At 73.4% G+C, this 57,671-nt stretch carries 52 protein-coding genes and 2 pseudogenes (2 of these 54 cut by a window edge); 22 read left to right on the top strand and 32 right to left on the bottom strand.

Going from position 1 to position 57,671, the window contains the following annotated elements; translation table 11 throughout:
- The 3 genes in view from LN037_RS17905 to LN037_RS17895 are tightly spaced (at most 1 nt apart) and all read left to right on the top strand, a layout consistent with a single transcriptional unit that may run on beyond the window.
- A protein-coding gene (locus LN037_RS17905; RefSeq protein ID WP_230755033.1) for a flavin-containing monooxygenase crosses the window boundary here: on the top strand, positions 1-696 show its 3' portion. Its footprint begins 372 nt before the window's first position; only the last 696 of its 1,068 coding nucleotides appear in the window; the start codon falls outside the window, past its left edge; it ends in the stop codon at positions 694-696.
- Positions 693-1,106, top strand: coding sequence for a tRNA (N6-threonylcarbamoyladenosine(37)-N6)-methyltransferase TrmO (gene tsaA, locus LN037_RS17900; RefSeq protein ID WP_230755031.1), 414 nt, complete (start codon positions 693-695; stop codon positions 1,104-1,106). Before LN037_RS17905 ends, tsaA begins: the two co-directional genes overlap by 4 nt.
- A gap of 1 nt (position 1,107) precedes the next feature.
- On the top strand, positions 1,108-1,902 hold the full coding sequence (locus LN037_RS17895; protein ID WP_230755029.1) for an MOSC domain-containing protein: 795 nt from the start codon (positions 1,108-1,110) through the stop codon (positions 1,900-1,902).
- Positions 1,903-2,027: 125 nt separating this feature from the next.
- On the opposite strand, the gene katG is transcribed toward LN037_RS17895, so the two are convergent.
- From katG to LN037_RS17880, 3 genes are all read right to left on the bottom strand, one after another.
- Positions 2,028-4,205 carry a catalase/peroxidase HPI gene (gene katG, locus LN037_RS17890; RefSeq protein ID WP_230755027.1) on the bottom strand — a complete coding sequence of 726 codons (2,178 nt, stop codon included), beginning with the start codon at positions 4,203-4,205 and terminating at the stop codon, positions 2,028-2,030.
- Positions 4,206-4,227: 22 nt separating this feature from the next.
- A complete protein-coding gene (locus LN037_RS17885; RefSeq protein ID WP_230755024.1) occupies positions 4,228-4,698 on the bottom strand; it encodes a Fur family transcriptional regulator in 471 nt (156 codons plus the stop codon).
- Between the two features lie 94 nt (positions 4,699-4,792).
- Positions 4,793-6,124: an ammonium transporter gene (locus LN037_RS17880; protein WP_230755022.1), complete on the bottom strand. Its 1,332-nt coding sequence runs from the start codon at positions 6,122-6,124 to the stop codon at positions 4,793-4,795.
- A gap of 166 nt (positions 6,125-6,290) precedes the next feature.
- Between LN037_RS17880 and LN037_RS17875 the strand changes: the two genes are divergently transcribed.
- The 4 genes from LN037_RS17875 to LN037_RS33735 all read left to right on the top strand — a co-directional run bounded on the left by LN037_RS17875 (position 6,291) and on the right by LN037_RS33735 (position 10,286).
- Positions 6,291-7,409, top strand: coding sequence for an NDMA-dependent alcohol dehydrogenase (locus tag LN037_RS17875; protein ID WP_179794687.1), 1,119 nt, complete (start codon positions 6,291-6,293; stop codon positions 7,407-7,409).
- Between the two features lie 34 nt (positions 7,410-7,443).
- Positions 7,444-8,364 carry an AAA family ATPase gene (locus LN037_RS17870; RefSeq protein WP_230755020.1) on the top strand — a complete coding sequence of 307 codons (921 nt, stop codon included), beginning with the start codon at positions 7,444-7,446 and terminating at the stop codon, positions 8,362-8,364.
- Between the two features lie 125 nt (positions 8,365-8,489).
- On the top strand, positions 8,490-9,266 hold the full coding sequence (locus LN037_RS17865; protein WP_230755013.1) for a VWA domain-containing protein: 777 nt from the start codon (positions 8,490-8,492) through the stop codon (positions 9,264-9,266).
- Positions 9,267-9,395: 129 nt separating this feature from the next.
- Positions 9,396-10,286 carry a type IV toxin-antitoxin system AbiEi family antitoxin gene (locus LN037_RS33735; protein ID WP_230755011.1) on the top strand — a complete coding sequence of 297 codons (891 nt, stop codon included), beginning with the start codon at positions 9,396-9,398 and terminating at the stop codon, positions 10,284-10,286.
- An 80-nt stretch (positions 10,287-10,366) separates the two neighbouring features.
- Here the strand turns inward: LN037_RS33735 and LN037_RS17855 are convergent, their stop codons facing one another.
- The 18 genes from LN037_RS17855 to LN037_RS17770 all read right to left on the bottom strand — a co-directional run bounded on the left by LN037_RS17855 (position 10,367) and on the right by LN037_RS17770 (position 31,533).
- Positions 10,367-10,627: an acyl carrier protein gene (locus tag LN037_RS17855; protein WP_230755009.1), complete on the bottom strand. Its 261-nt coding sequence runs from the start codon at positions 10,625-10,627 to the stop codon at positions 10,367-10,369.
- A complete protein-coding gene (locus LN037_RS17850; protein WP_230755007.1) occupies positions 10,627-12,204 on the bottom strand; it encodes an amino acid adenylation domain-containing protein in 1,578 nt (525 codons plus the stop codon). Before LN037_RS17850 ends, LN037_RS17855 begins: the two co-directional genes overlap by 1 nt.
- Complete coding sequence (locus tag LN037_RS17845) at positions 12,201-13,214, bottom strand: LLM class flavin-dependent oxidoreductase (protein WP_230755005.1); 1,014 nt, start codon at positions 13,212-13,214, stop codon at positions 12,201-12,203. The genes LN037_RS17850 and LN037_RS17845 overlap by 4 nt, the downstream gene beginning before the upstream one ends.
- Positions 13,211-14,962, bottom strand: a complete 1,752-nt coding sequence (locus LN037_RS17840) for a carbamoyltransferase family protein (RefSeq protein WP_230755003.1) — start codon at positions 14,960-14,962, stop codon at positions 13,211-13,213. The genes LN037_RS17845 and LN037_RS17840 overlap by 4 nt, the downstream gene beginning before the upstream one ends.
- 117 nt (positions 14,963-15,079) lie before the next feature.
- On the bottom strand, positions 15,080-17,053 hold the full coding sequence (locus LN037_RS17835; protein ID WP_230755001.1) for a glycosyltransferase: 1,974 nt from the start codon (positions 17,051-17,053) through the stop codon (positions 15,080-15,082).
- 33 nt (positions 17,054-17,086) lie between these two features.
- On the bottom strand, positions 17,087-18,148 hold the full coding sequence (locus LN037_RS17830) for a GNAT family N-acetyltransferase (protein ID WP_230754999.1): 1,062 nt from the start codon (positions 18,146-18,148) through the stop codon (positions 17,087-17,089).
- 72 nt (positions 18,149-18,220) lie between these two features.
- Complete coding sequence (locus LN037_RS17825) at positions 18,221-20,614, bottom strand: xanthine dehydrogenase family protein molybdopterin-binding subunit (protein WP_230754997.1); 2,394 nt, start codon at positions 20,612-20,614, stop codon at positions 18,221-18,223.
- A gap of 119 nt (positions 20,615-20,733) precedes the next feature.
- A complete protein-coding gene (locus LN037_RS17820; RefSeq protein ID WP_230754995.1) occupies positions 20,734-21,837 on the bottom strand; it encodes an alkaline phosphatase family protein in 1,104 nt (367 codons plus the stop codon).
- Between the two features lie 70 nt (positions 21,838-21,907).
- The gene (locus LN037_RS17815) at positions 21,908-22,702 is read right to left on the bottom strand and encodes a PrsW family intramembrane metalloprotease (RefSeq protein ID WP_230754993.1); all 795 of its coding nucleotides are present in this window, start codon (positions 22,700-22,702) and stop codon (positions 21,908-21,910) included.
- A 171-nt stretch (positions 22,703-22,873) separates the two neighbouring features.
- On the bottom strand, positions 22,874-23,401 hold the full coding sequence (locus tag LN037_RS17810) for a hypothetical protein (RefSeq protein WP_230754990.1): 528 nt from the start codon (positions 23,399-23,401) through the stop codon (positions 22,874-22,876).
- Positions 23,398-24,156, bottom strand: coding sequence for a hypothetical protein (locus LN037_RS17805; RefSeq protein ID WP_230754988.1), 759 nt, complete (start codon positions 24,154-24,156; stop codon positions 23,398-23,400). Before LN037_RS17805 ends, LN037_RS17810 begins: the two co-directional genes overlap by 4 nt.
- Before the next feature lie 325 nt (positions 24,157-24,481).
- Positions 24,482-25,285 (bottom strand): alpha/beta fold hydrolase, encoded by an 804-nt coding sequence (locus tag LN037_RS17800; RefSeq protein WP_230754986.1) that lies wholly within the window; start codon positions 25,283-25,285, stop codon positions 24,482-24,484.
- 89 nt (positions 25,286-25,374) lie between these two features.
- Positions 25,375-26,400, bottom strand: a complete 1,026-nt coding sequence (locus LN037_RS17795) for a uroporphyrinogen decarboxylase family protein (RefSeq protein WP_230754984.1) — start codon at positions 26,398-26,400, stop codon at positions 25,375-25,377.
- A complete protein-coding gene (locus LN037_RS17790) occupies positions 26,397-27,278 on the bottom strand; it encodes a dioxygenase family protein (RefSeq protein ID WP_230754982.1) in 882 nt (293 codons plus the stop codon). Before LN037_RS17790 ends, LN037_RS17795 begins: the two co-directional genes overlap by 4 nt.
- Positions 27,275-28,090, bottom strand: a complete 816-nt coding sequence (locus LN037_RS17785) for a citryl-CoA lyase (RefSeq protein WP_230754979.1) — start codon at positions 28,088-28,090, stop codon at positions 27,275-27,277. The genes LN037_RS17790 and LN037_RS17785 overlap by 4 nt, the downstream gene beginning before the upstream one ends.
- Complete coding sequence (locus LN037_RS17780; RefSeq protein WP_230754977.1) at positions 28,083-29,225, bottom strand: CaiB/BaiF CoA transferase family protein; 1,143 nt, start codon at positions 29,223-29,225, stop codon at positions 28,083-28,085. Before LN037_RS17780 ends, LN037_RS17785 begins: the two co-directional genes overlap by 8 nt.
- A 71-nt stretch (positions 29,226-29,296) precedes the next feature.
- Positions 29,297-30,463 (bottom strand): FAD-dependent monooxygenase, encoded by a 1,167-nt coding sequence (locus LN037_RS17775; RefSeq protein ID WP_230754975.1) that lies wholly within the window; start codon positions 30,461-30,463, stop codon positions 29,297-29,299.
- A 263-nt stretch (positions 30,464-30,726) separates the two neighbouring features.
- Entirely contained in the window at positions 30,727-31,533 is an 807-nt protein-coding gene (locus LN037_RS17770) for an IclR family transcriptional regulator domain-containing protein (protein ID WP_230754973.1), read from the bottom strand.
- Between the two features lie 150 nt (positions 31,534-31,683).
- Here LN037_RS17770 and LN037_RS17765 point away from each other — a divergent pair, with 150 nt between their 5' ends.
- On the top strand, positions 31,684-33,120 hold the full coding sequence (locus LN037_RS17765; protein ID WP_230754971.1) for an amidohydrolase family protein: 1,437 nt from the start codon (positions 31,684-31,686) through the stop codon (positions 33,118-33,120).
- A gap of 43 nt (positions 33,121-33,163) precedes the next feature.
- On the opposite strand, the gene LN037_RS17760 is transcribed toward LN037_RS17765, so the two are convergent.
- The 4 genes from LN037_RS17760 to LN037_RS17745 all read right to left on the bottom strand — a co-directional run bounded on the left by LN037_RS17760 (position 33,164) and on the right by LN037_RS17745 (position 37,092).
- Positions 33,164-34,339 carry a serine hydrolase domain-containing protein gene (locus LN037_RS17760; protein WP_230754969.1) on the bottom strand — a complete coding sequence of 392 codons (1,176 nt, stop codon included), beginning with the start codon at positions 34,337-34,339 and terminating at the stop codon, positions 33,164-33,166.
- 143 nt (positions 34,340-34,482) lie between these two features.
- Positions 34,483-35,517, bottom strand: coding sequence for a helix-turn-helix domain-containing protein (locus LN037_RS17755; RefSeq protein ID WP_230754967.1), 1,035 nt, complete (start codon positions 35,515-35,517; stop codon positions 34,483-34,485).
- 60 nt (positions 35,518-35,577) lie between these two features.
- The gene (locus tag LN037_RS17750) at positions 35,578-36,540 is read right to left on the bottom strand and encodes an alpha/beta hydrolase (protein WP_230754965.1); all 963 of its coding nucleotides are present in this window, start codon (positions 36,538-36,540) and stop codon (positions 35,578-35,580) included.
- 42 nt (positions 36,541-36,582) lie between these two features.
- Entirely contained in the window at positions 36,583-37,092 is a 510-nt protein-coding gene (locus LN037_RS17745; RefSeq protein ID WP_230754963.1) for a L,D-transpeptidase, read from the bottom strand.
- A gap of 299 nt (positions 37,093-37,391) precedes the next feature.
- Here LN037_RS17745 and LN037_RS17740 point away from each other — a divergent pair, with 299 nt between their 5' ends.
- Together LN037_RS17740 and LN037_RS17735 are read left to right on the top strand one after the other, a co-directional pair.
- Positions 37,392-38,669: a cytochrome P450 gene (locus tag LN037_RS17740; RefSeq protein WP_230754961.1), complete on the top strand. Its 1,278-nt coding sequence runs from the start codon at positions 37,392-37,394 to the stop codon at positions 38,667-38,669.
- Between the two features lie 88 nt (positions 38,670-38,757).
- Positions 38,758-39,456, top strand: coding sequence for a DedA family protein (locus tag LN037_RS17735; protein WP_230754960.1), 699 nt, complete (start codon positions 38,758-38,760; stop codon positions 39,454-39,456).
- 135 nt (positions 39,457-39,591) lie between these two features.
- Here the strand turns inward: LN037_RS17735 and LN037_RS17730 are convergent, their stop codons facing one another.
- The 3 genes and pseudogenes from LN037_RS17730 to LN037_RS34055 form a co-directional block, all read right to left on the bottom strand.
- A complete protein-coding gene (locus tag LN037_RS17730; protein WP_230754958.1) occupies positions 39,592-40,047 on the bottom strand; it encodes an ATP-binding protein in 456 nt (151 codons plus the stop codon).
- Between the two features lie 54 nt (positions 40,048-40,101).
- Positions 40,102-40,494, bottom strand: a pseudogene (locus LN037_RS17725) (PP2C family protein-serine/threonine phosphatase); the annotation flags it as partial.
- Positions 40,495-40,519: 25 nt separating this feature from the next.
- A pseudogene (locus LN037_RS34055) lies at positions 40,520-41,563 on the bottom strand (PP2C family protein-serine/threonine phosphatase); the annotation flags it as partial.
- Positions 41,564-41,675: 112 nt separating this feature from the next.
- Between LN037_RS34055 and LN037_RS17720 the strand changes: the two are divergent.
- On the top strand, positions 41,676-42,209 hold the full coding sequence (locus LN037_RS17720; protein ID WP_230754956.1) for a glutathione peroxidase: 534 nt from the start codon (positions 41,676-41,678) through the stop codon (positions 42,207-42,209).
- 44 nt (positions 42,210-42,253) lie between these two features.
- Here LN037_RS17720 and LN037_RS17715 read toward each other — a convergent pair whose 3' ends face one another.
- Positions 42,254-43,672 carry an amidase gene (locus tag LN037_RS17715; protein WP_230754955.1) on the bottom strand — a complete coding sequence of 473 codons (1,419 nt, stop codon included), beginning with the start codon at positions 43,670-43,672 and terminating at the stop codon, positions 42,254-42,256.
- Between the two features lie 135 nt (positions 43,673-43,807).
- On the opposite strand from LN037_RS17715, the gene LN037_RS17710 reads away from it, so the two are divergent.
- Positions 43,808-44,761, top strand: coding sequence for a helix-turn-helix transcriptional regulator (locus LN037_RS17710; protein WP_230754954.1), 954 nt, complete (start codon positions 43,808-43,810; stop codon positions 44,759-44,761).
- 4 nt (positions 44,762-44,765) lie between these two features.
- Here the strand turns inward: LN037_RS17710 and LN037_RS17705 are convergent, their stop codons facing one another.
- Both LN037_RS17705 and LN037_RS17700 read right to left on the bottom strand, forming a co-directional pair.
- The gene (locus tag LN037_RS17705) at positions 44,766-45,518 is read right to left on the bottom strand and encodes an alpha/beta fold hydrolase (protein WP_230754952.1); all 753 of its coding nucleotides are present in this window, start codon (positions 45,516-45,518) and stop codon (positions 44,766-44,768) included.
- 24 nt (positions 45,519-45,542) lie between these two features.
- Positions 45,543-46,298: a GntR family transcriptional regulator gene (locus LN037_RS17700; protein ID WP_230754950.1), complete on the bottom strand. Its 756-nt coding sequence runs from the start codon at positions 46,296-46,298 to the stop codon at positions 45,543-45,545.
- A 173-nt stretch (positions 46,299-46,471) separates the two neighbouring features.
- On the opposite strand from LN037_RS17700, the gene LN037_RS17695 reads away from it, so the two are divergent.
- From LN037_RS17695 to LN037_RS33730, 4 genes are all read left to right on the top strand, one after another.
- Positions 46,472-47,425 carry a substrate-binding domain-containing protein gene (locus LN037_RS17695; RefSeq protein ID WP_230754948.1) on the top strand — a complete coding sequence of 318 codons (954 nt, stop codon included), beginning with the start codon at positions 46,472-46,474 and terminating at the stop codon, positions 47,423-47,425.
- 83 nt (positions 47,426-47,508) lie between these two features.
- Entirely contained in the window at positions 47,509-48,567 is a 1,059-nt protein-coding gene (locus tag LN037_RS17690; RefSeq protein WP_230754946.1) for an ABC transporter permease, read from the top strand.
- Positions 48,568-48,580: 13 nt separating this feature from the next.
- Entirely contained in the window at positions 48,581-49,396 is an 816-nt protein-coding gene (locus LN037_RS17685; RefSeq protein WP_230754944.1) for an ATP-binding cassette domain-containing protein, read from the top strand.
- The gene (locus LN037_RS33730; RefSeq protein WP_230754942.1) at positions 49,393-50,388 is read left to right on the top strand and encodes a Gfo/Idh/MocA family protein; all 996 of its coding nucleotides are present in this window, start codon (positions 49,393-49,395) and stop codon (positions 50,386-50,388) included. The genes LN037_RS17685 and LN037_RS33730 overlap by 4 nt, the downstream gene beginning before the upstream one ends.
- Before the next feature lie 10 nt (positions 50,389-50,398).
- Here LN037_RS33730 and LN037_RS17675 read toward each other — a convergent pair whose 3' ends face one another.
- Positions 50,399-51,367 (bottom strand): LacI family DNA-binding transcriptional regulator, encoded by a 969-nt coding sequence (locus LN037_RS17675; protein WP_230754940.1) that lies wholly within the window; start codon positions 51,365-51,367, stop codon positions 50,399-50,401.
- Positions 51,368-51,468: 101 nt separating this feature from the next.
- On the opposite strand from LN037_RS17675, the gene LN037_RS17670 reads away from it, so the two are divergent.
- The 6 genes from LN037_RS17670 to LN037_RS17645 form a co-directional block, all read left to right on the top strand.
- Positions 51,469-52,620, top strand: coding sequence for a phytanoyl-CoA dioxygenase family protein (locus LN037_RS17670; RefSeq protein WP_230754938.1), 1,152 nt, complete (start codon positions 51,469-51,471; stop codon positions 52,618-52,620).
- The gene (locus LN037_RS17665; protein ID WP_230754936.1) at positions 52,617-53,378 is read left to right on the top strand and encodes an SDR family oxidoreductase; all 762 of its coding nucleotides are present in this window, start codon (positions 52,617-52,619) and stop codon (positions 53,376-53,378) included. Before LN037_RS17670 ends, LN037_RS17665 begins: the two co-directional genes overlap by 4 nt.
- Before the next feature lie 13 nt (positions 53,379-53,391).
- A complete protein-coding gene (locus LN037_RS17660) occupies positions 53,392-54,387 on the top strand; it encodes a Gfo/Idh/MocA family protein (protein WP_230754934.1) in 996 nt (331 codons plus the stop codon).
- The gene (locus LN037_RS17655) at positions 54,384-55,244 is read left to right on the top strand and encodes a sugar phosphate isomerase/epimerase family protein (protein WP_230754932.1); all 861 of its coding nucleotides are present in this window, start codon (positions 54,384-54,386) and stop codon (positions 55,242-55,244) included. Before LN037_RS17660 ends, LN037_RS17655 begins: the two co-directional genes overlap by 4 nt.
- The gene (locus LN037_RS17650) at positions 55,241-56,020 is read left to right on the top strand and encodes a TIM barrel protein (protein WP_230754930.1); all 780 of its coding nucleotides are present in this window, start codon (positions 55,241-55,243) and stop codon (positions 56,018-56,020) included. Before LN037_RS17655 ends, LN037_RS17650 begins: the two co-directional genes overlap by 4 nt.
- Positions 56,021-56,182: 162 nt before the next feature.
- Positions 56,183-57,671, top strand: the 5' portion of a protein-coding gene (locus LN037_RS17645; RefSeq protein ID WP_230754928.1) for a cytochrome P450. The gene runs 725 nt beyond the window's last position; the window shows 1,489 of its 2,214 coding nt (coding positions 1-1,489); it begins with the start codon at positions 56,183-56,185; the stop codon falls past the right edge of the window.

Raw genomic sequence — 57,671 nt, 5'->3', positions numbered from 1 at the left:
GTCCGGGCCCGCGAACTCGTCGTCTGTCCCGGGCGGCGCCCGGTCGAACCGGCGGTCGACACGAGTGCCTTCGCCGGCCTCGTCGTGCGGACCGCCGCCTGGCCCGAGGACGGTCACGACCTGTCCGGGCGCCGGGTCGGCATCGTCGGGACGACCCCCGCGACCGTGCAGCTCGTCCCGTGGATCGTCGACCGGGTGGCGTCGCTGCTGGTGCTGGGCGACGAGGCGGTCGACGTGGTGCGCCGGGACAACCCGGTCTACGGCTGGCAGGAGCGGGAGGACTACCGGGCCCGGTACGCCGACCCCGTGCCGGCCGCCCCGGTCGTCGCCGACCGGGCCGCGATGCGCGCCCGTACCGACGACCCGCGCCTCGTCCCCGACGGGCCGCCCGGGACGGCGACCCTGGACGACGGCTACCTGGAGGCGTTCGCCCGCGACCACGTCATCCTCGCCGCGCTCGCCGACCTCGCCCGGGTGGGACCGGCCGGTCCCGAGATGGCCGACGGGGCCGTCCACGAGCTGGACGTGCTGGTGGTGAGCGACGCGTTCGACGCCGGGCCGCCCCGGCTGGCCGGGATCGCCGACGGCGCGGGTCGCCACGTCGTGGTGGCGCGACCCGACCGCCTGCCGTACCTGGACCTGCCCGAGCAGGTCACCGCCGTCGTCGACGCGATCGTGGGGAGCACCGTCCGATGAGCTATGCACTGCACCCGATCGGCCACGTCTCGTCGTCCCTGACCGACCGGGACGCCGCTCCGAAGCAGGCCGACGAGGGCGCGCCGGACGCGTGGCTCGTGTTGGACGAGGCGGTCGCCGAGGCCGCGGCCGACGTCGTCGCCGGTGACGAGCTCGTCGTCGTGACGTGGCTGCACGAGGCCGACCGCGACGTGCTCGTCGTCCACCCGCGCAGCGACCCCACCCGACCGCCGACGGGGGTGTTCAGCACGCGCTCCCCCGCCCGGCCCAATCCGCTCGGTCTGCACACCGTGCGGGTGCTGGAGACCGCCGGGCCGACGAGAATCCACGTCGACGCGCTCGAGGCGGTCGACGGCACGCCCGTGGTCGACGTGAAGCGCGCCCTGGACCCCCGACCCGAGGAGAGATGACGTGCAGGTCGCGACCCTGACCCGCTATCCCGTGAAGTCGATGCTCGGCCAGGAGGTCGAGCGCGCGGTCGTCGGGGCCACCGGCCTGGAGAGCGACCGGTGGCGGGCCCTGATCGACCCGACGACGGGCTACGTCGCCACCGCCAAGCAGCCGCGGCACTGGCGACGCCTGCTGCAGTACACGGCGGCGGTGCAGGACGACCGCGTCGTGGTCACGACCCCCGACGGCGAGACGATCGACAGCGAGGACCCGCGACTGGTCGACGTCCTCAGCGCGGACCTCGGGCGCGCGGTCGAGGTGTCCGCCGCCCGCCCGGCGGGTTCGTCGGTGGAGCGGCCCGACCCGGAGGAGGTCCTCGCCCGGGGGGTCGACGCCGACCTCGAGGCGCCGACGCTGGAGATCAGCCAGGGCAACGAGGGCGACACGTTCGTCGACCACTCCCCGGTGCACCTCGTCACCACGGCCACCCTCGAGCACCTCGGGATGGAGGCCCTGCGCTACCGGCCCAACCTGGTCATCGCCTCCGACGGCGAGCCGTTCGCGGAGAACGGCTGGGTGGGCCGGGAGGTGCAGGTCGGCGAGGTCGTGCTGCGGGTCGTGCTGCCGACGCCGCGCTGCTCGGTCCCGACCCTCGAGCACGGCGACCTGCCGCGGGCCCCGAAGGCCATCACGCCGCTGATGAAGGAGAACCGCGTGGAGGTCGAGGGCTTCGGGGTGCTGCCCTGCGCCGGCGCCTACGCGCAGGTCGTCCGCGGCGGCACGATCTCCCTCGGCGACACCGTCACCGTGTCCTGAGCCGGCCCCCGGGAACGACGACGGCCCGGGCCGGCTGCCGTGGCAGCCGACCCGGGCCGTCGTGCGTCCCGCTCGTGAGCACTATTGGTCGCTATAGCGACCAATAGTGCTCACACGAGCGGAGCTCACACGTCGTAGCGGTCCAGGTTCATGACCTTGACCCACGCCTTGACGAAGTCGCGGACGAACTTCTCCTCGGAGCCGCTCTCGGCGTAGATCTCCGAGACGGCGCGCAGCTCGGAGTTCGAGCTGAACACGAGGTCGTTGCGGGTGCCGGTGTAGCGCACCTCGCCGTCCGTGCCGCGGGCCTCGTACACGCCCTCGTCGCTGCCCGACTTCGACCAGGTCAGGTCCGGCCCGAGCAGCGTCGTGAAGAAGTCGTTGGTCAGCTGCCCGACCCGACCGGTGAACACGCCGTGCTGCGAGTCGCCGGTGTTGGCGCCGAGCACGCGCAGCCCGCCGACCAGCACCGTCAGCTCCGGCGCGGTGAGGTTGAGCAGGTTCGCGCGGTCCACCAGCAGGTACTCGGCGGGGAGCCGGTGGCCCTTGCCGAGGTAGTTGCGGAAGCCGTCGGCCTTCGGCTCGAGGTAGGTGAACGACTCGACGTCGGTCCACTCCTGCGAGGCGTCGGTGCGGCCCGGGGTGAACGGCACCTCGATCTGCACGCCCGCGTCGGACGCGGCCTTCTCGATCGCCGCGCCGCCGGCGAGGACGATCAGGTCGGCGAGGGAGATCTTCCCGGAGGCCTGCTGGATGCCCTCGAGCGTCGAGAGCGTCCGGCGCAGCTCCTGCGGGTCGTTGACCTCCCAGTCGATCTGCGGGTCGAGACGCACGCGGGCACCGTTGGCGCCACCGCGCTTGTCACCGATGCGGAAGGTCGAGGCCGACGCCCAGGCCGCCTTGACCAGCTGCGAGACCGTGAGCCCGGACGCGAGGACCTGCTTCTCGAGCTCCTCGGCCTCCTCGTGGGAGATCAGCGGGCCCTCGTGCTTCGGCACCGGGTCCTGCCAGATCTGCGTCTCCTGCGGGGTCCACGCACCGACGTAGCGGTCGATCGGGCCCATGTCGCGGTGGGTCAGCTTGAACCACGCCCGCGCGAAGGCGTCCTTGAACTCCTCGGGGTTGTCGAGGAAGCGCTTCGAGATCTCCTGGTAGATCGGGTCGACCTTCAGGGAGATGTCGGTGACGAGCATCGTGGGCTGACGGGTCAGCTCACCGGACTCGGGGTCCGGCACCGTGTTCGCGCCGCCGTTGTCCACCGGGCGGTACTGCCAGGCGCCGGCCGGGGACTTGAACAGCTCCCACTCGTACTCGAACAGGTTCTGGAAGTAGCCGTGGCTCCACTTCGACGGCGTGGAGGTCCAGGTGACCTCGAGGCCGGAGGTGATGGTGTCGCGGCCCTTGCCCTTCCCGAACTCCTGCTTCCAGCCCAGGCCGCCCTGCTCGATCGGAGCGCCCTCGGGCTCCGGGCCGACGTACTGGTCCGGGTCGGCCGCACCGTGGGTCTTGCCCAGGGTGTGCCCACCGGCGATGAGGGCGACGGTCTCCTCGTCGTTCATCGCCATCCGGCCGAAGGTCTCGCGGATGTCGCGCGCGGCGGCCAGCGGGTCGGGGTTGCCGTCCGGGCCCTCCGGGTTGACGTAGATGAGGCCCATCTGCGAGGCGCCGAGGGGCTGCTCGAGCTGGCGGTCACCGGTGTAGCGCTGGTCGCCGCCGAGCCAGTAGTTCTCCGGGCCCCAGTAGGTCTCGTTGTCGGGCTCGAAGACGTCCGGGCGCCCGCCGGCGAAGCCGAAGGTGGTGAAGCCCGAGATCTCGAGGGCACGGTTGCCCGCGAAGATCATGAGGTCGGCCCAGGAGAGCTTCCGGCCCCACTTCTGCTTGACCGGCCAGAGCAGACGGCGGGCCTTGTCGAGGTTGCCGTTGTCCGGCCAGCTGTTCAGCGGGGCGAACCGCTGCATGCCCATGCCGGCGCCGCCGCGGCCGTCGGCGAGGCGGTAGGTGCCCGCCGAGTGCCACGCCATGCGGATCATGAAGCCCGAGTAGGTGCCGAAGTCGGCCGGCCACCAGTCCTGGCTCGTGGTCAGGCACTCGTCGACGTCCTTGGCCAGGGCGTCGAGGTCGACGGTCGCGAACTCACGCGCGTAGTCGAAGTCCTCGTCCATCGGGTTCGACGCCTGGGTGTGGCTGCGCAGGATGCGGAGGTTGAGCTGGTTGGGCCACCAGTCGACGTTGCCGCCACCCTCGGTCGGGTGCGCCAACCGGCCGGCGTGGACGGGGCAACCGCCCGCGTCCTCCGTGTTCATGTCCGTCTCTCGGGTGACGTGCTCAGACACGACTGTTCCCTCCGAAGGGTTGAGAGGTGGTGGTGGCGTGTGCGGTGCTCCGGCAGTCCGGGCAGATGCCCCAGAAGACGACCTCGGCCTCGTCGATGACGAAGCCGTGGTCCTCCGACGGGGTCAGGCACGGAGCGGCACCGACGGCGCAGTCGACGTCGGCGATGACTCCGCAGGACCGGCACACGACGTGGTGATGGTTGTCCCCGACCCGCGTCTCGTACCGCGCCGAGGAGCCCTCGGGCTCGATGCGACGCAGCAGCCCCGCCGTGGTCAGTGCCCGCAGGACGTCGTACACGGCCTGGTGGGACACCGCCCCGAGGTCGGCCCGGACGAGACCGATGATCTCCTCCGTGTCGAGGTGCGGGTGATCGTGCACCGCGGCGAGGACCGCGACGCGCGGACGGGTCACGCGCAGACCGGCCTCGCGCACCTGGCGCTCGTACCCGGTCGTCGTGGACACGGCCCCGAGTGTGCCCGCCAAACTGGAACGGATCAAGTTTCGCCGGTGATCGGCAGATTTCGCACGGTCGACGGCGGGGTGTCCCCCGCCGGCCTCAGAGCTCCGGGCGCTGTCCCGCCAGCAGCGACTCGCCGGGCCGGCGGTTGCCCGCGCCGGACGCGAGCGGCGAGAAGTCGTAGCCGCTCTCGGCGTGCTCGGCCTCGTCGACCCCCTCGACCTCGACCTCCCGGTCGACGCGCAGGCCGATCGTGCGGGCGATGACCCAGGCGATCAGGGCCGTGACGACGAACGAGTAGGCGAGCACCGCGACGACCGCGACGGCCTGCTTCCCGAGCTGGCCGAACCCGCCGCCGTAGAGGAGCCCGTCGGCCCCCGCCGGGTTCGTCGCCGTCGAGGCGAGCACGCCGAGCAGGAGCATCCCGACAAGGCCGCCGATGCCGTGCACCGCGACGACGTCCAGCGAGTCGTCGAACCCGTAGCGGAACTTCAGCCGCACCGCGCTGGCGCAGATCGCGCCCGCGGCCAGCCCGATCGCCACGGCCCCGAGCGGCTCCACGTACGCGCACGCGGGGGTGATCCCGACGAGGCCCGCGACCGCCCCGGACGCCGCGCCCAGCGACGTGGGCTTCCCGTCACGGATCTGCTCGACCACGAGCCAGGACAGGACGGCGGCCGAGCCGGCGAGCATCGTCGCGACCAGCGCCGTCCCCGCCGTGGCCGTGGCCCCCAGCGCGGACCCGGCGTTGAACCCGAACCAGCCGAACCACAGCAGGCCGGCACCGATGAGCACGAACGGCAGGTTGTGCGGCCGGACCGGGTCGCGCGGCCACCCGCGCCGCTTCCCGACGACGAGGGCGAGCGCGAGCGCCGAGGCGCCCGAGTTGATCTCGACGGCGGTCCCGCCCGCGAAGTCCAGCGCGTGCAGGCGGTTCGCGATCCAGCCGCCGACCGCGTCCGCGGACACGGCGCCGTCGATCGCGAACACCCAGTGCGCCTCGGGGAGGTAGACCAGCGTGACCCACACGACCACGAACAGCGTCCACGGCCAGAACCGCACCCGCTCCGCGACGGCCCCCGCGAGCAGCGCGACCGTGATGACCGCGAACATCAGCTGGAACATCGCGAACACGCCGGTGGGCACCGCGGTCGCCCCGGCGCCGATCACGGTGGTGTCGAGGTGGCGCATCCCGGCGTCCGAGAAGCCGCCGATCAGCCCGCCGAAGGAGTCGGAGCCGAACGCGAGGGACCAGCCGTAGGCCACCCAGACGATGCCGACGACGCCGAGGCACACGAACGTCGTCATCATCATGTTGAGCACGGCCTTCGTCCGGACCATGCCGCCGTAGAAGAGCGCGAGCCCCGGCGTCATGAGCATGACCAGGCCGGTCGACGCCAGCATCCAGGCCGTGCTGCCCGAGTCGATCACGCGCGGAGTCTGACACGGGCATGACACGCGTGTCGTCGACGTGTGACACGAGCATGACGCTCATCGAAGCCGGTGTCGGGACTGGCGGGGGACTCCCGGATCTGTGAGAGTCGCCTCCGTCACATGTCGTCAACGACATGGTTTCGTCACGTCGAGGAGGACGTTCATGAAGACCAAGGCTGCTGTCGTCTACGAGACCGGCAAGCCGATCGAGATCGTCGAGCTCGACCTCGCGGGCCCGGAGGAGGGCGAGGTCCTCATCCGGTACACCCACGCCGGGCTCTGCCACTCCGACGTGCACATCGCCCACGGCGACCTCGAGGCGCGGCTGCCGATGGTCCTGGGCCACGAGGGCGCGGGCATCATCGAGGAGGTCGGTGCGGGCGTCACGCGCGTGAAGCCGGGCGACCACGTCGTCTGCTCCTTCATCCCCAACTGCGGCGTCTGCCGCTGGTGCGCCACCGGCCAGCAGGCCATCTGCGACATGGGCGCGAACATCCTCTCCGGCGAGCTCCCCAGCGGCCGCTTCCCCTTCACCGGCCCCGGCCCGGAGAAGAACTACGGCGCGATGTGCATGATCGGCACGTTCAGCCAGTACGGCACGATCAGCCAGACCTCCGTGGTGAAGGTCGAGGACGAGCTGCCGCTGGAGAAGGCCGTGCTCGTCGGCTGCGGTGTCCCCACCGGCTGGGGCTCGGCGGTCTACGCGGCCGACGTGCAGCCCGGTGAGACGGTCATCGTCTCCGGCGTGGGCGGCATCGGCATCAACGCCGTGCAGGGCGCGCGCTTCGCGGGCGCGAAGAACCTCATCGCCGTCGACCCGCTGGAGAACAAGCGGGAGAAGGCCATGGAGCTCGGCGCGACGCACGCCGTCGGCTCCATCGAGGAGGCCGCCGACCTCGCCCGCCAGATGACCAACGGCAACGGCGCGGACAAGGCCGTCGTGACGGCGGGCCTGGTCACGCAGGAGATCGTCACCGGCGCGTTCGACGCGATCGGCAAGGGCGGCACCGTCGTCCTGACCGGCCTGAACAAGCTGACCGAGACGAACGTGCAGCTGCCGGGCTCGATCATGACCCTGTTCAAGAAGACGGTGAAGGGCACGCTCTTCGGCGACTGCAACCCGACCACGGACATCCCGAAGATCCTCGGCATGTACCAGAGCGGGGACATCAAGCTCGACGAGCTCATCACGAAGACGTACACGCTGGAGCAGGTCAACGAGGGCTACGACGCCCTGCTCAACGGCGACAACGTCCGCGGTGTCCTGATCCACGAGCACTGAGGGCCCCGAGCCCCAGGAACGGAGTACGAGCGCGTTGGCGGACACCGTCGCCACCGTCGGACGCGGCCGGGAGACCGAACTCCTCCAGGCCGCGCTCGACGGCGGTACCCATGTCGTCCTCGAGGGCCCGCCGGGCACCGGGAAGTCGACCCTGCTGCGCGGGGTCGCGCACTCCCGCAGCATCGGCTTCCACTTCGTCGAGGGGAACGCCGAGCTGACGCCGGCACGGCTGGTCGGGCACTTCGACCCGGCCCGCGTGCTGGCCGACGGCTACGTCGAGGAGATCTTCGTCGACGGGCCGTTGGTCTCGGCGCTGCGCGAGGGCGGGCTGCTCTACATCGAGGAGCTCAACCGCGTCCCCGAGGAGACCCTCAACGTCCTCATCACGGTGATGAGCGAGGGCGAGCTGCACGTCCCCCGGCTCGGGCGCATCGCCGCGGAACCCGGCTTCCGCATGGTCGCGGCGATGAACCCGTACGACGCGGTCGGCACCGCCCGGATCTCCGCGGCCCTGCACGACCGCACCTGCCGGATCGCCATGGGCTACCAGTCCGCGGCGGACGAGACGCAGATCGTGGCGGGCCGGGCCCCGGTGACCCCCGACGGCTGGCGCGAGAAGGCCGTCGACCTGGTCCGCCGCACGCGGGACCACAAGGACCTGCGCACCGGCTCGTCGGTCCGCGGCGCCATCGACCTCGCGCGGGTCACGGTGTCGCTGGCCGCGGCCCGGGACCGGGCGGTCGACGACTGGCGGGTCGGGCTCGACGCCGCCACCGTCGCCCTGTCCGGGCGGATCAAGGTCATCGAGTCGGCCCGGCGGACGCCCGAGGAGGTCATCCGCGAGCTGTACGAGTCGGTCTTCGGGCGGGAGCCGTCCGAGTCCGACCCCGACTCCTCCGGGGACGATGATGCGTCGGGGGGAGCCAGAGCCCGCCCGGCGCGGGCAGCGGGGTAGACAAGCCGTCCCGGCAGAAGGCGGCGCCGAAGACGTCGCGCTCGGACCTCGCGCGGCGGCACGAGGACTTCGAGTCGGTCTCCCCGCAGGTCGGGGAGATCGACCAGGAGGCCTTCGACGCGCTGATGGGCGAGGACCCGGGCGCGGCGATGGAACTCGTCGTCGACATGACGAAGGCGACCGACGAGTCGCTGCGGGAGAAGGCGCGCCGGCTGGCGGGCACGATCCTGCTCGAACGCTCGAAGGTCGGGCCGTCGCGGGCCCGGGGCTCCTCGAAGCTCCGGCTCCGCCCGGCCGACCGGGGCGGCGACATCGACGTGGACGCGTCGATGGAGGCACTGGTCGAGGCGCGGGCGGCGGACATGCCGGCCCACCTCGAGGACCTCTACGCGATCGACTGGGCGCAGCCCGGCATCGCGGTGTGCCTGCTCGTCGACACCTCCGGGTCGATGACGGGCGGCCGGCTCGCGGCCGCGGCGCTCACCGCGGCCGCGTGCTCGTGGCGGGCGCCCGAGGAGTTCGCCGTCGTGTCCTTCGAGCGGCAGGCCACGGTGCAGCGCGGGCTGCACCAGCCGACGCCGCCGGAGACGCTCGTCGACCAGCTCCTGGCGCTGCGCGGCCACGGGGTGACCGGACTGTCGGCCGCCATGCGGTCGGCGGCCGACCAGCTCGTGGCGGCCCGCTCCTCGCGGCGGGTCACCGTGCTGCTGTCGGACTGCCGGGCGACCGACGACCAGGACCCGGTGCCCCTCGCCGCGTCCCTGGACGAGCTGCTCATCCTCGCGCCGGCCGACGACGCGTCGGACGCGATGGCGTTGGCCGAGGCGGTCGGGGCGCGGGTGGAGACGATGGCCGACCCGTCCGAGGCCCCGGCGGCCCTGGCGCGGCTGCTCGACGCCTGAACCGGCTCATGATCACGTCTGCGGGACCTGGGTGGCTGTTCTGAAGATCGACAACAGCCATCGTCGTCCCGCCGACGTGATCATGGAAGTCGTGGGAACCGTTCGGACGTCCCCACACTCCAAGCTCGTGTGGAGACCGTTCTCGATGCCTCGACCGCTGCACCCTTCCGCGGCTCCGTCGCGCGCCGCGCGGGGCTGATCAGCTGGGCCCGGCTGCGCGGCCCCAGCTTCGTGCCGGTGTACCCCGACACGTACGTCGGGGCGTCGGTGACGATCACGCTCGCCGTGCGCCGGGCCGCCCTCCAGGCGTGGCTCGGCCCGGAGGCGGTCGTCGGGGGCTCCCTCGCCGCCGACGCGCACCGGGTGCCGATCGTCGACGAGCTCGTCGAGGTCCACCTGCCGCGCGGGCAGCGACCCCGTCGTTCGGACGTCGTCGTCCACCGGGGGCTGCTGCTCCCCTTCGAGGCCCAGGAGGTGGGCGGGGTCCGCGTCACCACGCCGGAGCGCACCGCGTTCGACCTCGCCCGTCGGCTCGACACGATCGACGGGATCGCGATGGCGGACGTCCTCGCGGAGCGCCATCCCGTCGACCGTCACCGGCTCCTCGACCTGGCCCGGCGCCATCCCAACCTGCGCGGCGTCGAGCGGGTGCGGGAGGTCGCCGACGGGATGGAACTGGGTGTGCAGTCCATCCCGGAGTCGCGCACGCGGACACAGCTGCTCCGGCGCGGCGTGCCCAGGCCGGAGGTGCAGTGGCGGGTGCTGAAAGGGACGCCCCGCGGCTCGTACGTCGTCGTCGCCCGGCCGGACCTGTCCTGGCCGGAGTACAAGGTGGCGCTCCAGTACGACGGACCCGATCACCTCGAACGGGCGCGGCGGATGAAGGACATCGACCAGGACGACACCCTGCGGGCCCTCGGGTGGGTCGTCATCCGCGTGATGTCGTCCCAGCTCGCCGATCCCGACGCGCTCGCGGAGCGTGTGCTGCGTGAGCTCCGTGCGCGTGGCTGGCGTCCATGATCACGTCCACGGAACGCCAGTGGCTGATCTCGATCTCGAGAACAGCCACAGAGGCCCCGCCGACGTGATCATGAGCCGGGTCAGGCCGGCTCGGCGCCCATCTCGGCCAGGAAGTCGGCCATCGACGCCACGGAGCGGAAGCGCTCGATGTCGAAGTCGTCCAGCGGGAGCTGGACGCCGAAGTTCTCCTCGAGCGCCACGATCAGGGTGACGAGCGCGAGCGAGTCGATGAGCCCCGCCTCGAGCAGGTCCTCCTCGGCGGAGGGGACGTCGATCCCGGCGCGGTCGCTGACGACGTCGGCCACCTGGGTCCGGAGCGTCTCGAGGGTGTCCGTGGTCATCACGCGCCTTCCGTGGGCCGGAAGCGCTCGCGCAGCACCGGCCGGTCGATCTTCCCGTTCACGTTCTTGGGCAGCTCGTCGAGCACCAGCCACTTCGCGGGCACCATGTAGCGCGGCACCAGCGCGGCCACGGCCCGGCGCATGTCGTTCACCGCCAGCTCGGCACCGGCGGCCACCGAGTACGCGCAGCAGATCGTCGTGCCCTCGAAGCCGCCGAGGTCGACGCCGACCACCGCGCACTCCTTGACCCCGGCCACCGTGTTCACGGCGGTCTCGATCTCGCCCAGCTCGATCCGGTACCCGCGCGACTTGATCTGCGAATCGGTCCGTCCGAGGAAGTGCACGACACCCTCGGCGTCGACCCGCGCGAGGTCGCCCGTCCGGTAGATGCGCTCGCCGTCGGGACCGGTGACGAACGCGGCGTCGGTCTTCTCCTGGTCGCGCCAGTAGCCCGGCGAGAGCCCGACCCCGCCGATGTACAGCTCGCCGATCTCCCCCACCGGGGCCGGCCTGCCGTCCTCCAGCACGACCAGCGACTCGCCCGCGCACGGCACGCCGATCGGCACCGGCACCGACTCGTCCTCCGGCACCGCGGGGACGTCGTAGTAGGACGAGGCGATCGTGGCCTCGGTCGGCCCGTACAGGTTGGTGAAGCGCACCCGCGGCAGCCGGCGCATCCAGTGCGCGAGGATCGGCGTGGGCAGCACCTCGCCGCACCACAGCAGCCGCTCCAGCGCCGGGAAGTCGTCCTGCGCCACCGCGTCGAACCGCGCCAGGTAGGTCAGCACCGAGGGCACCGAGAACCACTGCGTCAGCTCGCGGTCACGGATGAACGCCGCCGTCCTCCGCGCGTCCAGGCCCAGCGACGCCGGCACCAGGTGCAGCTCCGCGCCCGCCGCGAGCGTGGCGTAGATGTCGAACGTCGACAGGTCGAAGTGCAGCGGCGGGTGCCCGGAGATGCGGTCCCCGGGCTTCGTCCCGAAGTGCCCCAGCGCCCAGTCGACGAAGGCCGACACCATGTCGTGCGTGATCATCACGCCCTTCGGGATCCCGGTGGATCCCGAGGTGAACAGCAGGTGCGCGAGCTCGTCCCGCCCGACGGCAGCGGGTGCGGTCGGCTCGAGCGCCTCCACGTCGGACCGGGCGAAGGCGCTCGTGAAGCGCTCACCGGCGAGCGGGGCCTCCAGCGACCCGACCGTCAGGTCCGAGAGGCCCTCCTCGACGAGGCCGTCGACGAGCTTCGTCGCGGTCGCGTCCGCCAGCAGCACCGTCGGCTCCGCGGAACGGATGATGCGCGCGACGCGCGTGGCGGGCGAGGCCGAGTCGACCGGCACGTACACCGCACCGGCCCGGAGCGTCCCGATCAGCGACGCGATCGTCCACGGCGTCTTCGCCGCGAGGACGCCCACGCGGTCCCCGGGCCGCACGCCGCGGTCGACGAGGGCGCGTGCGATGCGGTGCGTGATCGCGTCGAGCTCGGCGTAGGTCAGGCGCTCGACGCCGTCCGGGCCGATCAGCGCGGTCGAGCCGGGCGAGCGCTCCGCCGAGATGGTGAGGAGGTCCTCGAGCCGGGTCATCGGGCGACGACCCCCGCCCGCCGGAACACCTCGCCGATGTGGTCGAGCTCCTCGGCCGACGGCGGGATGTCGAGCACGAACACGCGCGTGCCCTGGCCCGCGTAGTGGGCGATCGCCGCGGCGACCCGGTCGTACGAGCCGACCAGGTACGGGCAGAACGTCTGGTAGTTCTGGAACGGCCCCAGCCAGAACGGGTCGGGCTCGCCCGACCCGTCGTCCACGACCTCCTGGCTGCGAGCGGCCGCCGAGAGCTGGGCGTGCCACGACGAGTCGCTCGCCCGCATCGCCATGGAGTGCGCGATCTGACCCTTGCGGTCGGTGGGGAACCGCTCCTCGGCGACCTTCCACGCGTCGGCGGTGTCCTCGCGCGCGACGATCCCGACCCGGACACCCCCGCCCGCGGGGGCCTCCCCGGTCTCGCGGCCGAGCGGCTCGGGGTAGCGGATCGGCACGGCGCCGAGGGTCTCGGCGGCCGCGCGGCCGGCCGGCGACGACCCGGAGATCAGCACCTCCGGCATCAGCTCCGCGGGCAGCGCGGGCGCGAGCCGCAGGTTGTGCACCTGGTGCCAGCGGCCCTCGTGGGTCACCGTCTCGCCCCGGAGCAGGGCCATGAGGATCTGCGTGTACTCCGTGGTGCGGGCGTAGCGGTCGTCGTGCTCGGTCGGGTCGCCGAGCGCGAGCAGGTCGTTGCGGAAGCCGCCCGCCAGCATGTTGAGGTGCACCGACCGGCCGTGCAGGTAGGCCAGCGAGCTCACCATCGAGGCCGCGGTGAACGGGTGCATGTAGACCGGCTGCACCGCCACCAGGGGCGCGAGCCGCTCGGTGGCCGCGACGGCGTGCTGCGCGACGAGCCACGGGTCGGCGATGCCGTTGTCGGTGTAGACCAGCATCCCGGTGCAGCCCGCGGCCTCGCTCCAGCGCGCCACGTCGGCCACGGCCTGCGCGTACTCCCCCGCCCGCACGTCCTTCGACTGCGGGCAGGTGGAGTAGATCTGCACACCGGAGGTCACGACGTCGTCCCCTCCACCACGAACCCCTCGATGTAGAGGCGGTCCAGGGCGATCCGGGCGAACGTGTCGACCGCCGTCGCGGGGTCCATGATCAGCGGCTGGCCCTTGACGTTGAACGACGTGTTCACCACGCAGCCGGTGCCCGTGCGGTCCCGGACCTTCTCCAGCAGCGACGCGAAGGTGGCGTTGAGGCCCGGCGTCACGGTCTGGATCCGCGCCGAGTCGTCCTCGTGGACGATGCCCGACAGCGCCGCCCTGGCCTCCGGCCGCACGTGCGCGGTGCAGAGCATGTAGTGGTCCGGGTCGAAGCCGCGGGTGACGAAGAGCCGGTCCCGGTCCTCGACGTGGACCGCCGGCGCGAACGGCCGGAACGCCTCGCGGAACTTCACCGCCGAGTTGATCCGGTCCTTGATCCGGTCGCCGTCGGGCCGGGCGACGATCGAGCGGTTGCCCAGCGCCCGCGGCCCGAACTCCATCCGGCCGTGGAACACGGCGACGATCCGGTCGGCGGCGATGTCGTCGGCCGCGGCGTCGAGGTACTCGTCGGTCATCCCGACCTCGCGCCACTGCAGGTCGGGCCGGGCCTCGAGGACCGCCCGGACGTCGTCGGCGGAGTACCGCGCGCCCAGGTACGGGTCGAACGGCACCTGGACGGGCTTCAGGTCTCCGTGTTCCCCGGCCACCGCGTAGGCGGCACCGAGCGCGGTCCCGTCGTCGCCGGAGGCCGGCTGGACGAACAGGCGCTGCAGGCCGGGCAGGTCGGCGATCGACTGGTTGGACTTGCAGTTGAGGAACGTCCCGCCCGCGAGCGCCAGGTTCGTCTCGCCGGTGCGCTCGAGCCAGTGGCCGACCAGGTCGACCAGCAGGTCGGTCAGGCACTCCTGCATCGACGCGGCGAAGTCGGCCTCGTCGCGCTGGATCGAGCCGTCGGGGACGGCGGGGGTGAAGGTCTGCTCCTCCAGCAGCGCCCGCGCGTTCGGATAGCCGTGCTCGGCGTCGGACAACGCCCCGCTCGGCCAGTCGATCACCACCGAGCCCTTGTCATGATCGAATCGCGTCAGCTTCTGGAAGACCTCGCGATAACGCGACGGGTCGCCGTAGGGCGCGAGCCCCATGACCTTGTACTCGTCGTTGTTGAACTGGAAACCGAGAAAGCGGGTCCCGATCGAATACAGAATCCCGAGCGACGAGGCGATCGGCTGGGTGTGCAGCTTCTCCAGCTCCGTGCCCCGGAATCGGAAGATCGACAACGAGTCGACCTCGCCCATTCCGTCCGAGACGACCGCGAGACCCCGGTCGAACCCGCTGGGCACGATCGCGGACAGGGCGTGGGCCCGGTGGTGCTCGACCGGCGTCAGCTTCGCCGCGAGCTGCGGCCACCCCGCCCCGGTGAGCGCGTCCCGCACGGTCTGCGAGCTCAGGACCTCGTCGAAGTACTGCTTGGCGAGCACGAACGCCCGGCGGTGGCGGTCGTAGTCGAAGCCGTGGGCGACCACGTCGACGTCGTCGGCGGTGACCCCGGCCTCGGCCAGACACCATGCGATGGCCTGGCGCGGCAGCGCACCGGTGCCCTTGTCACCGTCGAAGCGCTCCTCGGAGGCGGCCGCGACGAGTCGGCCGTCGACGATGATCGCCGCCGCGCTGTCGAGCCCCTGGGTGATCCGCGCGTCGAGCGGGTCGATGTCCGGCGTGGTCTCGCGCAGTCTCCGCTGCGAATTCGGGAGACCGCTGAGTCCGAGAACGATCATCGACGAGCTCCTCCACGGCTGTGTGCGGATGTTCGCCCACTATGACGTGCGAGGAGACTTCCGGTTCATCGGGGGGTCGGGGATGTCCGATAACCGACGACCGACCCCACGCGACATTCACACCGTCGCGGCCGGTTGCTCCATCCCGGGGAACGCGCGACCCAGCACCGTCACGAACGCGTGCTGATAGGCGTCGACCATGGCGGAGTCGGTGTAGAGCGCGAGCGCCCGCTCGCGTCCGGCCCGGCCGAGCCGGGCGAGCTCGGCCCGGTCGTCGAGCACCCCGGCCAGCGCCTGCGCCCACGCCTCGACGGTGACCGGCTCGACGACGACCCCGGCCGCCCCGTGGTCGAGCATCTCGGGCACCGACCCGCTGGCCGACGCCATGACGGGCATGCCGCGTGTCATGGCCTCGACCATCACGAGCGGGAACGCCTCGAAGCCGCTGGGCACGCACAGCACGTCGGTCTCGGCGAACGCGTGGTCCGGCCCGGGCGACACCCCGCGCCAACGCACCCGGTCGGCGAGGTGGGCGGGGGTCTCCGCCTCCATCTCGACGCGGTCCGGCCCGTCGCCGAAGACGTCCAGCGTCCAGTCGTCGCGGCCGAGGGAGTCGAGCGCCCGGATCAGCAGCGTCGTGTTCTTGTAGGTCTTGAGGCGGGTCAGCATGCAGAACCGCACGGGGCCCGTCGCCGGGACCTCGCCGAGCGGCGTGCCGGGGGTGAGGCCGTTCGGGGCGACCATGACCCGCTCGGTGAGGCGCTGGTGGCGCGACAGGTCCTCGTGGTGCTGCCGCGAGAGGACGAGCAGCCCGTCGGCGGTGCGCAGGGCGCGGGCCTGGGCCTCGGAGTAGGTCGGGCGGTCGAGCTCGGCGGGGTCGTGCGCGGCGGGGATCCAGAAGCGCTTCTGCCCGGTCAGCCGGCCGAGCGCCCGCCACGCCGTCGCGAACCCGATCTCGGTCCGCGTGCAGCCCCCGACGACGATCGCCTCCTCGGTGGCGGCCACGTCCACCACCGGCTGCCACCACGGCTGCATGAGCATGCGGACGCGCGGGTCGAGCTCGCTGATGTACTGCCCGAGGTGCTGCAGGCACACCAGCGTGACGGGGTGGCCGCGCTCGACGAGCTCGTTGGCGAGCACCACGCGCTGGCGCTCGGCGCCGCCCGGGCGGAGCCCGTTGGTGATCACCACGACGGCGGGTCGTCCCCCGGCCTGCGCCGCGAGGGCGTCGAGCCGCGCGCGCCGCGGGCCGCGCTTGGAGCGCTGGACGCGGTCGAGCAGCGTCGAGCCGGCGGCGTAGAGCGAGCCGCGGCCGGCGTTGTGCTCGAGCCCGAGCACCATGACCTGCGCCGAGCGCAGGAGGTCCGACCCGCGCATCGAGGCGAGCGGGTCGTCGGCGACCGTCCCGCCCGAGGAGTGCCGCACCTGCGGCCCGGCGACGGGGTCGTCGACCAGGCGCAGCTCCCAGCCGTGCCGCCGGGCGTTCGGCTGCCAGGTGGCGTCCTCGCCGTAGACGAAGAACTGCTCGTCGAACTCGCCGAGCACGTCCCAGGCGTCGCGGGCGATGAACAGCGCGCAGCCGGTCAGATAGCCGTCGACGCGCTGCGGCGCGCTCGCGTAGAGGTCGCTCGCCCGGTGGCCCCGGAGGCGCTTCGCGTAGCCGGCGGAGTTGAGCAGGTTGCGCACCACCCCCTGCTCGCGGTGGGCGACGTCCCAGGGCAGGTCGCGGCCCTCGGGGTCGAGCACGGTCGGCGAGACGACGGCGACGCCGGACTCGGCCAGCGCCTCCCGCGCCCGGGTGCACGGACCCAGCAGCTCGGCGTCGGGGTTGAGCTGCAGGACGTCGCAGTCGGGCACCTGCGCCATGAGCTGGTTCATGGCGGCGATGTAGCCGAGGTTGAACTCGGAGAACGTCCACGTGACGTCGGGACGGGTGGCCGCCAGCTCCCGGACGGCGGGCGAGCCGGAGGAGCCGTTGTCCCAGACGTGCACGCGCGCCTCGGGCAGCCACTTGTCGACGCTCGCGAGGGCGCGGTCCAGGAGATCCGCACGCCGGTAGGAGACGATGCAGACCGCCAGATCCCGTGACACGGTCGTCGATCGTGTCACGGGCGCCGGGGCGCGCTACTGGCGGGCGGCGTGGGAGACGAGCCACTCGCCGTCGAGGTGGCTGCAGAGCGAGGTCGTCGAGCTGAGCAGGCCGAGGACGTTCGCCTCGGCGTGCACCAGGGCGCGCGCGTTCTTGCGGACCAGCACGCCGGGCCGGCCGATGAGTCCCGCCGTCGCCGGCTCGAGGCGCCCCTGCACGGCCACGGCGCCCTCGCCGGCCGCGTGCGCCACGAGGTGGTCGAGCACCGGGTCGGGGTCGGTACCGGTGACCCCGACCTGCAGCACCTCGGCCACCCCCTCGGGCGGCAGCAGGTAGAGGAACCAGCCCAGCACCCGGCCCTGCGGCCCGCGGACGAGGCGGGCCGACAACGCGCCGCGCCCGAGTCGGCGGAGCTCGGCGAAGACCCACGCCAGGTACGCCGGGTCGTAGTCCGGCCGCAGCCGCAGCCGGCGGCCCGCCGTCGCGACCTGCTCGGCGAGGGTCTCGGGGGTCAGCTCCTCGGTCGACCCCGCGGGCCGCGGCGGGGGCGGCACCAGTCGGCCGCCGACGGCGTCGACCGGGCGGGAGAGCAGACGGGCGGCGCGGCCGAGCCGGGCCGACCGGCGCTCGACGAGCGACCCCGCGGTCGCGGCGGGTGAGAGGACCCGGAACCACGCGACCGACTGCCCGACGAGCTCCTGGCCCCCGAGCCCGAGCCAGAGGCCGCGGGAGTCGTCGTTGGCCCGGTCGGCCACGGTGAACTCCTGCGGCCCGCCGAGGAGCTTGCGGTTGAGCAGGGCGCCGACGCCCTTGGTGCGCCAGTCGGGGTGCGCGACGAGGTTGCTGCTGACGGCCATCCGCACCTTGCGGCCGTCGAGGACCATCCGCCGGGTGCTCGCGGCGATGAACCCGACGATCCCGCCGTCGGGCCCCTCGTGCACCAGCGAGGGGATCTCCGGGTCGGCCCACGGGTCGTCGACGAGGATCCGTCGGAAGTAGGGCGCGACGTCCTCGGCCGAGGCGCCGCCCATGACCTGGGCGAACAGGGTGCTGACCTGGGGGAGGTCGCTGGGCTGCAGCGCGCGGATACCGGCCATCCCCGGACTCTACGAACGCACACGACGGCGGGCGGGGCCGGGCCCCACCCGCCGTCGGGAACGGCGTACCGGTCAGGCCTTCGCGCTGTCCGGGGTGTCCTCGGTGATCGCCTTGCCCGCGTACTCCGGGCCCGCCTGCTGACGGGTGGCCGGGTCGGAGCCGGAGGCACCGTGGATGGCGCGCCACACCGTCTCCGGGGTGAGCGGCATGTCGATGTGCCGGATCCCCAGGTGCGACACGGCGTCGATCACCGCGTTGTGCACGGCCGGCGTCGAGCCGATCGTGCCGGACTCACCGATGCCCTTGGCCCCGATGGGGTTCAGCGGCGTGGTGGTCTCGGTGTTCGACGCCTCGAACGGCGGCAGGTCGGCCGCGGTCGGGATCGTGTACGAGGCGAGGTTGCCCGAGGTCGGGTTGCCGTCCTCGTCGTAGGTCACCCGCTCGAACAGGGCCTGCGAGATGCCCTGCGCGATCCCGCCGTGCTGCTGCCCCTCGACGAGCATCGGGTTCAGGATGATCCCGCAGTCGTCGACCGCGACGTGGCGGCGCTGCTTGACGAAGCCGGTGTCGAGGTCGACCTCCACCACGGCGATGTGCGACCCGAACGGGAACGTCGAGTCGCCGGCCTTGAAGTCGAGCTCCTGACGCAGGTCGTGGCCCTTGCCGTCCTCGAACCCGGAGCCGTCCTCGGCGGCCTGCGCGACCTGGGCCCAGGAGATGACCTTGTCGCCGATGCCGCGCACGCCGAACCCGTCGTCGGAGTGCTCGATGTCCTCGACGGCCGCCTCGAGCAGGTGCGCCGCGATCTCGCGCGCCTCGGCGACCAGCTCCTGCGAGGCGTTGTGGATCGCCGTGCCGCCGGTCTGCAGCGAGCGCGAGCCGAGCGTGCCGGCGCCGCTGCGGACGAGCGCGGTGTCGGACTGGACGAGGCGGATCTTCTCCATCGGCACGCCGAGCACCGAGGACGCGAGCTGGCAGAACGCCGTCTCGTGACCCTGGCCGTGCGCCGAGGTGCCGGCCATGACGGTGAAGGTGCCGTCCGGGTGGGCCTGCGCCGAGCCGTACTCGCCGTCGAGGCCGAGCGGGGCGGTGACCTCGACGTAGGAGCCGACGCCGATGCCCAGCGCCACGCGGTCGCCCGACTCGCGACGCCGCTTCTGCTCGGCGAGCAGGGCGTCGTAGCCGGCCGCCTCCTTCACCGCGTCGAGCGCCTTCTCGTGCTCGGCGGTGTCGTAGTTGGCGCCGGTGAGGGTGGTCAGCGGGTACTGCTCGGGCTGCAGGTAGTTCTTGCGGCGCAGCTCCAGCGGGTCCATGCCGATCTCGTCGGCGGCCATGTCGATGATGCGCTCGAGCAGCTGCGTGGCCTCGGGCCGCCCGGCGCCGCGGTAGGCGCCCACCGTGGTGGTGTTGGTGGCGACGGCCTTCCACGTGAAGTCGATGGCCGGCAGGTTGTAGACGCCCTGCGCGAGCAGCTGGGTGAGGCTCGGGAGGACCGTGCCGAGCGCGGGGTAGGCGCCCGCGTCGCCGACGGCGGTGGCACGCAGGCCGACGAAGGTCCCGTCGTTCTTGACGCCGAGCTCGACCCACTGGACCTGGGCGCGCCCGTGGACCATCGAGAGCATGTTCTCGGAGCGGGTCTCGTTCCAGCGGATCGTGCGCCCGAGCTTCTGCGCCGCCCGCGCGATGATCGTGTACTCCGAGTAGGCGTGGGCCTTGGGCCCGAACCCGCCACCGACGCGCGGGGCGATGACGTGGACGTCGTCGCCGTCGATGCCGAGGTCGCCGGCCATCGCGTCGCGGAGGCCGTGCGGGGTCTGGGTGGAGGCCCAGAAGGTGAGCTTGCCGTTCTCGCCGGGCTCGACGACGACGGCGTTGGGCTCCATCGGGACGCCCGCGAGCTTCTGGTTGATGAACTTGCCCTGCACGACGACGTCGGCGTCGTCGAAGATGCCCTCGACCTCGCCGGTGCCGGCGCCCGCGACCATGTTCGACTCGGTGCCCTCGAAGAGCAGCGGGGCGTCGTCCGCCATCGCCGCCTCGATGTCGGTGACGGCGGGCAGCGGGTCGATGTCGGGGAAGACGGTCTCGGCCGCGTCGATCGCCTCGCTCGCGGTCTCCGCGATCACGATGGCGATCATGTCGCCGACGTGGCGGACCTTGCCCTTGGCCAGCTGCGGGCGGTTCATCGTCTCGGGGACGACACCCGGCAGACCGGGACGGTCGTTCAGCTCCAGGTCGGCCGCGGTGTAGACCGCGACGACGCCCGGCATGCCCTTCGCCTCCTCGACGTCGATGTCGCCGAGCGTGCCGTGCGCGATCGGCGACCGGACGAAGAATGCGTGCAGAGCCCCCTCGACGGGCATGTTCCCGGTGTAGATCCCGGCCCCGGTGATCAGCTCCCGGTCCTCGGTGCGCTTGACCGGGTGGCCCAGGATCGAGCCGCCGGAATGGGTCGTGACGGACACACGTGCTCCCTACGTCGTGATCAAGGGTCCTCGCCTTGGACACTAGACGAATACTGTGACCCCGCGCACTGGACGTTTCCGCATGACGGGACCGCCCTCACGTGCGGGATCGCGCCGCGTCATCCGCCCGCGTCTGCGGGTCGGACGAGCAGCGGGACGAGCCGCTCCGCGCTGGTCGTGGACCCGTGCTGGCCGGGCAGCCGGGCGAGCACCGGCTCGTCGACGCTGCGCACCACCGCGGCGGTGCCGCGCATCGCGACGACGAGGTCGGGCACCCGGGCACGGTTGTCCGCGGTGACCGGCCCGAACCAGCGCACGTCCTCGAGCACCTCCTCCTTCCCGACGACGAGCGCGTCCTCGCCGAGGGTGGTGCTCCAGGCCGCGCGGACGTCGTCGGCGCTGCCGGGGCGGCAGTAGAGCAGCCGGGCGCGGGGGTCGCCGCCCACGAGCGGCTCGTGCGCCCGCAGCGCGGGATCGGTGTCGGCGTCGTACCGGCGGTCGACGGCGACCATCCCGTGGTCTCCGGTGATCGCGAGGAGGGTGCCCGACGGGAGGTCCGCGGCGAGCATCCCGACGAAGTGGTCGATCATCCGCAGCTGGGCGCGCCAGGCGGGCGATCCGGGCCCGTGCAGGTGGCCGAGCTGGTCGAGGTCGGCGTGGTAGGCGTAGACCAGCCCGCGCGGCGCCCGGAGGATCTCGGCGGCGAGGTCGCCGAACGAGCCGACGCCCCGGTAGGTCGCGCCCCGCAGGCCGGAGCGGGTGAGGCCGGACTCGCGGTAGGCGCGGTCGGAGACGACGGTGCAGGCGACGTCGGTGCGCTCGAAGACGGTCGGGTGGGACTGCACCCGCTCCGGGACGAGGCGCTCGCGGAGGTCCTGCGTGCCCTGCGTCCAGGTGAGGGCGTCGAGGAGGACGTCGTCCACCCGGTAGCGCACGCCGAGGGTGCCGTGCGCGCCCGGCGGCAGCCCGGTCCCGAGGCTCGTGACGCTGATCGGGGTGCTGCTCGGGAACCCGACCTGCAGTGGCCCGGCGTCGGGCAGTCCGGCCAGGAACGGCGCGTCCGCGGCGTGGGCGTCGAGCAGGTCCCGGCCGAGCCCGTCGACCAGCAGGAGCACGGCGTGCCGCGCCGGGGGCAGCACGAGGTCGCCCGGGAGGTCGTCGGGAGCCAGGGGGCTGCCGAGCGCACGCAGCATCGCCGGGAGCACCGCGTCGAGTCCGGCCACGCGGCCGATCCTGGCGGCGCGGGCGGACCGACGCACCTCCGGCGGGCCCGGGTGACGGTCCGCCCCGGCGTCAGGCGGCCGTGGCCGCCGCCGGTGCGGTCCGCTCGTGCGAGAGCCGGTGCGCCGTGACCAGCAGCAGCGCGAACGCCACGACCGCCAGCACGACGTAGACCACGAGCCCGCCGACGGAGTCCCAGATCGTGTGCAGGACGACGGCGACCAGGTAGGTGCCGACGAACCACCAGAAGCCGTGCCCGAGTCGCGCCCAGCGCCAGAGCGCGGCGGCGGTCAGGCCGGTCCAGGCCATGTGGGCCGCGGGGCTCAGCAGGCCGCGCAGCAGCAGCTCGGAGTCGACGGCGGCGATGTTGCCGCGGCTCGCGACGAGCGTGGTGAGCGCGTACCCCATCGTCTCCAGCGCCGCGAATCCCGCGCCGGAGGCGACGCCCAGCACGAGCCCGTTCGCCGGCCCGTGGCGGAAGCGCGGGAGGGCGAGCATGAGCGCCGGGATGACGAGCTTGGCCGCCTCCTCGATGACGGCGACCACGAGCATCGGCAGCCCGCCGAGGCGTTGGAGCGCGTCGTACTCGAGCGTCCCGGCGACGACCGTGCCGATGACACCGCCGAGCAGCGCGGCGATCGCCAGCGGTCCGGTGCCGACGTCGGTGGGCAGGCGGCGCGAGGCCACGAAGGTCAGGAACGACGCCGGCACCACCGCCGCGCCGATGAGGATCAGCGACGGGAGGAAGTTGGGGTTCAGGGTGTCGACCACGGTGCGCCGCACCAGCTCGAACAGGACGATCCCGACGACGAGGACGACGATCCACATCCACCGCGCGACGCGGGCGGGGGGCTGCACGGCGGTCACCGGCACAGTGTGGCGTCACGGCCCCGTCGGTCCAAGCCCCGAGGTGTGGCCCCACCAGCGGGAACGGCCCGTTCCCGACGTCGGGTGCGGTCGCCCGCACCCCGGACAGGGGACCGCCCGGGACGCGGCGACGACGTCCCGGGCGGTCGGGGAGGGTGGCTCTACCGATCCCTACAGCGACAGCAGCCGGTCGAAGAACTCCCGGTAGCGGCGCAGCGCCTGGCGCAGCTCCTCGGTGCCCGGCTCGGCGTTGCCGCTCCACTCCGCCTCGAGCTCGGAGCGCTGGTCGCGGAAGACCCGGCTCACCTCGTCGAGCACCTCGCCCACGAGCTGGTCGGCCTCGGTGACCGACTGGCGCGGCTCGTCGACGAAGCCCGCCTGCACCTCCTGCCAGCGGGTGCGCAGGCGCTCCGAGGCGGTGGGGTCGAGGACGGAGACGGAGTCCTGCCCCGCGTCGTGGTCGTGCTGCCCGGCGTGGTCCCCGTGCTGTCGGGTGTAGCGCCCCGGGCCGTCGTCGTCGCGCCGCGCGTCGGCGTGGTCGTCGTGGCCGGCGCCCGCCCGGTCGTCCCGGCGGTCGTCGTGCCGGTCGTCCCGACGGTCGGCCAGGTCGTCCCGGCGGTCGGCCAGGTCCCGACGGTCGGCGAGGTCGTCCCGGCGGCCCTCGAGGTCCTCACTGCTGGTGTCGGCGTGCGTGCTCACCGTCGGCTCCTGTCGTCGTCGCGGGCCTGGTCGTGGTCGGCGTGGGGGCGGTCGTCGGCGCGGTGGCCGTTCTCGCGGTGGCGGCCCGAGCGGTCGTCGTCGTGGGCGCGGTCGTCCCGGCGGTCCCGGTCGCGGTCGTCGTGCCGGTCGCGGTCGTCGCGGCGGTCGTCGTGCCGGCCGCGGTCGCGGTCGTCGCCGCGGTCCCCGTGCTCGCCGCGGTCGCCGCTGTCGTCGAGCAGCGCCTCGACGAGGCTGCGGTAGGAGGTGACGGCGCCGCGCAGGTCCTCGGTGTCGGCGCTGCCGTCGCGCTGGGCGTCCCGGACGCGGCGGGCCTCGCGGTAGTTCTCGACGACGCGGGGGTGCTCGACGGAGATGTCGTTGGCGCGCTGGTCGAAGTCGTCGACCGGGTAGCCGCGCTCGCGCATGATCGTCGTGACGAGCGAGTCGGCCTTCTCGACCGCTCCGCCCGGGTCGTCGACGAACTCGCCCTGGATGCGCTTCCAGTCGCCGCGGAAGCGCTCGCGGGTCTGCGGGTCGACCGGCTTGAGGTCGAGCTGCTGGTGGCGCTTGCGGCGCTCGGCCAGCTCCTTCTCGGCCTCGCCCCGGCTGCCCGAGCCCTCGACGACGCGGTCGTACTCCGGGCCGAACTCCTCCTGCAGCTGCTGCGAGCGCCGCTTCCGGGCGATCGCGAGGCCCCCGCCGATCAGGGCCGCGAGGACGACGACCACCACGATGACGACGATGACAGTGGTCATGACAGGCCCTCCGGTGGGCGGTTGTTCATGACCCAGAGCGTCGTCGCGCACACGGTCGGTATCAATCGGCCGTCAAGCGGCCGGTGGGGTGCGTCACACGGCCGTCAGCCGAATGCCACAAACCTCGACACGCCGTCCGAACCCGGACGGTCACCCGATCGTGGCGGACGGGCCACCGACCACCGGGCCCTCACCCACCGTGCCGCACCGACCCGTCGTCGGGAAGGCCCCTCCCCCACGTGGCAGGAACGCGTCGTCGGCTCTCCCACCACGTGGCAGGAACGCGTCGTCGCTGTCGTCGGGTGGCAGCAACGACGCTTTCCTGTCACCCGGCGGCGAGCAGCGCCTCGACCTCGGCGAGCCAGTCCGCGCGGTGGGCGGACTCGTCGTGGATGACGTGACCGGCGCCGGGGATGCGTCGGAGCGAGACGTCGGGGTGGGTGCGGGCGAGCGCCGCGACGGCGTCGGCCGGGAGGACCGACCCGGTGCCCTCGCCGGCGGCCAGGACGCGGACGGGCACGGTGACCGGGGAGTCCAGGTCGAGCGTGCCGAGCGAGGAGCCGTCGGCGACGGCGCCGAGCGCCGCGGGGTCGACGTCGAGCAGGCCGCGGGCGCGCGCGTCGAGCACCTCGGGGCCCTGCACCTCCGACGCGGGCCGCCCGCCGAGCACCGGCATGGCGCCGAGCGCCGCCGCCACCGTGGCCGCGTCGACGTCCGCGTCCTGCCACCGCGTGACCTGCCGCTGCAGCACCTGGAAGATCGGGGCGACGGTCCCGACGTCGGCGGGCCGCAGCGGCGGGTCCTCGAGCAGCGCGGCGCGGACGAGGTCGGGACGGCGCTGCGCGAGCGTCCACGCCACCGCCCCGCCGAGGGAGTTCCCGACGACGAGCGCGGGACCCGTCCGCTCGAGCAGGGCCTCGACGTCGGCGACGTACCCGTCGAGGTCGTAGCCGCCGGGTACGCGCGGCGACCCGCCGTGCCCGCGCAGGTCCACGAGCACGACGTGCGCCCGGTCGGCGAGCGCGTCGGCGGCGAAGGTGAACGTCCGCAGGCTGTTGCCGACCCCGTGCAGGAACACCAGGGGCGGCGCGTCCTCCGCGCCCGCGGTGACGACGTTCAGCTCGACCATGATCGCCAGTCTTCCCCGGGACGGCAGGAAAGCGTCGTTGCTGCCACTGGCCGACGGCATCGACGCTTTCCTGCCACAGGACAGGGGGGTCAGCCCAGCTCGGCCCGCAGGATCGACGCGGCGCCCGCCATCGCCGCCATCTTCCCGTCGGCCACGTCGCGGGGCAGGTACTTCATCCCGCAGTCGGTGGCGATGACGATCTGCTCGGGCGGCAGGTGGTCGAACGCCCGGCGCACCCGGCCGGCCACGGTCTCCGCGGTCTCCACCACCGGGTCGGACAGGTCGATCACGCCCAGGATGATCGTCTTGTCGGTGAGGTCGCGGAGCACCCCGAGGTCCAGACCGGACTGCGCGGTCTCGATCGAGATCTGGTCGACCGGACAGCCCGCGAGCTCGGGCAGGAACGAGTAGCCCTCCGGCCGCTCGTGGATGATCGCCGCGTACCCGAAGCACAGGTGCACCGCGGTCGTCCCGGTCACGCCCTCGAGCGCGGCGTTCAGCGCGGCCAGCCCGTACTGCCGCGCCGGCTCCGGACGGGCCTGCATGTACGGCTCGTCGATCTGGACGACGTCGGCGCCCGCGTCGAACAGGTCCTTCACCTCGGCGTTCACCGCCGCCGCGTAGGCCATCGCCGCGGCCTCGGCGTCGGGATAGAAGTCGTTCTGCGCCTGCTGGGACATCGTGAACGGCCCCGGCACCGTGATCTTGATGGTGCGGTCCGTGTTGGCCCGTAGGAACTCCACGTCCCGGCGCTCGATCGGATGCGTGCGGCGGATCTCGCCGGCGATCCGCGGCACCGGGTTCGGGTGCCCGGAGCGGTCGAGCGCGCTGCCCGGGTTGTCGATGTCGACCCCGTCCAGCGCGGTCGCCATGTGGTTGGAGTAGCTCTCGCGGCGCATCTCGCCGTCGGTGATGACGTCGAGCCCGGCGCGCTCCTGGGCGCGGATCGCGAGCAGGGTCGCGTCGTCCTGGGCCTGCTCGAGGTACTGCTCCTCGACGCGCCACAGCTCCTTGGCCCGGACCCGCGGCGGGAAGCGGCCCGCGAGCTTGGCCCGGTCGATCAGCCAGTCCGGCTGCGCGTACGAGCCGACCAGCGACGTGGGCAGCAGGGTCACGAGGACACCGCCTGCAGCACGAAGTCGTACTCCGCCTCGAGCCACGGGACGTCGCTGGACCCGCCGTCGGGCGTGCGGCCCGGGCCGCGCTCGACGAAGCGCACGATGAGCTCCTCCTTGACGCCGTAGACGACGTCGGTGCCGAGGTACTCGGCGCCCTCCTGGAACAGGTGCGTGATCAGGGGCTCGTAGCCCGGCACCGCCATCCAGAAGTGCACGTGCGCGGGGCGCATCCAGCTGATGTCCGTCGCGTGGATGAGTTCGCCGACCGGCCCGTCCATGGGGATGGCATAGCCCTTGGGCGCGATCGTGCGCAGGCAGTACGACCCGTCGTCGCGCGAGCGGTACTTCGCCCGCAGCCGGGCCTCGTCGACGTCGAGCTGGGACTCGTAGGCGCCCTCGGCGTCGGCCTGCCAGACGTCCATCTCCGCGTCGGCGATCGGCGTGCCGTCGAGCGAGCGGACGACGCCGTGGACGTAGAGCGGGGTGCCCTCGACGCCGTCGGACATGTCGCCGCCGAAGCCGAGCGACGGCGACTCGTCGATGAAGAACGGCCCGAGCACCGTCGCCGGCGTCGCGCCCTCCTGCAGCCGGTTGTTCTGCTGCACGACGAGCATCGACAGGCCGAGCACGTCCGAGGCGAGGATGAACTCCTCGCGCTTGTCGTCGCTGATCTGGCCGGTGCGGGTGAGCCACCGGATCGCGGCCATCCACTCGGCCTCGGTCAGCTGCGTCTCGCGGGCGAAGGCGTGCAGGTGGCGGACGAGCGCGGTGAGGAGCTCGGCGGTCCGCGGGTCGTGGGCCGTGGCCCACCGCTCGACGGCGACGTCGGTGATCGTCTCTTCCGTGACGGTCCGCGGCGTGGTGGAGGACGTCATCGCTGCTCCTCGGGGATGGACGGCGGCTGGTAGGGATCAGGGTCCACCGGCTTGTTGTGCAGGTCGACCGACAGGAAGATGTCATTCGCGACGGGGTGGCGCAGTTCCTCGGCGAGCTGTCCGATCAACCCCGCCGTGCGGGCCAGCAGCGCGAAGCCGCGCAGCAGCTCCAGCGGCAGCCCCAGGTCGGCGAGGACCGCGCCGCAGACGCCGGCGCCGTTGAGCGGCAGCTGCTTGCCCAATACCTGCGGGTGCACCCGCCCGATCGCGGCGAACAACGCCAGGTGCGGGCCGGTCACGCCCTCCTCCGCGGCGAGCGCCATCAACTTCGGCGTCCGCGGGTCGCCCTGCTTGTGCACGTGGTGGCCGAGGCCGGGGACGAACTTCCTCTGCGCCCGCTGCTCGGTGACCACCCGCAGCGCGAGCTCGTCCCACCCGGCGTCGTCGGTCGGCAGCGGCGCCGTCAGCTGCTCGTGCAGGAACCGGCCGCAGTCCTCGGTGACCCCGAGGAACCTGCTTCCCCCGGCCAGCAGGCCGGACGCCAGAGCGCCCTGCACCGAGTCCGGCGCGGACAGGTAGGTCAGCCGCGCGACGATCGCCGTGGGCGTGTAGCCGTGGTCGGCCAGCGCCGCGAGCACGGCCTCGAAGACCCTGGTCTCCCCCGGCGACGGGCGCCGCTGCGTGGCCAGCCAGAACGCCAGCTCCCCGAACCCGACCTGGCCCATGACGTCGTCGACGAGGTCGTGGCCGAGCAGCGTGATCCGGTCCGGCGACGACGCGCCCAGTGCGGTCTCGTACCGGTGCTCAGCCATCGGTCTGCAGCCACTTCCTCAGCTCGGCCCCGTGCTCGTCGAGCTCGGGAGGGGGCAGCTCGTAGACCGCCGGGGTCGCCGAGAACCGGATCGGGTGCCGCGTCGTCGGGACCGCGCGGTCGCCCTCGCCGACCTCGACCACCGGGTCGAGCCCGAACCGCTCCGCCATCGCGAACCCGCCGTCGATCGACTGGATCGGCCCGCACGGCACACCCGCGGCGACCAGCAGGTCGAACCACTCGACCGCGCTCTTCTGCTTCAGCCGCTCGACCAGGACCGGGCGCAGCTCCTCGCGGTTCTCCGTGCGGTCGGCGTTGCGGGCGTAGCGCTCGTCGTCGGCCACCTCGGGGATGCCGAGCGCCTCGCAGAGCTTGCGGAACTGCCCGTCGTTCGCGGCGGCGATGATGATGTCGTCGTCGGCCGTGGCGAGCGGCTCGTAGGGGAAGACGCTCGGGTGCGCGTTGCCCATCCGGTGCGGGACGACCCCGCCCGCGACCCACGCGCTGGAGTGGTTCACCAGGCCGGTCAGCGCGGAGGAGAGCAGGTTGAGCTCGACGTGCTGGCCCTGCCCGGTGGCGTCGCGGTGGCGCAGCGCGGCGAGGATGCCGATCACCGCGTGGTTGCCGGCCATCACGTCGAACACGGAGATCCCGGCGCGGAAGGGCTCGCCGTCGGGATCGCCGGTGAGGTCCATCAGCCCCGAGATCGCCTGCACCATGAGGTCGTAGCCCGGTACGTGCGCGCCCTTGCCGGAGCCGAACCCGGAGATCGACGCGTAGACGACGCCGGGGTTCCCGGCCTGCACGGAATCGAAGTCCAGGCCGTACTTGGCCATCCCGCCCGGCCGCAGGTTCTCGATCACCACGTCCGCGCGGCGGGCGAGCTCCTGCGCGACGGCGACGTCCCCGGGGTCGCGCAGATCCAGCGCGATGCTCCGCTTCCCGCGGTTGATCCCCAGGTAGTACGTCGAGGTCTCACCCCGCGTCGGCGGCATCCACGTCCGCGTGTCGTCACCCTTCGGGCCCTCGACCTTCACCACCTCGGCGCCCATGTCCGCGAGCAGCATCGTCGCGTAGGGCCCGGCCAGGATCCGGGAGAAATCGGCCACCAGCACCCCGGCGAGCGGGCCAGCCATACGGGAGTCTCCTCTGTCCGTCTGTCGGACTGTCGTCCGCTGCTGATCCTGAGCCTTCCCGACGACGGGCGTCAAGGCGTGGCGGGGTCCGGGTCGACTCCCGCGTAGGCGTGCGCGAACCAGCGCGCGAGCAGCGGGTCGTCGCGCAACCGGCGCACCCACCCGTCGCGCAGGGCGTGCACGAACCCGGCCGCCCCGGTGCCGGCGAGCGCGTCGCTGGAGAAGGCGGACAGCACGCGGAGGAACCAGTCGGAGAACCCCTGGGTCTCGGCGATGACCGGCAGGCGGGTGGCCGAGTAGGCGTCCCGACGCCGCGGATCGCCGTGATGGGCCTCGATCAACCCGTGGGCGAGCTCCACGGCGTCGGCGACCGCGAGGTTCATCCCCTTCCCGCCCGCCGGGGTGATGAGGTGGGCGGCGTCGCCGACGAGGACCGTGGCCCCCGCCTGCATCGGCGTGGTGATGCGGGTGCGGAGGTCCAGGTCGTCGACGGTGATCTCCACGCCGTCGAGCGCGCCGGGCTCCCCGAGGCGTTCCGCGAGGTCACGGCACAGTTCGTCGGGGTCGAGATCGGCACCGCTGACGGCGGCCGGCACCTCGAGGTAGAAGCGCGTCTCCTCCGGGCCGCGCCGCAGGTGGGCGGCGTACCCGCGGGGGTGGATGGCATAGATCGTGTGGCCGACCAACGGAGCCGTGCGGGCGGACACGACGAGCCAGCGCGAGGCGAGCGGGCGGTCGAGCACCTCGACCCGGTCGCCGAGGGCCCGGGCGATCACGCTGCCCGCACCGTCCGCCCCGACGAGGTTCGCCGGGGTGTACGTCGTGCCGCCGGCGGTGACGCTCGGCCGGTCGGGGTCGACATCGCTGACCGGGCACTCGAAGCGCAGCGGTGCGCCCTCGTCGAGCAGGGCGGTGGTGAGCTCGGCGACGAGCCGGTGCTGCGGGAAGACGTAGTGCGGGCGGTCCCCGGTGAGGTCGGCGTAGTCGAACAGGTGCCGCGTGGTGGGCGTGCGGAACTCGACGCGGCGGTTCTCGACCTCGAAGTGCAGCGGGAACCCCTCGTGCCGCAGCAGCTCGACGGTGCGGTACTCGACGATCCCCGCCTTCGGCTGGGTGCCGACCTCCTCGCGCGCCTGCCGGTCGACGAGCACGTACGGCACGTCCGCGCGCTGCAGCATCCAGGCCAGGACCAGCCCGGCCGGCCCGGCGCCGACGATCACCACCTCGGGGTCGGTCATGATCCGATCCTGCGCCTGCCGTCCGTCGGGCGCGCCCCGACTTCCGGTGCGCGGGAACCGGTCGGGGGCGCGACGTCAGCGGTGGCACACGGCTGACACCCGGCGTCAGCAGCGCGCCACGGCGGCCGACGATGTCCCGCTGCTCCCACGGGACGCGTGCAGGACGCCATCGTCGATCGGAGCCCTCGGACCCGGCCCCGACGACGCGGTTCTCCTGCCACTGGATGACAGCAACGACGCTTTCCTGCCACGGGGCCCCGGGCTCAGGACGCCGGCAGCGTCACGTGCGGCAACGACTCCCGGCGCGCGAAGTCGGCGCTGATCTCGCCGGCCGTGGCGAGCAGCAACGGCAGGTGGTGCTCCACCAGGCGCTCGACCGACGTCTCCGCCGCGTGGCAGTTGACGTTGACCCCGGCGATCACGCGCCCCGACCCGTCGCGCAGCGGCGCGGCGACCGACCGGATCCCGAGCGTGAGCTGCTCGTCCGTCAGCGCCCACCCCCGCGCCCGGACCTCGCGCAGCGCGGCGTCCCGCTCCTCGCGCGTGGGCTGCCACCGCGGCGTGAGCCCGGACCGGGTCGGTTCGGCCAGGACCCGGTCCAGCTCCTCGGGCGGCAGCGCGGCGAGCTGCACCTTCCCCAGCGAGGTCGGCAGCGCCGGGAACCGGGTCCCGATGGTCACGGCCAGCGACACGATCTTCGGCACCGAGGCGCGCGCGACGTAGACGATGTCCGACCCGTCGAGCTGCGCGATCGAGCACGACTCGTGCGTCCGCGCCGACAGCGCCTCCAGGTGCGGGCGCGCCACGTCCCACAGCCCCATCGACCCGACGTAGGCCACCCCGAGGTCGAGCACCCGCGGCGTGAGCACGTACCCCCGCTCCCCCGCGCGGACGTACCCGAGCTCGGTCAGCGTGATCAGGATGCGGCGGGCCGTCGGCCGCGCGAGGCCGGTGGCGCCCGCGACCTCGGCCAGCGTCATCTCGGGGCGCAGCGGCGAGAACGCCGCGACCACGTCCAGCCCGCGCGCGAGCGCCTCGATGAAGTCGGGTCCGGTTCCCTCGCGCGGCACGCTGCGCACTGTACGTCCGCCAGGCGGACACGCGACCTCTTCCCGACGACGGGTCGGCGCCGGTTGACACCGCAACCATCGCTGAGCACAGTGACGTGCACCATCTGACCGATCTACGGACACGTGTCCGACCGTGAGGGAGCCAGCACGATGAGTGAGGCCCGCCGCCCCGTCGTCCTGCGTGGGGGCACCGTGCTGACCCTCGACGCCGCGCACACGGTGCTGACCGACGCCGACGTCCTGGTCGTCGACGACCGGATCGCCGCGGTCGGTGCGCAGCTCGACGTGCCCGAGGGCACCGAGGAGATCGACGCCCGCGGCGGCATCGTCATGCCGGGGATGATCGACACCCACCGGCACATGTGGCAGACGGCGATGCGCGGGTACGGCGCCGACTGGACGCTGACCCAGTACTTCGTCTGGTACTACCTCGAGCACGGGCGGGCGTTCCGGCCCGAGGACGTGTACGCGGGCAACCTCCTCGGGGCGATCGAGGCCGTCGACGCGGGCGTGACGACCACGGTCGACTGGTCCCACGGGCTGCAGACCGCCCAGCACGCCGACGCCGCCGTCGACGCGTTGCAGGCCGTGCCCGGCCGCTTCGTCCTCGCCTACGGCAACATCCAGGACGCCCCCGCGAACTGGACCGCCTCGGCGGAGTTCCGGGACTTCGTGGACCGGCGGATGAGCGGCGACCGCGACCTCCTCGGGTTCCAGCTCGCCTTCGACGTCACCGGCGACCCGGCGTTCCCGGAGAAGCCGGCGTTCGAGGCCGCGCGCGAGCTCGGCGTCCCGGTGACCACGCACGCAGGTGTCTGGGGCGCGACCAACGACGACGGCATCCGGCTCATGCACGACCACGGCTTCATGACCCCGGAGACCGTCTACGTCCACGCCGCGACGCTCTCGGCCGACTCCTACCACCGCATCGCCGCGACCGGCGGCTCCGTCTCGGTGTCGACCGAGAGCGAGCAGTCGGCGGGCCAGGGCTACCCGCCCACCTGGGCGCTGCGCTCCCACGACATCCCGGTGTCGCTGTCGATGGACACGACGGTCTGGTGGAGCGGCGACCTCTTCTCCGCCATGCGTACGACGCTCGGCGCCGACCGCTCGCGCGAGCACCTCGAGGCGCACGCGAAGGGCGAGACGGTGACGCACGCGTCGCTGCGGGCCGAGCAGGTCGTCGACTGGGCGACCCGCGGCGGCGCGGCCGCGCTCGGGCGCCCCGACCTGGGGAGCCTGGAGCCCGGGAAGAAGGCCGACGTCGTGCTGCTGCGCAACGAGCACTCGCCGGTGATGTTCCCGGTGCTGCACCCCTACGGGCACGTGGCGTTCCAGGCGCAGCGCGGCGACGTCGAGGCCGTGATCGTCGACGGGCGCGTGGTCAAGCGCGACCACCGCCTCGTCGGGATCGACCTCGCCGCCGCGCGCCGCACCGTGGAGTCGACCGTCGAGCACCTGCGCTCGACCCTCGGCGAGGAGGCCTGGACCGCCGGGATGAACCCGGAGATCCCGGAGACGAAGGTGCTCGACAACCCGTACACCTACACCGACTACCGGTCGGCCTCCACGCACGAGGTGCGCTGACGCACCCGTGAGTACTTCTGACGGCTATCGCCGTCAGAAGTACTCACGAGCCGAAGGCACCGTAGAGCGCCTGCTCGAAGTCGCCGTACAGCCCCCACGCCTCGGGCGTGATGAACGGCAGCGAGTTGGTGTAGATCGACGCGCAGATCCCGGTGGTGCGGTCGACGAAGAAGTGGGTGTTGAACAGACCGGCCCAGGCGCCGGTGCCCGCGCGCCGACCGCCCGGGACGTCGGCGGTGTTGATCAGCAGGCCGTAGCCCCACGTCCAGCCCGGGCCCAGCGTCAGCGAGTCGGTGATGGGCGGGTCGGCCGTGGGGATCTCGGTCGGCATCGGCGCGCCGTCGAGCTGGTCGGAGAACGCGGCGTCGACCGTCTCCTGGCGCAGGATGCGGGCGCCGTCGAGCTCGCCGCCGCGCAGCAGCGCCCGCTCGAACCGGATGTAGTCGCGCGGGGTGGAGTGCAGGCCATGGCCGCCGGCCCACCACGACGGGTCGTCGGGCAGCACGTTGCCGATCGAGCCCCAGGTGCCGTCCTCGCCCTTCGCGTGCACCGGCGTCTTGTTGCCCTGCCGCGCGTCGTCGAGGGCGAACATCGTGTCGTCCATGCCCAGCGGGCCGGTGATGTTCTCCTTCACCACGACGTCGAGTGTGGTCCCGGCGACGGCCTCGACCACCCGTCCCAACCAGTCGGTGTTGATGCCGTAGACGAAGCGGGTACCTGGGTCGCAGACCATCGGGGCGTTGAACGCCGCCATGTCGCCCGGCACCACGTTCGGCGTCCCGGTGGCCTCCTCGTAGCGCTTGATCCCCTCGTCCCAGAACCAGTAGCCCAGTCCGGACGTGTGCGTGATCAGCTGCTTCACCGTCGCCTTCGACGCCGGTTCGCGCAGCTTCGGCGTGTCCCCGTCGAAGCCCTCGAGCACCTGGACGCCACTGAAGTCCGACACGTAGGACTCGACCGGCGCGTCGAGGTCCAGCAGCCCCTTCTCCATCTGCTGGAGCGCCGCCGTGGTCGCGACCATCTTCGTCATCGACATGATGCGGAAGTGCGTGCTCGTCGAGACGGGCTCGCCGCCGCCGGCGACGCGGTCGCCCGCCGCGCCCTCGTAGAACACGCCGTCGCGGTCGGCCGCGATCGCGGCCACGTGCGGGACGGCGCCGTTCGCGACGGCGTCGGACAGGACCCGGTCGATGGCGGAACCGTCGATCGAGAGGGACACAGGACCTCCACGGGGTCGGGAGAACTGAGGTCGACGGCACGACGGCACCGTCGACCATGGTGATCGCAGTGTGGCCCGGCCCACAGCCCAGGGGAACCGACGCGACGACGCAACTCGGTCGTCGACGACCGCCAGGTGGCGGTCTACGTCGGCGCGGGCAGGTCGAGGACGCGGGAGTGGCGCAGCCGCCACACGAGGTAGGCGAGCCCGAGCCGCGTCCGGCCGAGGCCGTCGAACGGATCGAAGCCCAGCAGTCCGGCGACCGTCTCCACCCGACTCTGCATCGTGCTGTGGTGGACGCCCGCGAGCCGGGCCGCCTGCCGGACGGTGCCCGCTCGCACGAGGGCGTCGAGCGTCGCCCGGCCCCACGGGAACGCGGTCACCGCGTCGACGAGCTCGACGTCCGGGACCTCCGCATCCGGCGGCATCGTCGCGAGCACGCTGACGAGGCCGCCGAAGTCGTCGGCGGAGACCGTCGTCGTCGTGGGCCGCTCGCAGAGTCGGAGGGCGACGAGGGCCGTGGTGAACGAGGTGTGCAGGTGGTCGACGTCCGCGGCCACTCCCACCCCCGACGGGTCGGCGGTCCCGACGGGACCGTCGGCGGGGACCACCGACGCGTGGATCGTGCCGAACGGCGTGGCGACCACGTCCTCGATCCCGCCGGGGTGCTCGGTCCACACCGCGAACAGCGGCGCCGCCACCACCCGGTACCGGCGCCCGGGGTGGAGGCCGAGCGCGGTCGCGGCCTGACGACGGCTCGCGAGCGGGAGCCCGGGGTCGAGCAGCTGCCCGAGGTCCCGACGCAGGTCGGTGTCCTGCCGGTCCCGCCCGTACCGGATGCGGAGCGCGAGTCCGAGGCGCTCGAGGATGATCTCGTCGTTGGCGTGCGGGGCGCCGTCGCGGTCCAGCCAGACACACAGACCGTCGGCGATCCGGCGGGCGCCGGGCGGCGGAGCGTCCCGGTCCCGGGCCAGCTCCCCGCGGGGACAGACGCGCATCGTCGTGCCGGTGGCGGCCTGGTGGAAGCCGACCTCGCAGCCCGACAGGGACGCCGCGGCCCCGAGCAGGGCCCGGGTGTTGACGTTCCCGACGACGAGCTCGTCGAAGCAGGCGATCACGCGCAGGGCGAGGCTCGCGCCCGGATCGAGGGCGGCGATCCGGCCCAACAACTCCTGCATCCGACCACCCCCGTGCTCGGGTCCAGCCTAGGCGACGGTGGCGCCGGTCACGCCCCGAGATCAGTCGGCGAGCACCTTCTCGACCCACGCGTTGCGCACCCCGACCATCCCGCGGGCCACGGCGGTGTGCGGCGCGAAGATGTCGAAGGCGTGGAACCCGCCGGCCCAGACGTGCAGCTCCGCGTCGCCGCCGGCCCGCCAGATGCGGTCCGCGTAGGCGATGGCCTCGTCCCGGAAGATCTCCGCCGCACCGACGTCGATGAACGCCGGAGGCAGGTCCGAGAGGTCCTCGGCCCGCCCGGGCGCGGCGTAGGGCGAGACGTCGGGGCCCCCACGCGCGTCCCCGAGGAGCGCTGACCACCCCGTCTCGTTGCTGACCCGGTCCCAGACGCCGACGCCGTCGAACTGCCCGACGGACGTGCCCAGACCACGGTCGTCGAGCATCGGGTAGTCCAGCACCTGGCCGCGGGCCCGCTGGTGGCCGCGGTCGCGCGCGGCGAGGGCGAGCCCGGCCGCGAGGCCACCACCGGAACTCGCGCCCGCGACCAGGATGCGGTCGCGGCGCACGTCGAGCCGGTCGGCTTCCCGGACGATCCAGTCGTACGCGGCGTACACGTCCTCGCGCGGGAAGGGCTCGGGGAACTCCGGGGCGAGGCGGTACTCCACGGTCACCAGGACCGCGCCCAGCCGGTCGATCCAGTCGATCACGAGGTCGGCCCCGCTGAACCGGTCGCCGAACATCAGTCCGCCGGAGTGGATGAACAGCACGCCCGGCCGCGGTCCGGTCGCGTCGGCCGGACGGAGCACCGAGACCTCGATCGGATCGCCGCGGTGACCCGGGATCACCTCGTCGCGGCGCTCGATGCGCCGGGCCCGGAGGGTGCCCGCGATGGGGAGCGACGCGTAGGACCGGCGCATGAACCCGAGCAGGTCGGGTGTGATCGTCGGGGGGAACATCCCCCCGACGATCGCGAGCCCGGCCTTGAGCTCCGGGTCGAACTCGGGTCGCCGCACGGTGTCCACGGCACCACTCTGGCGGGCCGGCGACTCCGGGGCGACGTCCGACTACCGCGCCGCCGCGCGCTCCGCCCGCTCCACGGAGCCCTCGACGACCTGCACCTTGTCCCCGGTCTGCAGCTCGGCGAACGTCGCCTTCGCGTCGTCGGTCTCCATTCGGACGCAGCCCGCGGACGAGCGCGACGGGTCCCCGGCGTGGAAGGCGATCCCGCCGTCGTTGAAGAAGACCGCGTACGGCATCGGCGCCGGGCGCCCGTCGGGGGTGCGGGACTCACCGCTGACGTGGTCGATCTCCTTGCGGTACACCCGCAACGAGTGTCCGACCGGGGTGGCGTAGCCCTCGCCGCCGGTGGACACGGTCATCGGCCCGCGGACCACCTTGCCGTCCCGGATCAGCCACGCGCGCTGGGTCTCGAGGTCGACGCAGGCGCGGGCGGACACCGAGCACGGCGTGCCCGGGGTCGCGGCCTCGGCGTGCGCGGCCTGCGCCACGGGATTCGACTCGACGCCCGAGTCGGCCAACGCCGGCACCGCGAACGCCCCGGCCGCGACGAGCACCGCGGCGGTCAGCGCCGCGCCCGTCCACCAGGAACGCGGGGACCGGCCCTCGACCGGGCGGCGATGCCGGCCGGTGGGTGTGGTGTCGTCGCTGATGGGGTCGACCTCCTCGAGCCGGGCGGGCCGGGGCCCGCCGCATCCGCCGTCACCCCTCCATCGGACGGGGGACCCCGGTCCTGCACCCCGCCGACCGGGCGAATCGGTCAGACCAGGCGTTGCTCCGGGCGGTGGGGCGTCCGGCATCGGTCTCGGCTCGTGCGCCGGGCCGTGGCAGGGTCCCGGACGGGGAGGAGGCGCCGATGGACCTGCGACGGGACGTCCTCCTGGGCGGCCGCCTGGCGATGATCCGCGGTGGCGGCCGGGTGCTCGCGTGGAGCGGAGACCCCCTGCTGCGCCTGATGTACCGGCCGTGGTCCGACCGGCCGGACCTCCTGCACCGTCGCCTGCGTGACGGTCCGCAACCCTTCGCCAGTCGCAGCGGGGTGTTCGTCGTGGCCACCGCCCAGTTGTGCCGCGAGGTGGTGCGCGATCGCCGCTACGGCGTCCGCACCCGCGTCGGTGGCACCCCGGGCGGCGCCGTGGCCGGTGAGCGCGATCCCCTGCTCGAACCGGTCGACCTCTCGATCCTCGGGCTCGACCCCCCGGACCACACCCGCCTGCGTCGGCTCGTGGCCCCCGCGTTCACCCCGGCCCGGATCGCCGCCCGCGAGGACCTGGTCCGCACGGCCGCGGAACGGCTCGTCGACGCCGCCGTCGCGAAGCAGCGGTTCGACCTCGTCGCGGACATCGCGGTGCCGCTCCCCGTCGCCGTGATCGCGGACGTCCTCGGGGTCCCTGACGCGGACGCGGCGACCTTCGCGCACTGGGGGCAGGCGGTCGGCGCCGGACTCGGCGGGGTCCGGTCGCTGCGGGCGCTGCACCGCCTGGAGCGCGCGACGGGTGAGCTGCGGGGGCTGATGTCCGACCTGCTGGCGCAGCGCCGTCGCGGCCGTCCCGACGAGGCCGGGGGCGACCTGCTCGACGCCCTGGCCGCCGCGGAGATCGACGACGACGAGGCGGTGGGTCTCGCGGTCCTGCTCCTGCTCGCGGGTTTCGAGACGACGAGCGGGCTGATCGGCAACGCCGTCGTCGCGCTGCTCGGGTCCGACACCTGGCCGACCCTGGTCGACGACCCGTCCACCGCGGCTGGCGTGGTCGAGGAGACCCTCCGGTTCGACCCGCCCGTGCAGTTCACCGCCCGGGTGCCGCACGAGGACGTCGACCTCGCCGGCACCCCGGTCCCCGCCGACTCCACCGTGCTCGCCCTGCTCGGGGCCGCCGGACGCGACCCGACGGTGCACACCGACCCGGACGTCTTCGACCCCTCCCGGACGACGGCCGACGAGCACCTCGCGTTCTCCGGCGGCGCCCACTACTGCCTCGGTGCACCGCTGGCGCGCCTCGAGGCCCGGGTGGCCCTCGAGGTCCTCACCGACCGCGCGCCCGCTCTGCACCGTCTCCCCGGAGCCGAGCGCCGCCGGTCGCTGTTGCTCAGCGAGTACACCCGGCTACCGCTGGCCACGACCGCCGGCGCCTGACCGTCGGACTCGGACAGCGGAGGCCGCACCGGGCCGAGGCCTACGGCACGGTGGTCGCCGGACGAGCCACCGGACCGGGGAGGACACCGTGCACGTCGACCAGTGGCTGGCGCTGCCACCGCTCGCGGTCTACGTGGTCGTCGGGGTGGTCGTCGGCGTCGAGAGCCTCGGCGTCCCGCTGCCGGGCGAGATCGTCCTCGTCGGCGCCGCACTGCTGTCCTCGCGGCCGGAGATGGCGATCTCGCCGGTGTGGGTCGCGCTCGCCGCGCTCGTCGGGGCCATCGTCGGGGACTCGATCGGCTACGGTCTCGGGCACCGCTACGGACGCCGACTGCTCGACCGGCTCTCCCGCCGGTTCCCCCGCCACTTCGGGCCGACCCACCTCGCGATGGCCGAACGCGCCTTCGCCCGCTGGGGGATGCTGACCGTGGTCGTGGGGCGCTTCATCGCGATCCTGCGCATCTTCGCGGGTCCGCTCGCCGGTGTCCTGCGGATGCCCTACCGCCGGTTCCTCGCCGCGAACGTCCTCGGTGGCCTGCTCTGGACCGTCGGGACCGTCACCGCGGTCTATTTCCTCGGCATCGTCGCGGAGCAGTGGCTCAAGCGCTTCTCCTACGTCGGACTCGCGGTCGCCCTCGTCGTCGGACTCGTCGTCGGGCGGGTCGTCCGCCGACGTCTCGTCGCGGCGCTCTCCGACGACGGCGACCCGTCGCCGACCGGACGCACGTCGAACGGGGAGACCTCGGCCGAGGGCGCGCCGGACTTCAGTGGCACCGAGCGCCCCTGAGGGCGCTCCGTGCCACTGAAATCCGAGCCGTGCGACCGGCAGTGGGGCGAGCAGACCGACGCGCGGGACGGGTCGGGGCCGGACGACGGACACCGCGCCGGGGCCTGAGGTCCCGCGTCGCGTGGCGGGACGTGCTCACGGCCGGGCGCCCGGCTCCCGCCGTCCGTGGTGCACGAGGCGGACACAGGTGCCACGCGGACCGGCCTCGACGGTGACGTCGTCGACGAGGGCGCGCATCATCGCCAGCCCGCGGCCGCGGCGCCCCGCATCGGTCGGGGCGGGTCGCCACCGCCCGTCGTCGGCGACGTCGACCTCCAGCCCGCCGGCCTCCCCGGGCTGCGCGCGGGCGGAGAGCGTCATGGTCGCGGCGCCCCGCGCGCGCTCGTAGGCGTGGTCGCAGCAGTTCTCCAACGCCTCCGACGCCGCGGAGACCACGTCGTCGATGGTGTCCCCGTCGAGGTGGTCACCGTGCAGCCACGCCGCCAGTCGTCGCCGCAGCACGCGGACCTGGCTGCCCTGCGCGGTGGCCGACACCACCAGCGCGTGCGGCCAGCGCGGAGCGGGCGCCGCGTCGTCGTCGGGATTCGTCATCGTGCGCCTCGGATGCCTGTCCGGGGGCCGTCCCAACCGTCCCCTGCGGGGACGTCACGACGTGAGCGCGGCCGCACCGGACCGGGGCACGGCCCGGATCACCAGCAACGCGACGTCGTCGAGGACCGCGCCCGCGGCGTGTCCGTCCACGGCGGCGAGCACGGCGTCCGCAGTCGCCGAGGCGTCTCCCGCGGGGTCGCTCGCCCGGATCGCGGCGAGCAGTCCCTCCACCTCGAACTCCCCGCCGCCGGACGGCCGGGCCTCGGTGATCCCGTCGGTGACCAGCACCAGCCGGTCCCCCAGGCCGAGGGCGACCGGCTCCACGGCGATCCGGGCCTCCGGTCGGATTCCCAGCGCACGACCCCCGGCCGAGAGCGCGGTGACGGTGCCGTCGCGCCGCTGCAGCACCGCCGGTGGATGCCCCGCGCTCGCGAGGTCGAGCTCGAGCCCGTCGGGGTCGGATCGAGGCGTAGACGGCGGTGGCGAAGCTCGGGCGCTGGTCGAACCAGACGTGCAGCACCCCGTGCAGCGCCGAGAGCACCGCGCCCGCGTCCTCCTCGGTGTTCCCCACCGCGCGGACCGTCGAGCGGGCCAGGGCGGTCGTGCGCGCAGCCTGCGGTCCCTTCCCGCGGACGTCCCCGACGACGGCTCCCCACCCGGCGGGGGTGGGGATCAGGTCGTAGAAGTCCCCGAGCACCGACCCTCCGGTCCCCGCGCGGTACCGCGCGGCGACCTCGACGCCGGGGAACTGCGGGAGGCGGGCGGGCAGCAGGCTCTCGCGGAGGGTCGCGGCGTACTCCTCGACCTCCGCCGCGTGCGCCTCCGCCAGCTGTGCGAGCCGAGTGGCCTGCTGGGCCTCCTCGTTCGACGACGCCGCCTGGACGTCCGCCGCCTGGGCCCGGTCCCGGTAGTAGCGCGCGGCGACGCCGGCCTCGTCGGCGCGGGCGCCCTCCTCCCGGGCCCGGACGCCGGCGAGCCGGGCGGCGCGCTCGGAGTCGGCGGCGTGTCGGGTGGCCTCCACCCGTCCGGCCTCGGAGTCCGCCAGCGCCGTCCGCAGGGCGATCTCGCCGGTCACGGCCTGCGCCAACGTCGTCAGGACGTCGCGTTGATGGGCCGTCCATCCGCGTGGGCGGACGTCGAGGGCGCCCAGCACGCCGATGACGACGCCGGACGCGTCGTGCACCGGCAGACCCGCCCACGCCCGGACCCCACCGGTCGCGCCGGGTCCACCGGCGTCCCCGGTGTCCTCGGACCACACCGCGTCGCGGGTCGCGAGGACCGCCTCGCAGAGAGCGCGGTCGACGGGCTCCTCCGACGAGCGACCGCCGTCAGCCGCCCCGTGCTCGTCCTGCCGGCTCCGGACGACCACCCGTCCGCCCTCGACGAGCCAGAGGACGCCGGAGGTGGCGCCGGTGAGGGAGGCCGCCAGGCGGGCCAGGCGGTCGACGGCCGCGTCGGCGTCGTCGTCGAGCAGTCGTGCCCGCGTGATCGCGTTGCTGGAGGTGCCCCCGCGCACGCCACCCCTCTCCCCGGATACCGGCGACCTCGACGCCGACGTGTCGCGGGCGATCCTACGGAGCGTCGGGGTCGGGGCCCACCGTCAGCGCGGCACGAGCACACTCGCAGCGGTGACCACCACCCACGACTTCAGCGTCTCCGACGACACCGGCGCCACCCTCTCCCTCGGGCAGTACGCGGGCCGGGTCCTGCTCATCGTCAACGTCGCGAGCAAGTGCGGCCTGACCCCGCAGTACGAGGGCCTCGAGAAGCTCCACCGCACCTACTCCGACCGCGGACTGACCGTCCTCGGCTTCCCCTGCAACCAGTTCCTGGGTCAGGAGCCGGGCACCGACGCGGAGATCCAGGAATTCTGCCGCGTCAGCTACGACGTCACGTTCCCGGTGCTCGCGAAGGTCGACGTGAACGGCCCCGACGCCGCGCCGCTCTACGCCTTCCTGCGCGCCGAGGCGCCCGGGGACTTCGGCCCGGCCTACGGCAGCTTCTACGAGACCATCACCGGCCTCCAGCCCGTCGAGGCCGCGGGCGACGTCGCGTGGAACTTCACCAAGTTCCTCGTCGACCGGGACGGCCGGGTCGTCCGCCGCTACGAGCCGCCCGTGCCGCCCGAGGACATCGCGACCGACGTCGAGCGCCTCCTCTAGGAACCGGCGGCGGTCGCGGCCCCCGTTGACGGGGCCGCGGTCCGTCAGAGCGCCGGACGCCGGTCCGCCCACGGGCGGGCCCGCTCCAGGTTCCCCGCGACGCGGAGGACCAGGGCGTCCCGGTGGTGCCGGGCGGCGATCTGGAGACCGACCGGGCGGCCGTCCGACGTCGTCCCCGCCGGCACGGTGATCGCCGGGTTGTTGAGCATGTTGTAGGGATAGGTCAGCAGCCAGTCGAGCAGCTGCTCGCGCAGCGAGGCACCGTCGAGCCACTCCGGGGCGAAGCGTTCCAGCGGGAACGTCGCACTGGTCAACGTCGGCGAGACGAGGACGTCGAAGTCGTCCATGAAGGTCGTCCAGGTGTCCCACATCGCGCCGCGGAAGACCTCGGCGCGACCGACGTCGACACCGGTCAGCGTCTCGCCCTCGCGCATCAGCGTGATCAGGTTGTCGTCGACCTGGCCGCGCAGCGACTCCCAGTCGAGCAGGTCGTGCTCCGAGGCGAAGCCCGGCACCCAGATGCCGTGCCACATCGCCTCGGAGGCCGGGCCCCACCCCGGGGTGGCCTCGGTGATCGTCGCCCCGAGCCCCTCGAGCGCACCGACGGCCTCCCGGCACACCGCGAGGACCTCCTCGTCGACGTGCGTGCCCAGCCCCATGTCGGCCGAGAACGCGACGCGCAGCCCGCGGACGTCGCCCTGTGCGGCGGTCACGTACGACGACTCGACGCGCGGGATGGACAGGGGGTCGGCGTGGTCGGCGCCGGCGACGACGTCGAGCATCAGGGCGTTGTCGGCGACCGTCCGCGTGATCGGCCCGTGGTAGGCCCACGTGTAGTACCGGCCGGCGAGGATGGTCTGCGGGACGATCCCCGTGGTCGGCTTCAGCCCCACGACGCCGCACAGCGACGCGGGGATGCGGACCGACCCGGCGCCGTCGCTGCCCTCGGCGAGCGGGCCGAGCCCGGCGGCGACCGCGGCCGCCGCGCCGCCGCTCGAGCCGCCGGCGGAGTACCCGTGCCGCCACGGGTTGTGGGTCGGGCCGAACAGGTGGTTGTCGGTGCCGCCGTAGTAGCCGCTCTCCGGGGTGTTGGTCTTGCCGAGGAACAGTCCACCGGCCGCGCGCATCCGGCGGACCAGCACCGCGTCCTGCTCCGCGACGTTGTCCTTCAGCGGCACCATGCCGAACGTGGTCGGCAGTCCGGCGACGTTCGTCAGGTCCTTGATCGTGTAGGGCACGCCGTGCAGCGGACCGAGCTCGTCGCCGCGGGAGACGGCGGCCGTCAGCTCCGCCGCGTCCCGCTCGACCTGCTCCCGGTCGAGGTTGACGATCGCGTTCAGGTCGGGGTTGACCCGGTCGACGCGGTCGAGCACCGCCGTGGCGATCTCGCTCGGCGAGAGCTCCCCGTCCCGGACCTTCGCGGCCAGCTCCGTCGCCGACAGCCAGGGGATCTCCTCGGACATGACGCCTCCCGTCCTCGTGGGGCGCCGGCGCGCCCGCGGGCCGGACGCTAGGGAGGAATCACGACGACGGGATCGGTCGATCGACCGATGCGGACCCCTCCCGCCCAGGTCACGGCCGGTCTAGCGTCAGGGTGCATGAGCGGGCTGCGGGCGGCGCGGGAGCTGCGCGCCTTCCTGCGCCGCCACGGGTGCCGCACCCCCGGCCCGGCGTCCGCCGTCCTCGACGGCCTCGCCGCGATCGTCCCGTCGGACTGTCTGGCCCTGTCCGCCTGGGACCCCGCCTCCGGGCGACACCGCACGCTCGCGTCGAGCTATCCCGTGAGCGCGATGTCGTTCCTGAACGACGAGTGGCGCCGGGATCCGCTGTTCCTCCTCCCCCGACGGCGCCGGGAGCCGGTCCGCATCCGCGACGTCGAGCCGCTCCGCCGCCACGGCGGGGTCTTCGACCGGGTCATCGCCCCCGGCGGGTTCCGCGCGGGCATGACGCAGTGCCTGTTCGCCGCGGACGGCCGCTACGTCGGGATGATCAACGCGAACGCCCTCGACGACCGGCTCGACGACGACGTCGTCCACCTCGTCGACCTGCTCTCGGCCGACCTCGCCGCCGCGGTCGACCCGGTCGTCCCGCCGCTGCCGCCGACCGCGCGGCTCGCCGACGGCGGCACCGACGGCTTCCTCGTCCCGACGACGGGTCCGGTGCAGCCGCTGTCCCCGGGTGCGCGTCCGGAGCTGCTCGACGCCCTGGCCGGCGGGGCCGACGGCGTCGGCGTCGGCGTCGGCGTCGGCGTCGGCGCGAGACTGCTCGTCGACGGCGGCGAGGTGCTCGCGGTCGACGTCGCGCGCAGCGGTGCCGGTCTCGTCGTGCTCCACCGCCCCGTGCCGCCGCCGGACGGGCTCACCGTCCGCGAGCTGCACGTCCTCGCGGCCCTGGCGGACGGGCTGAGCAACGCTCAGATCGGCCGGCGCTGCGGGATCAGCGCCCGCACCGTCGGCACGCACGTCGAGCACATCCTCATGAAGACCGGCACCCGCAACCGGGCGGAGGCCGCCGGGCGCGCGGCCGGCCGGCGGCTGACGGTCGTCCGCTGAGCCGTCACCGCAGCAGCGGCGCCACGACCTCCGGGTGCTCGAGGGCCAGGAGCGAGCGGGCCCGCGGGACGAGGTGGAAGCTCGCCGTCGGGATGGCGTCGGCGATCGCGCGGCTGTGCTCCGGCTTCGCCCCCTGGTCGTCCTCCCCGACGACGACCTCGGCGGGCATCGTCAGGCGCGGCAGCTCGGCGAGGCAGTCGGCCTCGGCGACCCGGGCGAGCCCGTCGGCCCAGGAGGCGACCGGCGTGTGCTCGATCCGGGTGCGCGCGTACTGCACCGCCGACCCGTTGCGGGCGAGCTGCCCGGCCGTGAACCAGCGCGTGATCGAGATGTCGGCGGCGGCGGCGTCACGCCGCAACGCCTCGGAGAGCGTCGCGAACAGGGGCGAGGGCGAGGCGCGGGCGGCGAGCAGGGACAGCCTGCGGGTCCGGCCGGGGCACGCGAGCGCGAAGCCCTGCGCGACGACCGCGCCGAGGGAGTGCCCGACGACGTGGGCGTCCGGCAGGTCGAGCCGGTCGAGCAGCTCGACGAGGTCGGCGACCAGCCGCCGGGTGGTCGGGACGGGCGCGTGGGCGGCGGCGCCGTGGCCGCGCAGGTCGTAGCGGACCACCCGGCGCTCGGAGCGCAGCGCGAGGGCGAGTCCCGACCAGTAGTCCAGGTCGAACGGGGTGGCGTGGATCAGGACCACCGCCGGGCCGGAGCCCTCGTCGACCACGCGCGTCGGCACGTCGCCGAGTTCGACCGTTCGTTCACTCATTCCGGTGCGCCCCCGGGCGGAACCCTACTCGACCGGCAGGGCGGTCCCGGCACCCAGATCCAGTTCGAACGAGTACCGCGAGGCCCGGTAGACGTGCGCGCCGTACTCGACGAGTCGCCCGGCATCGTCCCAGGCCGTGCGGGTCATCGTCAGCAGTGGCGCGCCGCGCGGCTCGTCGAGCAGCGCGGCCTCGGCGGCGGTCGCCGCGCGCGCCCCGACCACCTGCGTCGCGGTCACCGGCACGCCCCCCGCGTCCCGCAGGAGCTGGTAGAGGCCGTGCTCCCGCAGCATCGCCGCGTCGAGCACGAGCACGTCGCGCGGCACGACGTTCGTCATGAGCGCGAGCGGCTCGTCGCCGGCGAAGCGCAGCCGCTCGATCGACGTCACCTCCGTCCCCTCCGGGATCCCCGAGCGCGCGGCGACGTCCGCGGCCACCGTCCCGACGACGAGCCCGCGCACCTCGGTGCGCGGGGTGCCGCCGTGGCGCGCCAGGTCGTCGAACAGGCTCGTCAGGTCCGCCTTGCGCCGCACCGAGGGGGCGACCACCCGGACGCCGGCGCCGCGCCGACGGACCAGCACGCCCTGCTCCACGAGGTGGCTGACGGCGCGGCGGACGGTCGGACGGGTGACCCGCAGGCGGGTCGCGAGCTCCGCCTCGCTCGGGAGTCTGCCTCCCGGCGGAAGATCACCGTCCGCGATCATCTGCTGCAGGTGGAGCGCCGCCTGGAAGTAGAGCGGCACGGGACTGCTCCGGACGGGTGGCGCAGCGCGAGGGTCCATGTCACTCCCGGCACCTTCAGAGGCACTATGTCCAAACAAAGTATTGACCTGACGAGTGATGGAGCGTACTCCTATCACCGTGGTCGGGGTCACTCCCCAATTCGTCCCGCTGCCCGACCCCGCCGGCAGCGACGCACAGAGAGAACTGATGCTCGATGAGGAGTATTCGGAGGGTGCTGGCCGTCGCGGCCGCCGCCGCCGTCGCGCTCACCTTCACCGCCTGCTCGAGCCAGGGCGGTGCGCAGAACCAGAACCAGGCGACCAGCCAGCGGTTCACCATCGCGATGATCACCCACGAGCAGCCGGGTGACTCGTTCTGGGACAAGATCCGGGCCGGCGCCCAGCAGGCCGCCTCCGAGCTCAACGTCGACCTGCGCTACTCGAACAACAACGACGGCGGCCAGCAGGCCACCCTCGTCCAGAATGCGATCGACTCCCGGGTCAACGGCATCGCGGTCACGCTGTCCTACCCCGACCAGGTCGGCCCGGTCGCCCAGAAGGCCGTCCAGGCCGGCATCCCGGTCGTCGGCTTCAACCAGGGCATCGACCAGTACCAGCAGTTCGGCATGAAGATGTACTTCGGCTCGGACGAGACCCTCGCCGGGCAGAGCGCGGGGCAGCGTCTCGGCCAGCTCAACCCCGGCGGCAAGGCCCTCTGCGTCATCCAGGAGCAGGGCTCGGTCGCGCTGGAGACCCGCTGCGCGGGCGTCAAGCAGGCCTACGCGAACACCGAGAACCTGCAGGTCAACGGCGCCGACCTGCCGTCGGTCCAGCAGACGATCCAGGCGAAGCTGCAGCAGGACCCGGCCATCACCGACGTCGTCACCCTCGGCGCCCCGGTCGCCCTCGCCGCCATGCAGGCCAAGCAGGCCTCGTCGAGCCAGGCCCAGATCGTCACGTTCGACCTGAACGCCGACGTCGCCAAGGCGATCCAGTCCAACCAGATCGCCTTCTCGGTCGACCAGCAGCCCTACGTCCAGGGCTACATGGCGGTGCAGGCGCTGTGGCTGCAGCTGTCCAACGGCAACGACCTCGGCGGCGGCAAGCCCGTGCTGACCGGCCCGTCGTTCGTCGACGCCAGCAACATCGGCCCGATCGTGCAGTACGCGGAGAAGAACACCCGCTGATCCACCCGGCGCCGGCCCGCACCCGCGGGCCGGCGCCGGTCCCCTGTCGTCCCGCCTGACCCCCGTCCCCTTGGAGCCCAGCGATGAGCACTCCCGTCGCGACCCCGCCACCGCCCACCACCACCGAGGAACCCGCCCGCGTGCAGCGCTCGCTGGGCGCCCGCATCCTCGGCCGGCCCGAGATCGGCGCGTTCGCGGCGGCCGTCGTCATCTTCGTCTTCTTCTTCGCGATCGCCCCGCCGTTCCGCACGCCCGAGGCGCTCTCGACCATCCTCTACTCGGCCTCGACGATCGGGATCGTCGCGCTCGGTGTGGCCCTGCTGATGATCGGCGGCGAGTTCGACCTGTCGTCGGGCGTCGCGGTGACCACCAGCGCGCTCGCCTCGGCGATGCTGTCCTACCAGCTCTCGCTCAACGTCTGGGTCGGCGTGATCGTCAGCCTGGTCATCTCGCTCGCGATCGGCGCGCTCAACGGCTGGCTGCTGGTCAAGACGAAGCTCCCGAGCTTCCTCATCACGCTCTCGACGTTCTTCGTCCTGCAGGGCGTGAACCTCGGTGTCACCAAGCTGATCACCGGCACCGTCGCGACCACGAACATCGACCAGCTCGACGGGTTCGACTCCGCCAAGGCGATCTTCGCCGGCGACATCCCGCTGGGGTTCATGACGGTGAAGGCCTCCGTCGTCTGGTGGCTGCTCTTCGTCGTCATCGCCTCCTGGCTCCTGCTGCGCACCCGCACCGGTAACTGGATCTTCGCCGTCGGCGGCAACCAGGACTCCGCCCGCGCGGTCGGCGTGCCGGTGGCCAAGGTGAAGATCGGCCTGTTCATGGGCGTCGCGTTCATGGCCTGGTTCCTCGGGCAGCACCTGCTGATGAACTTCTCGACCGTCCAGGCCGGCCTCGGCGTGGGCAACGAGCTCATCTACATCGTCGCCGCGGTCGTCGGTGGCGCCCTCCTCACGGGTGGGTTCGGCTCCGCGATCGGCGCCGCCATCGGCGCGTTCATCTTCGGCATGACCACCCAGGGCATCGTCTACGCCGGCTGGGACCCGAACTGGTTCAAGGCCTTCCTCGGCGTGATGCTCCTGCTCGCCGTGCTCGTGAACCTGTACATCAAGAACTCCGCCTCGAAGCGCACGTAGGGACACCGAGACCATGACCGACACGATCGCCGAGCACGCCTCGGCCGACCTGACCGCCGGTACCCCGCTCGTGCAGATGGCGGGCGTGGGCAAGACCTACGGCGCGATCCGCGCCCTCGAGGGCGTCGACCTCACCGTCCGCGCCGGCGAGGTGACCTGCGTCCTCGGCGACAACGGCGCCGGCAAGTCGACCCTGATCAAGATCATGTCCGGGCTGCACCCGCACTCCGAGGGCACGGTCACCGTCGACGGCGACGAGGTCCGGTTCGGCTCGCCGCGCGAGTCGCTCGACCGCGGCATCGCCACCGTCTACCAGGACCTCGCCGTGGTCTCCCTGATGGAGGTCTGGCGGAACTTCTTCCTCGGCTCGGAACTGCGCAAGGGCAATTTCCCCCTCGCGCCGCTCGACATCCCGAAGATGCGCGAGATCGCCGACACCGAGCTCAAGAAGATGGGCATCCACGTCAAGGACATCAACCAGCCGATCGGCACGCTCTCCGGCGGTCAGCGCCAGTGCGTCGCGATCGCCCGCGCCGTCTACTTCGGCGCCCGGGTCCTGATCCTCGACGAGCCCACCGCCGCCCTCGGCGTCAAGCAGTCCGGCGTGGTGCTGAAGTACACCGCCGCCGCCCGCGACGCCGGCCTCGGGGTCGTGTTCATCACCCACAACCCGCACCACGCCTACATGGTGGGCGACCACTTCATCATCCTGAAGCTGGGCAAGCGGGTCCTCGACCGGAAGCGCTCCGAGGTCTCCCTCGAGGAGCTCACCGCCGAGATGGCGGGCGGCCAGGAGCTCGCCGAGCTCTCCCACGAGCTGCAGCGGTGAGTTCGCCCCTCCGCCTCGGCGTCCTCGGCGCGGCCCGCATCGCGGTCGTGGCCCTCGCCGAGCCCGTCGCGACGACGGGCGACCGGATGGTCGCCGTCGCCGCCCGGGACCGCGGACGGGCCGAGACCTTCGCCGCCGAGCACGGCGTCGAGCGGGTGCACGACACCTATGACGCCGTGCTCGCCGACCCGGAGGTCGAGGTCGTCTACGTCCCGCTCGCCAACGGCCTGCACGGCCGCTGGACGCGGGCCGCGATCGAGGCGGGCAAGCACGTCCTCGTCGAGAAGCCGTTCGCGTCGAACGCAGACGAGGCCCGGGAGGTCGCGGCCGCGGCGCGGGCGGCCGGCGTGGTGGTCGTCGAGGCGTTCCACCACGTGCACCACCCCGTGACCCGCCGCCTCGTGTCGCTGCTCCCGGAGCTCGGCGAGCTCCGGCGGATCGAGACGACGTTCCGGATGCCGGCGCCGTCCGGCGACGACCCGCGCTGGTCGTTCGATCTCGCCGGCGGCGCGCTGATGGACCTCGGGTGCTACGCCCTGCACCTGCAGCGATGGCTCGCGGGCGCCGAACCCGTCGTCGAGAGGGCCTCCGGGACCGAGCGGTCGCCGGGGGTGGACGCGTCGATGACGGCGGACCTCGTGTTCGCCCCGGGGGTCACCGGACGGGCCTCCTGCGACATGGCCGCCGACTCGTGGACGATCACCGCCCGCGTGATCGGCTCCCGCGGTGAGGCGACCGCGCTGAACGTGGTGCTCCCGCACCAGGACGACCGGATCGTCGTCACCGTGGACGGCGAGGAGCGCACCGAGCACCTCGGGACGCGCTCGACGTACACCTACCAGCTCGAGGCGCTGCGGGCGCACCTGCGCGAGGGCGCGCCGTTCCCGCTCGACCTCGACGACGCGGTGGCCCAGGCCGAGCTGGTCGACGCGGTCTACGCCGCCGCCGGGTTCCCGCCGCGGCCGCGGACGGAGCCGGTCGCCGCCTCCTGACCCGGACGGGTCACGGCGGCGCCGACGTGGTGCCCCGGACGACGAGCCGCGGCGCGAGCACGACCTCCCGGCGCTCCGCCCGGACGCCGTCGAGTCGCGCGACGACGAGATCGAGGGCGTTCGCGACGAGGGCCGGCACGTCCTGGCTGACGGTGGTCAGGTCGACGTGGGCGAGGCGGGCCAGCGGACTGTCGTCGAACCCGGCGACCGAGACGTCCGCCGGCACCCGCACCCCGGCGCGCACGAGTGCGTCGAGCAGGCCGACGGCGGCGCGGTCGTTGAACACGGTCACCGCCGTCGCCCCGCCGAGGTCGGCGGCGGCCGCCGCACCGTCGGCCTCCCCGTGTCCTCCCCGCAGCACGCGGGGCGCCAGGCCGGCCGCCGTCATCGCGGCGACGTAGCCGCGGCACCGGTCGGCCGCGATCTCCCCCGCCCCGCCGTCGACGTGGACCACGTCGCGGTGCCCGAGCGCGAGGAGGTGCTCGGTCGCCTCCCGGGTGCCGCGCTCGTCGTCGACCCGGACGCCGTCGACGCCGCCCGCCCGGCCGCTGACCGCGACGACGGGGACCTGCCCGTCGAGGGCGACGAGCCGCTCCGCCGGACCCGACGTGCCGAGCAGCAGCAACGCCTCGCAGCGGGAGTCGATCAGGGTCTCCACCGCCCGCTCCTCGTCCCGGGCGGGGCTGCGTGCGCCGATGAGCAGGTCGAACCCGCGCCGCGCGGACGCGTCGAGCAGCTCCTCGACGAGCTCGGCGTGGAACGTCGAGCGCACGTCGGTGACGACGCCGAGCATCCCCGAGCGACGCCGCGCGAGCAGGCTGGCGGCCCGGTCGGGCCGGTAGCCGAGCTGCTCGGCCGCCGCCAGGACCCGGTCGCGCGTGGCCTCGCTCGGGCCCGGCTCACCGCGCAGGACGAGCGACACCGACGCGGTGGAGCAGCCGGCGGCGGCGGCGACGTCGGCGAGTCTCGGGCGAGGCACCGCAGGCCCTCCACATCTTTGTCTTGACATGAAATCCGGTGAGCGCGGACACTCATCCTGCACCTTAAAGCGCTTTAAGGCCCTTCGGAAGGAGCCCGACGATGACGTCGACCGCCGCCCCGACGTGGCTCGACCCGGCCGAGGCCCGCGTCGGGGACCTGCGCGCGCACGTCGAGCGCGGCACCGACCCGGCCGCCCATCCGCGCGCTGCGGCGATCCGCTCCGGCGTGCCGGTCTACGACGCGACCACCCTGCTCGCCGACGACCGGCGCGCGGTCCAGACCGAGCTGGTCGCGACCCTCCTGGACGGCCCGGGCATCGTCGTCATCTCGGGGACGTTCGAGCGTCCGGTGCTCGACGCGGCCACCGCCGAGTTCCGCGCGATGATCGCCGAGCAGCGCGCCTCCGGGGCCGTCGCGGGCGATCACTTCGCGAAGCCCGGCGCGAACGACCGCATCTGGAACGCGGCCGAGAAGCTCGCCCTGCGCGCCCCCGCGGTGTTCGCCGCCTACTACGCGAACCCCGCGCTCGCCCTGGTCTGCGAGGCCTGGCTCGGCCCGGGCTATCAGGTGACGTCGCAGGTCAACCAGGTCAACCCGGGCGGCGCCGCGCAGAGCCCGCACCGCGACTACCACCTCGGCTTCATGGACGCGGCCGGCGCCGCCCGCTACCCCTCCCACGTCCACCGCCTCTCGCCCGCGCTCACGCTGCAGGGCGCGGTGGCGCACGGGGACATGCCCGTCGAGTCCGGCCCGACGATGTACCTGCCGCACTCCCAGACCTACCCCCACGGCTACCTCGTCGCCGACCGCGAGGACGTCCGCACGTACTTCGCGGAGCACCACGTCCAACTGCCGCTCGCTGCCGGCGACGCGGTCTTCTTCAACCCCGCGCTCATCCACGGCGCCGGCCACAACCGGACCACCGACGTCCACCGGCTCGCCAACCTGCTCCAGGTCTCGTCCGCCTTCGGGCGCGCGATGGAGAGCTGCGACCGGGCCGCCATGGCCCGCGCGGTCTTCCCCGCGCTGTTCTCGCTCCCCGACGACGGCTCGCTCGAGAACGCGGTCGCCGCGACCGCCGAGGGTTACGCCTTCCCGACCGACCTCGACGCGGACCCGCCCGTCGACGGCCTCGCCCCGCCCTCGCCCGCCGACGTGCTGCTGCGCGCCGTTCGGGAGCGGTGGTCGCCCTCTGCGCTGGATGCTGCGCTGTCGGCCCAGACGTCCCGACGACGCGGTGTGGTCACGTGAGCGGGCTGCTCGCCGGTCGCGTGGTGCTCGTCAGCGGCGGCACCTCCGGGGTCGGCGCGGCCGTCGCCCGGACCGCCCGGCGGGAGGGGGCGTCGGTGGCCGTCACGGGCCGTCGTCGGGAACACGGGGAGAAGGTCGCGGCCGACCTCGGAGCGCTGTTCGTCCCGTGCGACGTCGCCGACGTCGGCGCGTGCCGCGCCGCGGTCGCCACGGTCGTCGCCGAGTTCGGACGGGTCGACGGGCTGGTCAACGCGGCGGGCCTGGTCGACCGCGGCTCGCTGCTCGACACCACGCCGGAGCTGTTCGACGCGCACATCGCGATCAACCTGCGCGGGCCGTTCTTCCTGATGCAGGCCGCCGTGGCCGACATGATCCGGCGCGGCGAGCCCGGCACGATCGTGAACATCGGGTCCGAGTCGGCCCGCGGCGGAGCGCCGGACCTCAGCCCGTACTCCGCGGCGAAGGGCGGCCTCGCGACCCTCACCCGCAACGCCGCGCACGCCCACCGGTTCGACCGGATCCGGGTCAACCAGCTCGACATCGGCTGGACCGACACCGAGGGCGAGGACGTCGTGCAGCGGCGGCACGGCGCGGGCGAGGACTGGCGCGCACGCGCCGGCGCCGGCCTGCCCGCCGGGCGTCTCGCCGCCCCCGAGGACGCCGCCGAGATGGTCGTCCTCCTGCTCTCCGATCGATCCGGTGTGGTCACCGGCTCGGTCCTCGACTGGGACCAGCAGGTCCCCGGCGCCCACGACTGAAAGGCACATGGCAGTGAAGATCGGACTCATCGGCCTCGGGCGCATCGGGGCCTTCCACGCGGAGACGCTGCGCGGCATCGTCGACGAGCTCGTCGTCACCGACGCCCGTCCCGACGTGACCGCGGCCGTCGCGGCCGAGGTCGGCGCGCAGGCGGTCGACTCCCCGGAGGACGTGTTCGCCGCCGGCGTCGACGGCGTCGTCATCGCCGCCGCGACCCCGGCCCACCCGGAACTGCTGCTCGCGGCCGTCGACGCCGGGCTCCCCGCCTTCTGCGAGAAGCCGCTGGCCGGCCGGATCGACGACGCACTCGACGTCGCCGCGAAGCTCGCGGGCCGCGACGAGCGGGTGCAGATCGGCTATCCGCGGCGCTTCGACGAGGGGTACACGACGGCGCGGGCGGCGGTCGCCTCGGGTGAGCTCGGCCGCGTGCACACCGTCCGCGCGACGACGCTGGACCCGGCGCCGCCGCCGCTGGACTACGTCCGCATCTCCGGCGGCATCTTCCGCGACTGCTCGGTGCACGACTTCGACGCGATCCGCTGGGTCACCGGCCGCGAGGTCGTCGAGGTGTTCGCCACCGGCGACACCGCGGGCGACCCGGTGTTCGCGGAGGTCGGCGACGTCTCGACGGCGGCCGCGGTGCTGACCCTCGACGACGGCTCGCACGCGCTGGTGTCCAACACCCGCTACAACCCGCGCGGCTACGACGTGCGGATGGAGCTGCACGGCGACCGCGACTCGATCGCCGTCGGGCTCGACGACGGGCTGCCGCTGCGCTCGGCCGAGCCCGGCGTGACCTTCCCGGCGGGCACGCCGCACGCGTTCTTCATGGACCGGCTCGCACCCGCCTTCCGCGCGGAGCTCACCGCGTTCACCGAGCTCGTGGCGGGGACGCGGCCGACGCCGTGCTCCGTCGCCGACGCCATGGCCGCCGGCTGGATCGCCGAGGCCGCCACCCTGTCCCTGCACGAGCACCGTCCGGTGCGGATCGACGAGGTACAGCGATGAAGATTGCCGGTGCGCCCATCTCCTGGGGCGTCTGCGAGGTCCCCGGCTGGGGCCACCAGCTCGAGCCGAAGCGCGTGCTCTCCGAGATGCGCGAGGTCGGGCTCGCGGCCACCGAGTTCGGCCCCGACGGGTTCCTGCCCGCCGACGCCGCGGCGAAGGCCGCGACGCTCGCCGAGTACGACCTGCACGCCGTCGGCGGCTTCACCCCGACGCTGCTGCACGTGCCGGACCACGACCCGGTGCCCGGGGTCGAGGCGCTGCTCGCGAGCTACGACGCGGCCCACGCCGGCACGCTCGTGCTCTCCGCCGACTCCGGCGGCGCGGGCTACGACTCACGACCCGAGCTCGACGCGGCCGGCTGGTCGCTGCTGCTCGGCAACCTCGACCGGATCGCCGCCGTCGCCGCGGCGCGCGGTGTCGAGGCGGTCCTGCACCCGCACGTCGGGACGATGGTGGAGAACACCGACGACGTGCAGCGGGTGCTCGCGGGCTCGTCGATCGGGCTGTGCCTGGACACCGGGCACCTCCTGATCGGCGGCACCGACCCGGCCGACATCACCCGCCAGGCCCCGGAGCGGGTCGCGCACACCCACCTCAAGGACGTCGACCTGACCCTCGCGCGCCAGGTGCAGGACGGCCGGCTGACCTACACCGAGGCGGTCGGCCGCGGGATGTACCGGCCGCTCGGGTCGGGCGACGTGAACCTGACGGCGGTGCTCTCGGACCTCGCCGCCCGCGGCTACGACGGCTGGTACGTCCTGGAGCAGGACACGATCCTGCACGACGAGCCGTCCGGCGTCGGACCGGTCGCGGACGTGGCGGCGTCGGTGGAGCACCTGCGCTCGGTGCTGGCGTGAGCTCCTTCGAGCTCGCGGCCTGCGCCGAGATGCTGTACCTGGACCGGCCGTTCGCCGACCGGGTCCGCCGGCTGCACGAACGCGGGTTCGCCGTCGAGATCTGGAACTGGGCGACGAAGGACGTCGACGACCTCACGGCCACCGGCGCCCGGTTCTCCTCGATGACCGGCTACCTCACCGGGTCGCTCACCGACCCCGACGGCATCGCCGAACTGCTCGCCTCGGCGCGCCGGTCGCTCGAGGTCGCGGCGAAGCTCGACTGCCCGCGCCTCAACCTGCACGGCACCGGGCTCGACGGGCAGGGACTGCCGGTGGTGCCGGTGGAGGTCGTGACGCCGCGGATGTGGCTGACCGCCGCCGACACCCTGCGCCGGGTCGCGGAGCTGGGTGCCGAGGCCGGGCGGGTGTTCACGCTGGAGAACCTCAACCTCGACGTGGACCACCCGGGCGTCCCGTTCGCGCGGGCCGCGGACACGCTCGAGCTGGTGCGTGCAGTGGGTTCACCGCACGTGCGGCTCAACCTGGACCTCTACCACGCCCAGATCGGCGAGGGGAACCTGATCGCGCTGCTCGACGAGGCGCTGCCGTACGTCGGCGAGATCCAGGTCGCGGACGTCCCGGGCCGCTGCGAGCCCGGGACCGGCGAGATCCACTACCCGGCGATCGCGCGGGCCCTGGCCGAGCGGGGCTACACGGGAGTGGTGGGCCTCGAGGGGTGGGCCAGCGGCGACCCCGACGCCGCGCTGGACGCGTTCGAGAGTGCGTTCGGCGTGTGAGCACTGTCCGTGGCGGGCGCCACGGACAGTGCTCACACGGGCCCGCCGACCACACGGTCGGCGGGCCCTTCGCTTTGTGCGGACAAAAGTATTGTGATCACCGTTTAGAGCGCTCTAAGCTCCAGGAGAGCCACTCCACCACTTCATCCCCGGAGGACCCCGATGGCCGCACCCACCGCCGTCGAGTACGACCCGTTCGACCCGACCTTCTACACGGCCGACCCGTTCGGGACGTACCGGTGGATGCGGGACGAGGCGCCGGTCTACTGGTCGGAGCGCCGGCAGTGGTTCGCGCTCACGCGGTTCGACGACGTGCGCGCGGCGATCACCGACGCCGACACGTTCCGCAGCTTCGAGGGCATGGACATCGACGACTCGCGGCTCGAGCAGGTACCGCCGGGATCGATCGGCAGCATGGACAACCCGCGGCACGACCAGGTGCGTCACGTCGTCCAGCCCTACTTCGTGCCGCGGCGGATCGCGAACCTGGAATCGGGGATCCGCACGGTCGTGCGGGGCCTGGTCGAGAACCTGCGGGGCCGCGACACGCTCGATCTCGCCGACGAGCTCGCGTGGCCGATGCCGTTCGACGTGTTCTTCCACCTCATGGGCTTCCCCGGCCGCGCCGACGCGACGGCCGAGCAGCTCGCCCGCCGCGACCAGCTCGAGCGCTGGACCCACGAGCTCAAGGAGCGCATCCCCGGGACGCCGCACCTCGGGCCGAAGGCCAAGGCCGCGACCGCCGGCGTGCAGCAGTACTTCATCGACGTGCTGAACGAGCGGCGCCGCGAGCACCGCGACGACCTGCTCACGAAGATGGTCACGGCCGACATCGACGGCACCCCGTTCGTCCCCGACGAGATCACGCCGGTCTCCGAGGTCAGCGGGCTCATGACGATCCTCTTCCTCGGCGGCGTCGAATCCACCGCGGGCCTCACCGGCACGCTGTTCAAGCTGCTCGCCGAGAACCCCGACCAGCGCGCGCTACTGCAGGCCGACCCGTCGCTCGTCCCGGCCGCGATCGAGGAGGCGATGCGCTGGGCGACCCCGCTGCAGCTCACCGCCCGCACCACGTCGCGCGAGGTGACGCTGCACGGCGTCACGATGCCGAAGGGCGCGCGCGTCGTGCTCATCCCGGGTGCTGCCAACCGCGACGAGCGCCGCTACCCCGACCCCGACCGCTTCGACATCACCCGCCCGCCCGGCCGCCAGGTCGGCTTCGGCGAGGGTGTCCACGGCTGCCTCGGCGCGCCGCTCGCCCGGCTCGAGGCCCGCATCGCGCTCGAGGAGGCGCTGCCGCTGCTCGGTGACTACGAGCTCGACGGCGAGCCGACGTTCTACCCGAGCTCGCCGAACATGTACGTCTGGAAGCACCTCCCGATCCGGACGACGGGCCCGACGGCCCCGCCCGCCCCGACCCGTCGTCAGGAGGAGGCCTCGGATCTCGAGGCGGTCGTCGTCGGGAAGGAGCCCGTCTCCGAGGGCGTCGTCACGCTGTCCCTGGGCCGTCCCGACGGCGGGTCGTTCCCGGTCTGGCAGCCGGGCGCGCACACCGACCTGCTCCTCGACGGCGTCGCACCGCGGCAGTACTCGCTGTGCGGGTCGCCGGAGGACCGGACGACCTGGCGGCTGGGCGTCCTGCGCGAGGCCG

Source organism: Actinomycetospora soli, assembly GCF_021026295.1.
GTDB lineage: Bacteria > Actinomycetota > Actinomycetes > Mycobacteriales > Pseudonocardiaceae > Actinomycetospora > Actinomycetospora soli.
This window is presented reverse-complemented; position numbering and strand designations above follow the sequence as displayed.

Coding starts and splice junctions, on each gene's coding strand:
- tsaA (WP_230755031.1), top strand. CDS start 693: ATGAGCTATGCACTGCACCCGATCGGCCACGTCTCGTCGTCCCTGACC.
- katG (WP_230755027.1), bottom strand. CDS start 4,205: ATGAACACGGAGGACGCGGGCGGTTGCCCCGTCCACGCCGGCCGGTTG.
- LN037_RS17875 (WP_179794687.1), top strand. CDS start 6,291: ATGAAGACCAAGGCTGCTGTCGTCTACGAGACCGGCAAGCCGATCGAG.
- LN037_RS17865 (WP_230755013.1), top strand. CDS start 8,490: ATGGGCGAGGACCCGGGCGCGGCGATGGAACTCGTCGTCGACATGACG.
- LN037_RS17855 (WP_230755009.1), bottom strand. CDS start 10,627: ATGACCACGGACACCCTCGAGACGCTCCGGACCCAGGTGGCCGACGTC.
- LN037_RS17850 (WP_230755007.1), bottom strand. CDS start 12,204: ATGACCCGGCTCGAGGACCTCCTCACCATCTCGGCGGAGCGCTCGCCC.
- LN037_RS17840 (WP_230755003.1), bottom strand. CDS start 14,962: ATGATCGTTCTCGGACTCAGCGGTCTCCCGAATTCGCAGCGGAGACTG.
- LN037_RS17830 (WP_230754999.1), bottom strand. CDS start 18,148: ATGGCCGGTATCCGCGCGCTGCAGCCCAGCGACCTCCCCCAGGTCAGC.
- LN037_RS17805 (WP_230754988.1), bottom strand. CDS start 24,156: ATGACCACTGTCATCGTCGTCATCGTGGTGGTCGTCGTCCTCGCGGCC.
- LN037_RS17800 (WP_230754986.1), bottom strand. CDS start 25,285: ATGGTCGAGCTGAACGTCGTCACCGCGGGCGCGGAGGACGCGCCGCCC.
- LN037_RS17790 (WP_230754982.1), bottom strand. CDS start 27,278: ATGACGTCCTCCACCACGCCGCGGACCGTCACGGAAGAGACGATCACC.
- LN037_RS17785 (WP_230754979.1), bottom strand. CDS start 28,090: ATGGCTGAGCACCGGTACGAGACCGCACTGGGCGCGTCGTCGCCGGAC.
- LN037_RS17780 (WP_230754977.1), bottom strand. CDS start 29,225: ATGGCTGGCCCGCTCGCCGGGGTGCTGGTGGCCGATTTCTCCCGGATC.
- LN037_RS17775 (WP_230754975.1), bottom strand. CDS start 30,463: ATGACCGACCCCGAGGTGGTGATCGTCGGCGCCGGGCCGGCCGGGCTG.
- LN037_RS17765 (WP_230754971.1), top strand. CDS start 31,684: ATGAGTGAGGCCCGCCGCCCCGTCGTCCTGCGTGGGGGCACCGTGCTG.
- LN037_RS17755 (WP_230754967.1), bottom strand. CDS start 35,517: ATGCAGGAGTTGTTGGGCCGGATCGCCGCCCTCGATCCGGGCGCGAGC.
- LN037_RS17740 (WP_230754961.1), top strand. CDS start 37,392: ATGGACCTGCGACGGGACGTCCTCCTGGGCGGCCGCCTGGCGATGATC.
- LN037_RS17730 (WP_230754958.1), bottom strand. CDS start 40,047: ATGACGAATCCCGACGACGACGCGGCGCCCGCTCCGCGCTGGCCGCAC.
- LN037_RS17715 (WP_230754955.1), bottom strand. CDS start 43,672: ATGTCCGAGGAGATCCCCTGGCTGTCGGCGACGGAGCTGGCCGCGAAG.
- LN037_RS17710 (WP_230754954.1), top strand. CDS start 43,808: ATGAGCGGGCTGCGGGCGGCGCGGGAGCTGCGCGCCTTCCTGCGCCGC.
- LN037_RS17705 (WP_230754952.1), bottom strand. CDS start 45,518: ATGAGTGAACGAACGGTCGAACTCGGCGACGTGCCGACGCGCGTGGTC.
- LN037_RS17700 (WP_230754950.1), bottom strand. CDS start 46,298: ATGGACCCTCGCGCTGCGCCACCCGTCCGGAGCAGTCCCGTGCCGCTC.
- LN037_RS17690 (WP_230754946.1), top strand. CDS start 47,509: ATGAGCACTCCCGTCGCGACCCCGCCACCGCCCACCACCACCGAGGAA.
- LN037_RS17685 (WP_230754944.1), top strand. CDS start 48,581: ATGACCGACACGATCGCCGAGCACGCCTCGGCCGACCTGACCGCCGGT.
- LN037_RS17670 (WP_230754938.1), top strand. CDS start 51,469: ATGACGTCGACCGCCGCCCCGACGTGGCTCGACCCGGCCGAGGCCCGC.
- LN037_RS17655 (WP_230754932.1), top strand. CDS start 54,384: ATGAAGATTGCCGGTGCGCCCATCTCCTGGGGCGTCTGCGAGGTCCCC.